53 protein-coding genes and 1 tRNA gene are annotated in these 55,477 nt (G+C 64.3%); 26 read left to right on the forward strand and 28 right to left on the reverse strand.

Annotated elements, in window-relative coordinates; all coding sequences use genetic code 11:
* Window positions 1-103: 103 nt before the first annotated feature.
* From Q8J98_RS09500 to Q8J98_RS09520, 5 genes are all read right to left on the reverse strand, one after another.
* Window positions 104-472 carry a hypothetical protein gene (locus Q8J98_RS09500; protein WP_305294123.1) on the reverse strand — a complete coding sequence of 123 codons (369 nt, stop codon included), beginning with the start codon at window positions 470-472 and terminating at the stop codon, window positions 104-106.
* Window positions 465-2,420, reverse strand: a complete 1,956-nt coding sequence (gene parE, locus Q8J98_RS09505) for a DNA topoisomerase IV subunit B (RefSeq protein ID WP_305294124.1) — start codon at window positions 2,418-2,420, stop codon at window positions 465-467. Before parE ends, Q8J98_RS09500 begins: the two co-directional genes overlap by 8 nt.
* A 461-nt stretch (window positions 2,421-2,881) precedes the next feature.
* Window positions 2,882-4,087 (reverse strand): hypothetical protein, encoded by a 1,206-nt coding sequence (locus tag Q8J98_RS09510; RefSeq protein WP_305294125.1) that lies wholly within the window; start codon window positions 4,085-4,087, stop codon window positions 2,882-2,884.
* A 94-nt stretch (window positions 4,088-4,181) separates the two neighbouring features.
* Window positions 4,182-4,520, reverse strand: coding sequence for an arsenate reductase family protein (locus Q8J98_RS09515; RefSeq protein ID WP_305294126.1), 339 nt, complete (start codon window positions 4,518-4,520; stop codon window positions 4,182-4,184).
* Window positions 4,517-5,176, reverse strand: coding sequence for a glutathione S-transferase family protein (locus Q8J98_RS09520; RefSeq protein ID WP_305294127.1), 660 nt, complete (start codon window positions 5,174-5,176; stop codon window positions 4,517-4,519). The genes Q8J98_RS09515 and Q8J98_RS09520 overlap by 4 nt, the downstream gene beginning before the upstream one ends.
* Before the next feature lie 117 nt (window positions 5,177-5,293).
* On the opposite strand from Q8J98_RS09520, the gene Q8J98_RS09525 reads away from it, so the two are divergent.
* Entirely contained in the window at window positions 5,294-5,896 is a 603-nt protein-coding gene (locus tag Q8J98_RS09525) for a cyclopropane-fatty-acyl-phospholipid synthase family protein (RefSeq protein ID WP_305294128.1), read from the forward strand.
* A gap of 136 nt (window positions 5,897-6,032) precedes the next feature.
* The gene (locus tag Q8J98_RS09530; RefSeq protein ID WP_305294129.1) at window positions 6,033-7,391 is read left to right on the forward strand and encodes an MATE family efflux transporter; all 1,359 of its coding nucleotides are present in this window, start codon (window positions 6,033-6,035) and stop codon (window positions 7,389-7,391) included.
* A gap of 77 nt (window positions 7,392-7,468) precedes the next feature.
* Here the strand turns inward: Q8J98_RS09530 and Q8J98_RS09535 are convergent, their stop codons facing one another.
* Together Q8J98_RS09535 and Q8J98_RS09540 are read right to left on the reverse strand one after the other, a co-directional pair.
* Entirely contained in the window at window positions 7,469-7,885 is a 417-nt protein-coding gene (locus Q8J98_RS09535) for a hypothetical protein (RefSeq protein WP_305294131.1), read from the reverse strand.
* 33 nt (window positions 7,886-7,918) lie between these two features.
* Entirely contained in the window at window positions 7,919-9,121 is a 1,203-nt protein-coding gene (locus tag Q8J98_RS09540; RefSeq protein ID WP_305294133.1) for a pyridoxal phosphate-dependent aminotransferase, read from the reverse strand.
* An 84-nt stretch (window positions 9,122-9,205) separates the two neighbouring features.
* Here Q8J98_RS09540 and Q8J98_RS09545 point away from each other — a divergent pair, with 84 nt between their 5' ends.
* From Q8J98_RS09545 to Q8J98_RS09555, 3 genes are all read left to right on the forward strand, one after another.
* Entirely contained in the window at window positions 9,206-9,619 is a 414-nt protein-coding gene (locus tag Q8J98_RS09545; protein ID WP_305294134.1) for a helix-turn-helix transcriptional regulator, read from the forward strand.
* Window positions 9,603-9,875, forward strand: a complete 273-nt coding sequence (locus Q8J98_RS09550; protein ID WP_305184020.1) for a succinate dehydrogenase assembly factor 2 — start codon at window positions 9,603-9,605, stop codon at window positions 9,873-9,875. The genes Q8J98_RS09545 and Q8J98_RS09550 overlap by 17 nt, the downstream gene beginning before the upstream one ends.
* A 123-nt stretch (window positions 9,876-9,998) precedes the next feature.
* Window positions 9,999-10,496, forward strand: a complete 498-nt coding sequence (locus tag Q8J98_RS09555; RefSeq protein ID WP_305294136.1) for a MarR family winged helix-turn-helix transcriptional regulator — start codon at window positions 9,999-10,001, stop codon at window positions 10,494-10,496.
* Between the two features lie 74 nt (window positions 10,497-10,570).
* Here the strand turns inward: Q8J98_RS09555 and Q8J98_RS09560 are convergent, their stop codons facing one another.
* The 3 genes from Q8J98_RS09560 to Q8J98_RS09570 are packed head-to-tail and all read right to left on the reverse strand — an operon-like array spanning window position 10,571 to window position 13,368.
* On the reverse strand, window positions 10,571-10,999 hold the full coding sequence (locus Q8J98_RS09560) for a VOC family protein (protein WP_305294137.1): 429 nt from the start codon (window positions 10,997-10,999) through the stop codon (window positions 10,571-10,573).
* A gap of 55 nt (window positions 11,000-11,054) precedes the next feature.
* Window positions 11,055-12,434: a hypothetical protein gene (locus tag Q8J98_RS09565; protein ID WP_305294138.1), complete on the reverse strand. Its 1,380-nt coding sequence runs from the start codon at window positions 12,432-12,434 to the stop codon at window positions 11,055-11,057.
* Window positions 12,435-12,441: 7 nt separating this feature from the next.
* Window positions 12,442-13,368 (reverse strand): thymidylate synthase, encoded by a 927-nt coding sequence (locus Q8J98_RS09570; protein WP_305294139.1) that lies wholly within the window; start codon window positions 13,366-13,368, stop codon window positions 12,442-12,444.
* A gap of 172 nt (window positions 13,369-13,540) precedes the next feature.
* Between Q8J98_RS09570 and thyX the strand changes: the two genes are divergently transcribed.
* The gene (thyX, locus tag Q8J98_RS09575; protein ID WP_305294140.1) at window positions 13,541-14,455 is read left to right on the forward strand and encodes an FAD-dependent thymidylate synthase; all 915 of its coding nucleotides are present in this window, start codon (window positions 13,541-13,543) and stop codon (window positions 14,453-14,455) included.
* A 182-nt stretch (window positions 14,456-14,637) separates the two neighbouring features.
* On the opposite strand, the gene carB is transcribed toward thyX, so the two are convergent.
* On the reverse strand, window positions 14,638-17,970 hold the full coding sequence (gene carB, locus Q8J98_RS09580) for a carbamoyl-phosphate synthase large subunit (protein WP_305294141.1): 3,333 nt from the start codon (window positions 17,968-17,970) through the stop codon (window positions 14,638-14,640).
* Between the two features lie 186 nt (window positions 17,971-18,156).
* On the opposite strand from carB, the gene aspS reads away from it, so the two are divergent.
* Window positions 18,157-20,124: an aspartate--tRNA ligase gene (aspS, locus tag Q8J98_RS09585; RefSeq protein ID WP_305294142.1), complete on the forward strand. Its 1,968-nt coding sequence runs from the start codon at window positions 18,157-18,159 to the stop codon at window positions 20,122-20,124.
* A gap of 47 nt (window positions 20,125-20,171) precedes the next feature.
* Here the strand turns inward: aspS and Q8J98_RS09590 are convergent, their stop codons facing one another.
* Window positions 20,172-20,306 carry a hypothetical protein gene (locus Q8J98_RS09590; RefSeq protein ID WP_305184012.1) on the reverse strand — a complete coding sequence of 45 codons (135 nt, stop codon included), beginning with the start codon at window positions 20,304-20,306 and terminating at the stop codon, window positions 20,172-20,174.
* 143 nt (window positions 20,307-20,449) lie between these two features.
* Between Q8J98_RS09590 and Q8J98_RS09595 the strand changes: the two genes are divergently transcribed.
* A complete protein-coding gene (locus Q8J98_RS09595; protein ID WP_305294143.1) occupies window positions 20,450-21,166 on the forward strand; it encodes a GNAT family N-acetyltransferase in 717 nt (238 codons plus the stop codon).
* Window positions 21,167-21,232: 66 nt separating this feature from the next.
* On the opposite strand, the gene Q8J98_RS09600 is transcribed toward Q8J98_RS09595, so the two are convergent.
* Window positions 21,233-21,952, reverse strand: a complete 720-nt coding sequence (locus Q8J98_RS09600) for a two-component system response regulator (protein ID WP_305184010.1) — start codon at window positions 21,950-21,952, stop codon at window positions 21,233-21,235.
* Window positions 21,953-22,066: 114 nt separating this feature from the next.
* Here Q8J98_RS09600 and mce point away from each other — a divergent pair, with 114 nt between their 5' ends.
* Both mce and Q8J98_RS09610 read left to right on the forward strand, forming a co-directional pair.
* Complete coding sequence (gene mce / locus Q8J98_RS09605) at window positions 22,067-22,471, forward strand: methylmalonyl-CoA epimerase (protein WP_305294145.1); 405 nt, start codon at window positions 22,067-22,069, stop codon at window positions 22,469-22,471.
* Window positions 22,471-22,740, forward strand: coding sequence for a DUF1467 family protein (locus Q8J98_RS09610; RefSeq protein WP_305294146.1), 270 nt, complete (start codon window positions 22,471-22,473; stop codon window positions 22,738-22,740). Before mce ends, Q8J98_RS09610 begins: the two co-directional genes overlap by 1 nt.
* On the opposite strand, the gene Q8J98_RS09615 is transcribed toward Q8J98_RS09610, so the two are convergent.
* Both Q8J98_RS09615 and Q8J98_RS09620 read right to left on the reverse strand, forming a co-directional pair.
* Complete coding sequence (locus tag Q8J98_RS09615) at window positions 22,737-23,195, reverse strand: Lrp/AsnC family transcriptional regulator (protein WP_305184007.1); 459 nt, start codon at window positions 23,193-23,195, stop codon at window positions 22,737-22,739. The genes Q8J98_RS09610 and Q8J98_RS09615 overlap by 4 nt on opposite strands.
* Entirely contained in the window at window positions 23,192-23,650 is a 459-nt protein-coding gene (locus Q8J98_RS09620; protein ID WP_305294147.1) for an Lrp/AsnC family transcriptional regulator, read from the reverse strand. The genes Q8J98_RS09615 and Q8J98_RS09620 overlap by 4 nt, the downstream gene beginning before the upstream one ends.
* 130 nt (window positions 23,651-23,780) lie before the next feature.
* Here Q8J98_RS09620 and ilvC point away from each other — a divergent pair, with 130 nt between their 5' ends.
* Window positions 23,781-24,803 carry a ketol-acid reductoisomerase gene (gene ilvC / locus Q8J98_RS09625; RefSeq protein WP_305294148.1) on the forward strand — a complete coding sequence of 341 codons (1,023 nt, stop codon included), beginning with the start codon at window positions 23,781-23,783 and terminating at the stop codon, window positions 24,801-24,803.
* A 99-nt stretch (window positions 24,804-24,902) separates the two neighbouring features.
* Here the strand turns inward: ilvC and Q8J98_RS09630 are convergent, their stop codons facing one another.
* Together Q8J98_RS09630 and Q8J98_RS09635 are read right to left on the reverse strand one after the other, a co-directional pair.
* Window positions 24,903-26,093: a UbiH/UbiF family hydroxylase gene (locus Q8J98_RS09630; RefSeq protein ID WP_305294149.1), complete on the reverse strand. Its 1,191-nt coding sequence runs from the start codon at window positions 26,091-26,093 to the stop codon at window positions 24,903-24,905.
* Between the two features lie 50 nt (window positions 26,094-26,143).
* Window positions 26,144-26,791, reverse strand: a complete 648-nt coding sequence (locus Q8J98_RS09635; protein ID WP_305294150.1) for a pyrimidine 5'-nucleotidase — start codon at window positions 26,789-26,791, stop codon at window positions 26,144-26,146.
* 110 nt (window positions 26,792-26,901) lie between these two features.
* Here Q8J98_RS09635 and Q8J98_RS09640 point away from each other — a divergent pair, with 110 nt between their 5' ends.
* On the forward strand, window positions 26,902-27,540 hold the full coding sequence (locus Q8J98_RS09640; RefSeq protein WP_305294151.1) for a GntR family transcriptional regulator: 639 nt from the start codon (window positions 26,902-26,904) through the stop codon (window positions 27,538-27,540).
* A gap of 32 nt (window positions 27,541-27,572) precedes the next feature.
* Here the strand turns inward: Q8J98_RS09640 and Q8J98_RS09645 are convergent, their stop codons facing one another.
* A complete protein-coding gene (locus tag Q8J98_RS09645) occupies window positions 27,573-29,507 on the reverse strand; it encodes a glycosyltransferase (RefSeq protein WP_305294152.1) in 1,935 nt (644 codons plus the stop codon).
* Window positions 29,508-29,600: 93 nt separating this feature from the next.
* A complete protein-coding gene (carA, locus tag Q8J98_RS09650; protein ID WP_305294153.1) occupies window positions 29,601-30,767 on the reverse strand; it encodes a glutamine-hydrolyzing carbamoyl-phosphate synthase small subunit in 1,167 nt (388 codons plus the stop codon).
* A gap of 166 nt (window positions 30,768-30,933) precedes the next feature.
* On the opposite strand from carA, the gene Q8J98_RS09655 reads away from it, so the two are divergent.
* Entirely contained in the window at window positions 30,934-31,392 is a 459-nt protein-coding gene (locus tag Q8J98_RS09655) for a GatB/YqeY domain-containing protein (RefSeq protein WP_305294154.1), read from the forward strand.
* 38 nt (window positions 31,393-31,430) lie between these two features.
* Here Q8J98_RS09655 and Q8J98_RS09660 read toward each other — a convergent pair whose 3' ends face one another.
* The 6 genes from Q8J98_RS09660 to Q8J98_RS09685 all read right to left on the reverse strand — a co-directional run bounded on the left by Q8J98_RS09660 (window position 31,431) and on the right by Q8J98_RS09685 (window position 38,178).
* On the reverse strand, window positions 31,431-32,384 hold the full coding sequence (locus Q8J98_RS09660) for an ABC transporter permease (RefSeq protein ID WP_305294155.1): 954 nt from the start codon (window positions 32,382-32,384) through the stop codon (window positions 31,431-31,433).
* A gap of 4 nt (window positions 32,385-32,388) precedes the next feature.
* Window positions 32,389-33,672, reverse strand: coding sequence for an ABC transporter permease (locus Q8J98_RS09665; protein WP_305183998.1), 1,284 nt, complete (start codon window positions 33,670-33,672; stop codon window positions 32,389-32,391).
* A 70-nt stretch (window positions 33,673-33,742) separates the two neighbouring features.
* Window positions 33,743-34,816, reverse strand: a complete 1,074-nt coding sequence (locus Q8J98_RS09670) for an ABC transporter substrate-binding protein (protein ID WP_305294156.1) — start codon at window positions 34,814-34,816, stop codon at window positions 33,743-33,745.
* A gap of 102 nt (window positions 34,817-34,918) precedes the next feature.
* Window positions 34,919-36,031 carry an ABC transporter ATP-binding protein gene (locus tag Q8J98_RS09675; RefSeq protein WP_305183996.1) on the reverse strand — a complete coding sequence of 371 codons (1,113 nt, stop codon included), beginning with the start codon at window positions 36,029-36,031 and terminating at the stop codon, window positions 34,919-34,921.
* Window positions 36,032-36,321: 290 nt separating this feature from the next.
* Window positions 36,322-36,408, reverse strand: a tRNA-Leu gene (locus Q8J98_RS09680).
* Between the two features lie 141 nt (window positions 36,409-36,549).
* Window positions 36,550-38,178, reverse strand: a complete 1,629-nt coding sequence (locus tag Q8J98_RS09685) for a peptidoglycan-binding domain-containing protein (protein WP_305294157.1) — start codon at window positions 38,176-38,178, stop codon at window positions 36,550-36,552.
* Window positions 38,179-38,355: 177 nt separating this feature from the next.
* Here Q8J98_RS09685 and lipB point away from each other — a divergent pair, with 177 nt between their 5' ends.
* From lipB to Q8J98_RS09710, 5 genes are all read left to right on the forward strand, one after another.
* Window positions 38,356-39,027, forward strand: a complete 672-nt coding sequence (gene lipB, locus Q8J98_RS09690) for a lipoyl(octanoyl) transferase LipB (RefSeq protein WP_305294158.1) — start codon at window positions 38,356-38,358, stop codon at window positions 39,025-39,027.
* Window positions 39,028-39,112: 85 nt separating this feature from the next.
* On the forward strand, window positions 39,113-39,685 hold the full coding sequence (locus Q8J98_RS09695) for a cytochrome c family protein (RefSeq protein ID WP_305294159.1): 573 nt from the start codon (window positions 39,113-39,115) through the stop codon (window positions 39,683-39,685).
* 163 nt (window positions 39,686-39,848) lie between these two features.
* Entirely contained in the window at window positions 39,849-40,265 is a 417-nt protein-coding gene (locus Q8J98_RS09700; protein ID WP_305294160.1) for a cytochrome c family protein, read from the forward strand.
* Window positions 40,266-40,405: 140 nt separating this feature from the next.
* Window positions 40,406-42,085: a cytochrome c oxidase subunit I gene (ctaD, locus tag Q8J98_RS09705; RefSeq protein WP_305294161.1), complete on the forward strand. Its 1,680-nt coding sequence runs from the start codon at window positions 40,406-40,408 to the stop codon at window positions 42,083-42,085.
* Between the two features lie 7 nt (window positions 42,086-42,092).
* Window positions 42,093-42,608, forward strand: a complete 516-nt coding sequence (locus tag Q8J98_RS09710) for a DUF2244 domain-containing protein (protein ID WP_305183990.1) — start codon at window positions 42,093-42,095, stop codon at window positions 42,606-42,608.
* Here Q8J98_RS09710 and Q8J98_RS09715 read toward each other — a convergent pair whose 3' ends face one another.
* Window positions 42,609-43,310: a glutathione S-transferase N-terminal domain-containing protein gene (locus Q8J98_RS09715; protein ID WP_305294162.1), complete on the reverse strand. Its 702-nt coding sequence runs from the start codon at window positions 43,308-43,310 to the stop codon at window positions 42,609-42,611.
* Between the two features lie 136 nt (window positions 43,311-43,446).
* Here Q8J98_RS09715 and metZ point away from each other — a divergent pair, with 136 nt between their 5' ends.
* From metZ to Q8J98_RS09730, 3 genes are all read left to right on the forward strand, one after another.
* Complete coding sequence (metZ, locus tag Q8J98_RS09720; protein WP_305294163.1) at window positions 43,447-44,622, forward strand: O-succinylhomoserine sulfhydrylase; 1,176 nt, start codon at window positions 43,447-43,449, stop codon at window positions 44,620-44,622.
* Window positions 44,623-44,707: 85 nt separating this feature from the next.
* The gene (gene folE2 / locus Q8J98_RS09725) at window positions 44,708-45,805 is read left to right on the forward strand and encodes a GTP cyclohydrolase FolE2 (RefSeq protein ID WP_305294164.1); all 1,098 of its coding nucleotides are present in this window, start codon (window positions 44,708-44,710) and stop codon (window positions 45,803-45,805) included.
* Between the two features lie 179 nt (window positions 45,806-45,984).
* Entirely contained in the window at window positions 45,985-48,414 is a 2,430-nt protein-coding gene (locus Q8J98_RS09730) for an ATP-dependent helicase (protein WP_305294200.1), read from the forward strand.
* Window positions 48,415-48,468: 54 nt separating this feature from the next.
* On the opposite strand, the gene rlmJ is transcribed toward Q8J98_RS09730, so the two are convergent.
* Entirely contained in the window at window positions 48,469-49,260 is a 792-nt protein-coding gene (rlmJ, locus tag Q8J98_RS09735) for a 23S rRNA (adenine(2030)-N(6))-methyltransferase RlmJ (protein ID WP_305294165.1), read from the reverse strand.
* Between the two features lie 451 nt (window positions 49,261-49,711).
* A complete protein-coding gene (locus Q8J98_RS09740; RefSeq protein ID WP_305183984.1) occupies window positions 49,712-49,936 on the reverse strand; it encodes a DUF1127 domain-containing protein in 225 nt (74 codons plus the stop codon).
* Between the two features lie 249 nt (window positions 49,937-50,185).
* Between Q8J98_RS09740 and Q8J98_RS09745 the strand changes: the two genes are divergently transcribed.
* The 5 genes from Q8J98_RS09745 to Q8J98_RS09765 all read left to right on the forward strand — a co-directional run bounded on the left by Q8J98_RS09745 (window position 50,186) and on the right by Q8J98_RS09765 (window position 55,459).
* Window positions 50,186-51,244: an Mrp/NBP35 family ATP-binding protein gene (locus tag Q8J98_RS09745; RefSeq protein ID WP_305294166.1), complete on the forward strand. Its 1,059-nt coding sequence runs from the start codon at window positions 50,186-50,188 to the stop codon at window positions 51,242-51,244.
* Window positions 51,245-51,840: 596 nt separating this feature from the next.
* Window positions 51,841-52,344 (forward strand): division/cell wall cluster transcriptional repressor MraZ, encoded by a 504-nt coding sequence (gene mraZ, locus Q8J98_RS09750; protein ID WP_305294167.1) that lies wholly within the window; start codon window positions 51,841-51,843, stop codon window positions 52,342-52,344.
* 3 nt (window positions 52,345-52,347) lie between these two features.
* Window positions 52,348-53,325 carry a 16S rRNA (cytosine(1402)-N(4))-methyltransferase RsmH gene (gene rsmH / locus Q8J98_RS09755; protein WP_305294168.1) on the forward strand — a complete coding sequence of 326 codons (978 nt, stop codon included), beginning with the start codon at window positions 52,348-52,350 and terminating at the stop codon, window positions 53,323-53,325.
* Window positions 53,325-53,681: a cell division protein FtsL gene (locus tag Q8J98_RS09760; protein ID WP_305183980.1), complete on the forward strand. Its 357-nt coding sequence runs from the start codon at window positions 53,325-53,327 to the stop codon at window positions 53,679-53,681. Before rsmH ends, Q8J98_RS09760 begins: the two co-directional genes overlap by 1 nt.
* Entirely contained in the window at window positions 53,678-55,459 is a 1,782-nt protein-coding gene (locus Q8J98_RS09765) for a penicillin-binding protein 2 (protein WP_305294169.1), read from the forward strand. Before Q8J98_RS09760 ends, Q8J98_RS09765 begins: the two co-directional genes overlap by 4 nt.
* Window positions 55,460-55,477: the final 18 nt, after the last annotated feature.

Raw genomic sequence — 55,477 nt, forward strand, 5'->3', positions numbered from 1 at the left:
TCGCGCCGTGTCACCTTCTTCTTCATCGCATCGCGCAGGCCGGGAAAGGCGGGTTGTTTCAGCATCGGCAAGCCTCCTCGTGGGGATGCCCAAGCCTATCAGATCAGGCGGAAAGTGGCAGGTTTTTCAGACGTTCCTTAGCTGATTGGTATTGTTCGCGCGCTGATTGAACCATCCGTTTCCCGTCTTCAATAAGATCAGTGTCAATTGCATCGGCGATTCCTCTAGCGACTTGGCTTTGCTGCAAAACTCGAACCAACTGCACCGTTGTTGGGACGTGGCCCGAGAGGTTGTGAAGGTCGCTAACAACCTGCTCCGACGCAATTCTGCGAAAACGTAGGTCAACGCCAGCAGCGCGATACAGGAGTTCGTATTTCTCAAGCTCCTGATATACTGCTTCAATAGCGCTTGTCTGCATTTCGACTTCTGGGCGCTTTTCGCCGGACAGTTTTTCGAAAATTCGCTTAAACATCCAACTCCTCCACGAATCGCGCATTTTCCTGAATGTACTGGAACCGCAATTCCGGCTTTTTCCCCATCAACCGCTCCACCAGTTCCGCCGTCTCACCCCCAAGCTCATCGTCAATGCTCACCCGGATCAGCTTGCGCGTCAGGGGGTTCATCGTGGTATCCTTCAAGTCCTTGGCGTCCATTTCGCCAAGGCCCTTGAAGCGTTGCACGTCGATCTTGCCCTTGCCGCCGAGGCCCTTCGCCAGCGCCGCCTCTTTCTCGGCGTCGTCGGAAACATACATCCGCCTGGCCCCCTGGGTGAGGCGGTAGAGCGGCGGGCAGGCGAGGTAGAGGTGCCCCTTGTCGATCATGGGCCGCATCTGGGTAAAGAAGAAGGTCATCAGAAGCGCCGCAATATGCGCCCCGTCCACATCGGCATCGGTCATGATGATGATCTTTTCATAGCGCAGATCATCAAGCCTGAACTTCGCCCCAAGCCCCACGCCAAGGGCCATGCTGAGGTTGCCGATTTCGGCATTGTCGCCCATCTTCGCGCTGGCCGCGCCGAGCACGTTCAGGATCTTGCCGCGCAGCGGCAGTAACGCCTGATTCTTGCGCTCGCGCGCCATTTTCGCGCTGCCCCCGGCGCTGTCGCCCTCGACAATGAAAAGCTCGGTACCCTCGCGGTTGGTGGCCGAACAATCGACCAGCTTGCCGGGCAGGCGCAGCTTTTTCGTTGCGGTCTTGCGCGCGGTTTCCTTTTCCTGGCGCCGCCGCAGCCGTTCTTCGGAACGCAGCACGAGGAAATCGAGAATCGCCCCGGCGCTGCGGGTATCTGCCGCCAGCCAGTTGTCGAAATGGTCGCGCACCGCGCCCTCGACCAGCCGCGCGGCTTCGGCGCTGGCGAGCCGGTCCTTGGTCTGGCCGACAAACTCCGGCTCGCGGATGAAGGTTGACACCAGCGCGCAGCCGCCCAGGGCGAGGTCGTCGCGGGTAATCTCGGCCGCCTTGCGGTTCTTCACCAACTCGCCATAGGCGCGGATGCCCTTGAGGATCGCCGCCCAGAAACCCGCCTCATGGGTGCCGCCCTCGGGCGTCGGCACGGTGTTGCAATAGCTTTGAATGAAGCCGTCGCGCGAAGGTGTCCAGTTGATCGCCCATTCCACCGACCCCGGCACCCCGAACTTTTCCGCAAACCCGACCTTGCCCGCGAAAGGCCGCTCGGCGTAGTTCGAACACCCCTGCAATTGCTCGCCAAGGTAGTCGGCCAGACCGCCGGGAAAGTGGAAAACCGCCTCCATCGGCGTATCGCCCTCGGCGATCTCGCTTTTCCAGCGAATTTCCACCCCGGAAAACAGATAGGCCTTGGAGCGTACCAGCTTCAGCATCCGTGCCGGGCGAAACCGGTTGTGGCCGAAAATCTGTTCGTCGGCATGAAAGCTGACCGTGGTGCCGCGCCGGTTCGGGGCGGTGCCGATGCGCTCGATCAGTCCCAGCGGCAGCCCGCGCGAAAACCGCTGCTCCCAAAGTTCGCGCCCGCGCGCCACCTGCACCACCATCGCATCGGAAAGCGCGTTGACGACCGACGCGCCAACCCCGTGCAGCCCGCCCGAGGTCTGGTAGGTATCGCCCGAAAACTTGCCGCCCGAATGCAGCATGCACAAGATCACTTCCAGCGCCGACTTGCCGGGAAACTTCGGATGCGCATCCACCGGCATGCCACGGCCATTGTCGCGCACGGTCACGGTATGGTCGGCGGCAAGCTCCACCTCGATGCGGCTGGCGTGCCCCGCCACCGCCTCATCCATCGCATTGTCAAGGATTTCGGCCACGAGGTGGTGCAGCGCCCGCTCGTCGGTGCCGCCAATATACATGCCCGGGCGCTTGCGCACCGGCTCCAGCCCCTCCAGCACCTCGATAGAGGATGCGTCATAGGTTTCCGGTCGGGCGGAAAGAAGGTCGTGGGGCATGGCACCTGCTCGGCTCTGATTGCCGCATATTGTGGCTGAACCGGGGCGCGGGGGCAACCGCTTGATTGCCCCTGCCGCCAGCCCCTGGCAGGTTGCTGAAGAAGCCATGACATGACCTGTTGCTGACCCCTAAGAAGGAAGCTGTTTTTGCTACGACTGCCCTGGCCGAGGCCATCGCCGGGGCCAAGCGCCGCGCGCCGGGGTGTCGCGGCTGGGGGCCCAAAGCCCCCGGCCAGCACCCGCCCCCGTCACGCCGCAGGCGTGCCTCCGGCCAGGGCGCGGCGGGCGCTTCTCGCCCGCCAGGGCAGGCGCTGACCTTTCGTGGCGCGCGCGGCGACGGCCCTTTTGAAGCCTGGTCGACACGGGCGGGGAAAGCAGGGCTTTTCCTGATCCGCCCGAACCGGCGTCCGGTCCGGAACGTTTCCGGTATCAGGTGCAGTGCGGAACCAATTCAGCGGCCCCTAGAACGAGATCACCCCGGCATTGTAGGTTTCAATATTCACCTTGGCCGGGCCGCCGTCGAGCGTTTCCATTTCGATATGCGCCGGTGGGTGGCCCAGCGCCGAGGCAATCCGCGCCGCCTCGCTCGACCCCGCGCCAGGCAGAATGCTGACCCGCACCCCGCCGCCGAGATTGTCGAAGCTTGCGCCGTTCGAGGGCGAATAATGCCCATCGCCGCGAAGATAGCCGCCAAGTGGCCCGGCGCTGATCCCGGCCTCGGCGCGCACATCGACCTTGCCTTCGCCATTCACCAGCACATGCACCGAAAACCCCGGTACCGCGAGCGAAAACCCGGCATTGAGGCCGGGAATGAGGATGCCGTATTCGGGCAGCTCTTCGCGGCAATCATAGGCCGTGGCATAGGGTTCGCCCGCCTGGCAGGCCATTTGTGCCGAGGCATTCTCGATTTCGCAAGTGACCGACATAAGCCCGCCAATGATCGAGCGCGGACAGATTTCCTGACAGCGGAAATTGACCTTGCAACTTTGCCCGAGCTGCGCGCGGTAGGCGGTGCCGATAGCGGGCAGGGTGCGGGCCGCCAGCAGCGCCGGCACGCCGTTCGGTTCGAGCGCATGGGCGCGCGCCAAGGCCGCCGCCGCCGCCGCCGGATCGCCCGCAGCATCGAGCGCGCGCGCGAGGTTGGCCCAGTAAAGCGGTTCGTCGGGTGCAAGCTCGGTCGCGCGCCCGGCCGCCTCCACTGCCGCGCCCCAGTCGGCTTGCGCGCGGGCGGCATTGCCAAGCGTGTTGTTGTAGGCAGCAACCTCCGGGTGCAACGCCACCGCGGCTTCGGCGGCAAGGCGTGCGGGCCGCGCCCAGCTTGGCGCGCCCGCCCCGGCTGCCGCGGTCTCCAGCAGCATCGCTGCCATGTTGTTCAGGCTCGCCGCATCGTCGGGGTCGGCGAGCGCGTCGGTGCCAAAGAACCACGCCGCCTTGTCAAACTGCCGCCGGGTGAAAAGCAGGTGCCCGAAGGTATCGCCGCTTACCCCGGCGGGTGCTGCGGCGAGCGCCGCATTGAAATCTGCCAGATCGCCGGCCTCGAAGCCCGCGCCGAGCGTTTCGAGTGCCGCTGCAATGGCCTGCCTCATATCCTGGGCGATTGCCGGAACCGACCCGAATGCGAGAATTGCTACGACCGAGACGATCTTCCGAAACTGAAGAATTCGCATGCCTTTCTCCCCCCTGGAATGCGCTACCTCCTTCTTGCAGCGCTTCCAGAATAGCCGATCGGAAGGTTTAGGGCTACCCGTAGCGGCCGCCCGCTCAGAGCCCCCAGAGGCCTTGCGCCTTCGCGTCCCAGCCAAGCGTCATGCGGCTGCGGTCGCGCAGCACCGGGCGCTGCATCAGCGTGGGGTGGCGGATCAGTTGCGCATCGGCTTCGGCGGCCTTCATCCAGTCGTTCAGCCCCCGCCAGGTGGTCGAGTTGCGGTTCACCAGCCGGTCGCCGAACTCGACCAGCAACTCGGCCCATTCGGCCTCGTCCAAAGGCGCGGCACGCACATCGCGAAAACGCACCGCATAGCCCGCCGCCACCAGCGCCTTCTCGGCCTTCTTGCAGATGTCGCAGGTGGGAATGCCGTAAAGCGTGACCTCGCCGCTCATGCAGGTTCCGCCAGCCGGCTTGCCCACATCGCCTTGAAGGCCGGGCGCGCCTGACAGGCGGCAAGCCAGCCTTTCACCGCCGGAAAGGCATCCATCAGCGGCGCATGCGCCTGCGCGTAGCGCACCATTTCGGCCATGTTGATATCGGCCACGGTAAAGCGCCCGCCAACCATCTGGACTTGGCGCAGAAGATGCGCTTCCAGCACCTTGAAGGGGCGCTGCAACTTCTCGGCCGCCGCCGCAATCACCGCGCGGCCCGCCTCGGTCTTGTCCTCGCCGCGCGCATAGGCGTAGGAAATATCAAGCGCCGGGCCTTCGATCGAGCTTACCCCGTAAAGCGCCCATTGCTGCATCCGCGCATCTTCCTGCGCGGTCGTGGGGGCCAGCGTGCCGCCGAACTTGCGCGCCAGATAGAGGTTGATCGCCAGCGACTCGCTCAGCACGAAGCCGTCGTCGTCGAGCACCGGCACCGCCCCCGCCGGGCTGATCGCAAGGAACGCGGGCGAGGTGGTGTTCAGGGGCGCGTCCTTCGCTGCCGGGTCGGGCAGGCGGTATCCCTGAATCACCGGCTGAAACCGGTAGCTTGCCCCCAATTCGGCCAGAAGCCAGATGTTGCGCGTCGCGCGCGAGCGGTAGATCCCGTAAAGCGTCAGCATGAAAGCCCCCTGATGGTTGCCCGTATCCTGCCGCTTTGGCGCGGCAATGAAAAGAGGCAGCCGCTTGCGCATCGCGCCAGCGGACGAGATACTTGGCCAGAGGAAAAGGGGTGGACGATGAACTCAGGCTGGAATGAACGCTTCGCGGGCGCGGGCTATCTGTTCGGCACCGCGCCTGCCGCCTTCGTCGCGCGCCTGGCACCACGGCTCGCCCCCGGTTCAAGGCTGCTTTCGGTGGCCGAAGGCGAAGGGCGCAATGCCGCGCATCTGGCCGGCCTTGGCCACCATGTTACCGCCTTTGACAGCTCGGAAACGGCGCTGGCAAAGGCGCGGGCACTGGCCGAGGGCATCACCCCCGCCCCGGCGTTTCACCTCGCCCGGATCGAGGATTGGCAGTGGCAGGCCGATGCCTTCGATGCGGTTTTCGGGGTCTTCATCCAGTTCGCCCCGCCCGCCCTGCGCGACCGGATATTCACCGGCATGGCGCAAACCCTGCGCCCCGGTGGCCGGGTGTTGCTGCACGGCTTCGCCCCCCGCCAGCTTGGCAACCGCTCGGGCGGCCCGCGCGCCCCGGCGCAGCTCTACACGCTCGAGCTTCTGCGCGCGGCTTTCCCCGGCTGGCAGATCGAGCACGCGGCCGATTACGACGCCGACCTGGACGAGGGCGAAGGGCACCAAGGCCGCGCCGCGCTGGTGGATTTCGTGGCGCGCAAACCCTGATCCGGGGCCGCTGCCAAGGCCGCCGCCGCCGCGCCAAGGGCGGCCCCGCCGCAGCACCTCCCCGTCAGGGCGTGCCCCGGCGTCAGCTTACTTCGCCCGGCTTGCCTCGGCCCTGCGCCGCAGCTAATCAAACCGGATGAGCGCCCGCGCCCCCCTCAGCTACCCTGGCCATGCCCGCGCGCTTCTGGTGCTCGGCGGTCCGCTCATTGCCAGCCACCTTGCGCAGATGTTGCTGCATGTCACCGATACGGTGATGCTTGGCTGGTATGGCGTCAGCGCGCTGGCGGCGGTGGTGCTCGGCTCCTCGGCCTTCTTCATCGTCTTCATCCTTGGCTCGGGCTTCGGCATCGCGGTGATGGGGCTGGTCTCCTCGGCGCTCGGCGCGGGCGACACCACCCAGGTGCGCCGCGACACCCGGATGGGGCTCTGGCTCTCGGGCTTTTACGGCATCGCGGTGATGCCGCTGATGTGGTGGTCGGGGCCGATTCTTCTGGCCGCCGGGCAGCAGCCCGATGTCGCGGCGCTGGCGCAGGAATATCTGCGCATCGCGGGCTTCGGCATGGTCCCGGCGCTCTTGATCATGGTGCTCAAAAGCTACCTGGCCGCATTCGAGCGCACCCAGGTGGTGCTGGCGGTGACGCTGGTCAGTGTCGCGCTCAACTTCTGCCTCAACTGGATGCTGATCTTCGGCAACTGGGGCGCGCCCGAACTTGGCGTGCAGGGTGCCGCAATCGCGACGCTTTCGGTGCAGATAACCGGCATGGCGCTTTTGGCCGCCTATGCCGGCTGGCAACCGGCGCTGCGGCAATTCGAGCTTTTCCACCGCTTCTGGCGGCCCGACTGGCAGGCGATGCGCAAGGTGTTCCGGCTTGGCCTGCCGATCGGGCTGACCGGGCTTGCCGAAGGCGGCCTGTTTCAGGCCTCGGCGCTGATGATGGGCTGGCTTGGCGTGGCGGCGCTGGCGGCGCATGGCATCGCGCTTGAACTTGCCGCGCTCACCTTCATGGTGCACCTCGGCCTTTCCAACGCCGCCACCGTGCGTGTTGGCCGCGCCGATGGCGCACGCGATACGCGGGCCTTGCGCGATGCGGCGCTCACCGCCACCGTCCTGTCGCTTGCCGTCGCGGTGGTGGGGGTGGCGCTGTTTCTTGCCATGCCCGAAACCCTGGTGGCGCTTTTTCTCGATGCCGCCAAGCCCGGCTCGGCCGAGATCATCGCCTTTGGCGCGAAACTGCTTGCCGTTGCGGCGCTTTTCCAGATGTTCGACGCCATGCAGGTGATGGCGCTCGGGCTTTTGCGCGGCGTGCAGGATACGCGGGTGCCAATGTGGCTCGCCTCGATCAGCTACTGGCTGATCGGCATTCCGGCAAGCTATGTGCTGGCGTTTCCGCTCGGCCTTGGCGGGGTCGGGCTCTGGTTCGGGCTGGTGGTGGGGCTTGCCTGCGCCGCAACGCTGCTGATGGCGCGGTTCTGGCGCGGGCGGCTTGCGCGTTAGCCATCGCCGCGCGACCCGGCACTTCTTCTTTGCCTGAAATACCCCGGGGGTCCTGGGGCTGGCCCCTGGCCTCCGGCTCAGGTCTCGGCTGCCCCACCCTGCAACAACCGCTCGGCCTTCTTGCGCACCAGCACCGAGCGCAGATCGTGCATCGCCAGCAACAGCGCGTCGGTGACTTCCTCAAGCTGCGCATCGGTGGCCTTGGCCTGCGCCCATTGCGTGGTCAGGTTCATCGCATCGACCGCGCGCAGAATGTCGTCGATGTCGCGCGCCGCCAGAAGTGCGACCCGCCGTTCCAGCCAGTCGCGGCAGGCCGCCGTGTCGGCCCCGCTCAGCGCGCGGTCGCCATGCGGCTTGATCTCGCCGTTTCGCACGTTGATGATCGCGATCTGCTCCATCTCGATGCGCCGCTGCCGGTTTTCCGTATCGACCCGAAACACCGCCGCGCCATTCTCGCGGATGCGAAAGTAATAGTCCGGCAGATCACCCGACATCTGTCCCCCGTTCGCCCGTTCCGGGCCTTTCGTTCAGCGCAACGCCTCGCAGAAACGCTTGATCCGCGCACAGGCTTCGCTGAGCGCCGCGTCCGAGGTAGCGTAGCTGATGCGGAAGTTCGGCGATAGCCCGAAGGCCGCGCCGAATACCACCGCCACCCCGGTTTCCTCCAGAAGTGCCGCCGCAAAGGCCTCGTCATCAGCAATTTTCACGCCGCCCGCCGAGGTCTTGCCGATGCATCCCGCGATCGATGGGTACACATAAAACGCCCCCTCCGGCATCGGGCAGCGGATGCCGGGGCACTCGTTCAGCGCCGCCACCACGAGGTTCCGCCGCCGCTCGAACGCCGCCCGGCTGGTTGCGATGTAGTCCTGCGGGCCATTGAGCGCCTCGACCGCCGCATATTGGCTGATCGAACAGGGGTTCGAGGTGGATTGCGACTGCACCTTGGCAATTGCCTTGATCAACACCTCGGGCCCGCCCGCATAACCGATCCGCCAGCCGGTCATCGCATAGGCCTTGCTCACGCCGTTGCAGGTCAGCGTGCGGTCGTAAAGCCGCGGCTCCACCGCGGCGGGGGTGGCAAACTTGAAATCGCCAAAGGCGAGGTGCTCGTACATGTCATCGGTCATCACCCAGACCTGCGGGTGGCGCAGCAGCACATCGGTCAGCGCCTTCAGCTCCGCCGCAGAATAGCCCGCCCCCGAGGGGTTCGAGGGCGAATTGAAGATCAGCCATTTGGTGCGTGGCGTGATCGCCGCCTCCAACTGCTCGGCGGTGATCTTGTAGCCGGTCTGCATCGGCCCTTCGACGAACACCGGCACCCCGCCCGCCAGCAGCACCATGTCGGGGTAGCTGACCCAATAGGGCGCGGGAATGATCACCTCGTCGCCGGGGTTCAGCGTCGCCACCAGCGCGTTGTAAAGCACCTGCTTGCCGCCCGAGCCGACGGTGATCTGCGCGGCCGTGTACTCAAGGCCGTTCTCGCGCTTGAACTTGGCGACAATCGCCGCCTTCAATTCGGGAATGCCATCCACGGCGGTGTATTTCGTCCGCCCCGCATCGATCGCCGCCTTTGCCGCATCCTTGATGTTCTGCGGCGTGTCGAAATCCGGCTCGCCCGCGCCAAGGCCGATGATGTCGCGCCCGGCGGCGGCCAGTTCGCGCGCCTTGTTGGTGACAGCGATGGTCGGCGAAGGATTCACGCGGGCCAGCGTATCGGACAAAAAGGCCATTTTGGGGGAACTCCGGTTTGTATCTGCCGGAGCCATGTCATAGGCTTGCGCGCGGTACCGATCAAGCAGGAAGAGGACACCGGCATGGATGCGGAAACCCCCGAAAAATGGTTCAGCGCCGAAGTGGCAACCTTTGGCGACCGGCTCGCCGCGGCGCGCGAAAATGCGGGCATGTCACAAAAGACGCTTGCCACGCGCCTCGGTGTGCGCCTCACCACGGTGCAAGCCTGGGAGAGCGATACCACCGAGCCGCGCGCCAACCGGATGCAAATGCTTGCAGGAATGCTGAATGTGTCGCTGATGTGGCTGCTTGCCGGGCGCGGAGACGGACTTGACGGCCCCCCGGGCAGCGGTACACAGACGGCGCGCGCCAATGCCGCCGCGCTGCAATCGTTGCACGAAATACGCAGCTCGGTGGCCGATCTGGACGGGCGGCTGGCGCGGCTCGAGGAGACTTTGACCGCAGCAGGGGGCAAGAGCGATGACCGAAACGCCTGAAGCACGGCTGAAGCGGATGACCATGCGCAGCTGGCGGCGCGGCATCAAGGAAATGGACCTGATCTTCGGGCGCTGGTCCGAAGCGCATCTGGCCGGGCTCGATGCCGAGAAGCTGGAGCTTTACGAGGCGCTTCTGGCCGAGGCGGACCAGGATATCTACCCCTGGATCACCGCCGCCATGCCGGTGCCGCAGCGCTACGCGGCGCTGATCGACGAGATCAGGGTTTTCGCCCGCGCCAACGTCAGCGCCGGCTGATATCCGGCCGCCAGAACCGGCGAGCCAAAATAGATCGCATTTGCCCCGAATTTCGCGCGGCTTAACCGAAACTTGGCTTTTTGGCCCCAGTTTCGCCTCGGGCAGCGAAAGACGGAGAGATTGATGACGATGCAGACCCCAGTGATGGAAGCCCCGCGGTCGGGGTTGCTGTCAGGCTACCTCGACAGCCTGGCGATGGTCGAGCGGCTTCACCGCCTGCTTCTCGACGTGATAAAGGACGAGTTCGAGCGGCTCGGGATACTGGAAATCAACGCCGTGCAGGCGCTTTTGCTGTTCAATATCGGTGAAAACGAGGTGACGGCGGGCGAACTCAAGACGCGCGGCTATTACCAGGGCTCGAACGTCAGCTATAACCTGAAAAAACTGGTGGAAACCGGGCACATGCACCACCAGCGCTGCGAAATCGACCGCCGTTCGGTGCGGGTGCGGCTGACCCCCAAGGGGCGCGGCTTGCGCGATGCGGTGGCGGCGCTGTTCACCCGCCACGCCGAAGGCATGGAGGCGCGCGGCGTGCTCGGCATCGACGCGATCGACACCTTGAACCTGTCGCTGCGGCGGATGGAGCGCTACTGGTCAGACCAGATCCGCTACATCTACTGAAGCCGGGGGGCTTCCCGCCCCCCGCACCCCCCGGGGGTACTTATGCATTGAAGAAGACCTTCGGGGGCGCGGTGTCACCAATGCCCGGTATTGCCCATGCTGGCCCAGGGTTCGGCGGGTTTCAGCGCCGGGCCGTTTTGCAGCAGCTCGATCGAGATATTGTCGGGGCTGCGCACAAAGGCCATGCGGCCGTCGCGCGGCGGGCGGTTGATGGTCACGCCATTGGCCGCCAGATGGGCGCACATCGCGTAGATATCATCGACCCCGTAGGCGAGGTGGCCGAAATGGCGGCTGTCGGCGGGCAGGCCGGGATCGCCATCCCAGTTGAAGGTCAGTTCCAGCGCCGCGTCCTCCTGCCCGGGTGGTGCGAGATAGACCAGCGTGAAGCGGCCCGCCGCATTGTCGGAGCGGCGGACCTCCTTGAGCCCCAAAAGCGCATAGAACGCCATCGAGGCTTCAAGGTCGAGCACCCTGACCATGACATGAAGATAGCGCAGCGGCATGACATTCTCCTTCTTTGCTACCAGTCTAGCGAGCTTTGCCACGCCGGGGAACCGTTCAGAAATTGGAGCGGAAACCGATGCTGAGCGACAGCTCGCGCCGCGCGAAGCTGGACACGTTGGACCGGGTTTCAAGCGCCCGCAGCTTGATCTGCGGCGAAAACCCGGCATAGCTCTTGTCGGGCAGCCAAAGTTCCAGCTCGGCAAAGCCGAGGGTTTCCTGCCGCCCGCCCGGCACCGCGAGAAAGCCGAGCGTGTAATCGGGGTAATCGGCATAGCTCAGCCCGAAGTTCGCGGTAACCGCCGCCGGGCCGAACTGCCGCGCCGGTTGATAGCTCAGCTCTGCCGAAGCCGAACTGCCGCGGGCATTGACGCTTTCGCTTGCGACATGGCGCAGGCCGAGGCTGAGCACCAGCCTGTCGCCGTTGGCGAATGCGCCGCGCCAGCCACCGCGCAGCGTGGCAATGGTCTGGTCGCGGCGCGGATCGGCGGCGCTGCGCCATTCCCAACCGGCACCGTAAAACACCCCTGCCGCGACCGGGCCGCGATCTGCCCCAAGGCGCAGGTAATCATAGGCAAAGGCCCCCGCCGACCACGCCCGCCCCAGCCCGAGGTCAAGCCCGATCCTGGCGTTTCCAGAGGCGGCGAAACTGTGCCGCAGGCCAAGCTCGGCGGAGCCCGCGGCAAGGCTGCTGTTGGCGATCTCGGTTTCGACCATGGCACCCGAGGGGCCCATGGTCGTGGTGGTCGGCGTGCCGGAAAGCTCGACCGCGCGCAGATAAAGCCGCGCCGAAAGCTCGGTCTGGCTGTCGGCATCGGCGCGCAACCGATAGCCGAGCCGTGCCTCAAGCGTGCCGACAAGCCCCGGCAGCGCCAGTGCCGCATCGCTGAGTACGCCGACCAGCGGCACCCCCTCGATCACGTTCAGCCGCGAACTTGCACCGGCGTTGACATTGCTCGAGGGCTGGATGCCAAAGCGCAGCCCGGCGCTCCAGGGGGTAGCCGCGCGCAACTGCGCCAGCGCGCGCTCGGCTCCGGCGCGGCGCTGCGCATCGGGGGCGGTGGAGGCGGCATGGCGCAGCCAGTAGCGCGCCAGCAAGGGCTTTTCGGCCTGCATCGCAGCACTTGCCACCAGCCGCGCGGATTCGTGCCTTTGCACCTTGCTGCCCGCGGCATGAAAGGCGCGCGCGCCCGCCTGCATCGCCTCTGCCGACTGCCCCTGCCAGAGCATCACCGTGCCGATCACATAATGGGCAAAGGCATCGCCGGGGGTTTCGAGCAGAAGCGCCCGCGCCAGGGCCAGCGCCTCTTGCGGCCGCCCCTCGCTGGCCGCGGCAAGCGCCGCTATCTGCGCCGCCCCCTGCGCCCGCGCCCCGGCAGCCGGTGCCAGCACCACAAGGGCGGCGAATACTGCTGCGGCGAGGCGTTTCCGGAGCATTCCGGTTTCAGGGGCCCGCGACAAGCGAACAGATCGGCAGCGCGTTGTTCGGCCCGCACATGGTCAGCACGAACATGCCGTGCTCGCGTTCGTTCTGCCAGGCCGGTTCGAATTCCTCAAGGTTGACAAGGCCCGCGACCGAATTGGCCCCGACCCCGCCGAACAGGCCGCCATAGCTGCCGATCGGGGTGTTGTTGGCGTCGTTGTATTCGGCACCGCCGAAAAAGCTGCCATCGGCGGCGATCGCGGTTGAAACAAGGATCACGTCATCAAGGCTGAAACCATCATCGACGATCACCCGGTTGACGATTGCGCCGTTCACCGAATCGTCGGCGAAGTTGGCGTTGAGGAAGATATCGCCTGAAACCCGCGCCGGTTGCGCCGGGATCAGCGCGGGTTCGGTGCCACCCGGCACCGCAATTGCCACATCGGTGGGGCCGCCGCGCAGCACATCCACATTGGTCACCGCAGCATAGCTTCCCGCATAGGAAACCTGCCCCGCCCCCGGCCCCGAGCCGGTCGCCGGGCGCAGAAAATCGCCGTCCCGTTCGTAAATGCCGCCCGCAAAGTAGCGGTTGAACTGGCCGCCATCGCCCACGGTGACGGCGCGCACCGCGCCATCGGCGCTTTCCCCGGCAAGGGCGATGAACAGCCGGTCAAGCGCGTCCTCCTGAATCCGGAAGGCAAGGTAGCCGCCGACATCAAGGCTTGGGTCGCGGGTGTAGGTCACCAGCAGCGGTGTTGAATCGAGCGAGGAGATGTTCACCTGCAAAGTGACGCCGTCAAAGGCAATGGCATTCACATTCACTTTCAGCGCGGCCGGGGTGGCCGGGCTGGTACCGGTGCCACCACCACCACCACCGCCGGTGTCTTCATCGGTGCTGCACGATGCCAGCGCGGCGGCCAGCGCCAAAGGCAGCCAAAATCTTGACATTGTGCACTCCAGAGCCCGAAAATCGCCGTTACTGTGCCGAAATTATTGAAATCAGTCAATGTGTCGCGCCACGACCTTAATCTTGTGAGTCCTTCGCGCAACGCTCATCGCGGTTTCGGCGCGCGCGGAACCTCGCTAAAGTGGCACCGATTCTCGCACCCCGGAGGGCTCCATGCCGCTTACCCCCGAACAGGCCGCTGAAATTGCCGAGGCCCGTGCCACCTCGCGCCCGACACTGCGCGCCGTCTCGCCCGGCATGGAGGCGCAGCTTTTCACAGCTTATCCGGTGCTCGACCACGGGCTTTTGCGGGTCATCGACTACATGGGCGATGATGCCGCGATCTGTCAGGCCGCGCGCGTCTCCTATGGCCGCGGCACCAGGGCGGTGACCGATGACAAGGGGCTGATCCGCTATCTGATGCGGCACTGGCATTCGACCCCGTTCGAGATGTGCGAGGTCAAGTTTCACGTCAAGTTGCCGGTTTTCGTCGCCCGCCAGTGGATCCGGCACCGCACCGCCAACGTCAACGAATATTCCGCCCGCTACTCCATTCTCGACCGTGAATTCTACATACCGGCACCGGAGAACCTCGCGGCGCAATCGGTGGTGAACAATCAGGGTCGTGGTGCGCTGCTTGAGGGCGACGAGGCGCAGCGCGTGCTTGATACCCTGCGCGATGATGCGATGCGCAATTTCGACCATTACGAAAGCATGCTGAGCCAGGAAGGGCAGAAGGGCCTCGCGCGCGAATTGGCGCGGATGAACCTGCCGATGAACACCTATACCCAATGGTATTGGAAGACCGACCTGCACAACCTCTTCCACTTTCTGCGCCTGCGCGCCGATACCCACGCGCAATACGAAATCCGGGTTTACGCCGAAAAGATGGGCGAGATCACCAAGGCCTGGGTTCCCTTGGCCTACGGCGCGTTCGAGGATTACCGGCTGGGCGGCATGACGCTGTCGGCGCGGGCGAAAGAAGTGTTGCAACGTCGCCTGCGCGGCGAGGTGGTGACGCAGGAAGATAGCGGCATGAGCAAGGGCGAATGGCGCGAGTTTCAGGGGGAGTGGGGGGTAGCCCCATAGGCCAGCCGCATTGCCCAAAATTCGCGCCCTCGGCGGCGTTCAGGTATCTCTGGCTTTAGGCCTCTGGCGGCTCACCAGCGCCGGCTGGCGAGCGCAAGACCCTTTCCAAACCCTTAACAAAATTCCTGTAATCCCGCAAAATCAACGCATTAGCAAAGCTAACACGCGTGTAACGCGCCGCCTTACGCCTGCAACGGCCGCACCGAAATCTCCCCCTCACCGCGCGATTTCATCGCCGCGACGGCAGCGATACTGGCCGCCGCCGTGGTGAAATAGGGGATGCGGTCATAAAGCGCGACCGCGCGAATATCGCGGCTGTCCGACACCGCCTGGCTTCCTTCCGTGGTATTCATCACCAGCTGGATGTCGCCGTTTTTCAGCCGGTCCACAATGTTCGGCCGACCTTCGTAGACCTTGTTGACCACCTCCGCCGCCACCCCGTTCGCCTCGAGGAAGCTCGCGGTGCCCCGCGTCGCGATCAGTGAAAATCCCATCGAGACGAGGCTGCGCGCGGCCTCGGCCAGTTCGGCGGTCTTGTCCATTTGCTTCACCGAAAGAAACGCGCGACCCGCCTCTGGCAGCATCGTCCCGGCCCCCATCTGCGCCTTGAGGAACGCCCGGGCGAAGTTGCGGTCCCAGCCCATGACTTCGCCGGTGGAGCGCATTTCGGGCCCCAGAAGCGTATCGACGCCGGGGAAGCGCGCGAAAGGCAGCACCGCCTCCTTCACCGAGAACCACGGCGTGTTGGGATCGGCCAGGGTCATCGGATTGGCGAGCGGAAGCGTTGAATCGGGGCCGACACCCGCCGGATAGGCGGCGCGATGCGGAAAGTTCGCCAGTGGCTCGCCCGCCATCAGCCGCGCCGCGATTGAGGCAATGGCGCTGTCGGTGGCCTTGGCGACGAAAGGCACGGTGCGGCTGGCGCGCGGGTTCACCTCGAGCACATAGATCACCCCGTCCTTGATCGCGAATTGCACGTTCATCAGGCCGACGACGTTCAGCCCCAGCGCCAGCGCCTCGGTCTGCTTCTTGATCTCGGTCACGATTTCGGCCGAAAGCGTGTGCGGGGGAAGCGAGCAGGCGCTGTCGCCGGAATGCACGCCCGCCTCTTCGATATGCTGCATGATCCCCGCCACATGCACCGATCTGCCATCGCAGAGCGCATCCACATCCACCTCGATCGCGTTCGACAAGTAACAGTCGAGAAGCACCGGGCTGTCGCCGGACACGCGCACCGCCTCGCGGATATAGCGCTCAAGCTGGGCATCGTCGCGCACGATCTCCATGGCGCGGCCGCCCAGCACATAGGATGGGCGGATCACCAGCGGGTAGCCAATGCGGCCTGCAATATCAAAGGCTTCGTCGCGGGTACTGGCAAGGCCGTTGACCGGTTGCCTGAGGCCAAGGTCGTTCAGAAGCTTCTGGAAGCGCTTGCGGTCTTCGGCCAGGTCGATCGCGTCGGGGGTGGTGCCGAGAATCGGAATTCCCTCGGCTTCGAGTGCGCGCGCAAGCTTGAGCGGCGTTTGCCCGCCAAATTGCACGATGACCCCGTGCAGGGTGCCGTTTTCCTGCTCGACCCGGAGGATCTCCAGAACATGTTCAAGGGTCAACGGTTCGAAATAGAGCCGGTCAGAGGTGTCGTAATCGGTCGAGACCGTCTCGGGGTTGCAGTTGATCATGATCGTCTCGTAGCCGACTTTGGTCAGCGCGAAGCAGGCGTGGCAGCAGCAGTAATCAAACTCGATGCCCTGGCCGATGCGGTTCGGGCCGCCGCCGAGGATCACCACCTTTTTTGCCGCCGTCGGCCGCGCCTCGCATTCCACGTCGCCCATCGCGGGTGCCTCATAGGTGGAATACATGTAGGGCGTCTGCGCCTCGAACTCGGCCGCGCAGGTGTCGATGCGCTTGAAAACCGCCTGCACACCGAGATTTCGGCGCGCACGACGCACCTGACCCTCGTCGCGGCCAGTGAGCTGGGCGAGCCGGGCATCGGTGAAGCCCATCATCTTCAGTTTGCGCAAGCCATCCGCAGCGAGCGGCAGGCCCTCGCGGCGAATTTCGGCTTCTTGTTCGATAATTTCTCTTATCCGGGCAAGAAACCACGGGTCATAGGCGGTCGAATGTTCGATTTCTGCATCTGACAGACCATGCCGCATGGCCTGCGCGATCAGCCGCAAGCGGTCGGGGGTCTGCGCCGAGATGGCTTTGATGATGGCAGCTTTCTCTGGCGCACCCTCAATCTCGATTTCATCAAAACCAGAAAGGCCAGTTTCCATGCTGGCAAGTGCCTTTTGCACAGATTCGTGAAAACTGCGCCCGATAGCCATTGCCTCGCCCACCGATTTCATCGCGGTGGTCAATTCTGCCTTCGCACCCGGGAACTTTTCAAAGGCGAAACGCGGGATCTTGGTCACGACATAGTCGATGGTCGGCTCGAAGCTTGCGGGCGTGACCTTGGTGATGTCGTTGTCGAGCTCGTCGAGGGTATAGCCCACCGCGAGTTTTGCCGCGACCTTGGCGATCGGGAAGCCGGTAGCCTTCGAAGCGAGCGCCGAAGACCGCGACACCCGCGGGTTCATTTCAATCACCACCATGCGGCCATCGGCTGGGTTGATTGCCCACTGCACGTTAGAGCCGCCGGTTTCCACGCCGATCTCGCGCAGCACGGCGATCGAGCCGTTGCGCATGATCTGGTAGTCCTTGTCGGTAAGCGTCAGCGCCGGGGCGACGGTGATCGAATCGCCGGTGTGCACGCCCATCGGATCGACGTTTTCAATTGAACAGATGATGATCGCGTTATCGGCCTTGTCACGCACCACCTCCATCTCGAATTCTTTCCAGCCAAGCAGCGATTCGTCGACAAGGATTTGCGCGACCGGACTGGCATCAAGACCGGAGCGGCAGATGCGCTCGTAATCGTCGCGGTTGTAGGCAACGCCGCCGCCGGTGCCGCCGAGGGTATAGGCGGGGCGGATGATCGCGGGCAGGCCGACATGTTCGATAGCCGCAAGCGCTTCGGCGACGCCCGCGCTGATGTCATACTTGCCGCTTGCCAGTTTCGGTGCGGCGACGATAGTGGCTTTCGGGTTCTCCAGCCCAATCCGGGTCATCGCCTCGCGGAACAGCTTGCGATCTTCCGCCATTTCAATGGCTTGGCGGCTTGCGCCAATTAGTTCAACGTTAAACCTTTCCAGTACACCCATATCGGCCAGCGCTAGCGAGGTGTTCAATCCGGTTTGCCCGCCCATCGTCGGCAAAAGCGCATCGGGGCGTTCCTTTTCGATGATCTTGGCAACGACCTCGGGGGTGATCGGCTCGATATAGGTGGCATCGGCCATTTCCGGGTCGGTCATGATCGTGGCGGGATTCGAGTTCACCAGAATGACCCGGTAGCCCTCTTCGCGCAGCGCCTTGCAGGCCTGCGCCCCCGAATAGTCGAACTCGCAGGCCTGGCCGATGATGATTGGCCCGGCACCGATGATGAGAATGGATTTGATATCGGTTCTCTTCGGCATGACGGACCCCTTCGGCGGCGCAAATTGACCGCGTTATAGACATGTGCGGCATGGGCGCAAGGGCCGAAGGCCGCGCCCGCACGGCGCAGACCGGTTTTCCGCAGGCTGCCGCAGCGCCGATGCTTGACTTCGCCGCGCTGTCGCGCTTCATCGGCGCGAAACCTACGCCTCGGGAAGGGGACGTCCATGCATGCCTATCGCAGCCACACCTGTGGCGATCTGAACAAAGGCCATGGAGGGCAAGATGTGCGCCTGTCGGGCTGGGTGCACCGGGTGCGCGACCACGGCGGTGTGCTGTTCATCGACCTGCGTGACCATTACGGTGTCACGCAACTGATCTGCGATGGCGATTCGGCTGCCTTCAAGGCGCTGGAGGCGGTGCGCGCCGAATGGGTGATCCGCATCGACGGCGGGGTAAAGCTGCGCGATGCCAGCCTGATCAACCCCAAGATCCCAACCGGCGAGATCGAGGTCTATGTGCGCGAGATCGAGGTGCTTGGCCCGGCGGACGAATTGCCGGTTCAGGTGTTCGGCGATCAGGACTACCCCGAGGAAACCCGGCTTGCCTTCCGCTTTCTGGACCTGCGCCGCGAAGGGTTGCACGCCAACATGATGCTGCGCTCCAACGTTGTGCGCAGCATGCGTAACCGCATGTGGTCGCAGGGTTTTACCGAATTTCAGACGCCGATCATCACCGCCTCCAGCCCCGAGGGTGCGCGCGATTTTCTGGTGCCATCGCGGCTACACCCTGGCAAGTTTTACGCCCTGCCGCAAGCCCCGCAGCAGTTCAAGCAGCTGATCATGGTGGCGGGGTTTGACCGCTATTTCCAGATCGCCCCGTGTTTTCGCGATGAAGACCCGCGCGCCGACCGCTCGCCCACCGATTTCTACCAGCTCGACCTCGAGATGAGCTTTGTGACCCAGGAAGACGTGTTCGCCGCGATCCAGCCGGTGATTCAGGGCATTTTCGAGGAATTCGGCGGCGGCCGCAGGGTGGATGCCGCCTGGGCGCGCATTTCCTTTGCCGACAGCCTGAAGTGGTACGGCACCGACAAGCCCGACTTGCGCAACCCTATCAAGATGCAGGTAGTTTCTGACCATTTCCGCGGTTCGGGCTTTGCGATCTTCGCCAAGCTTCTGGAGAATGAAGGCACCGAGGTGCGCGCGATTCCCGCGCAAAAGGGCGGCAGCCGCAAGTTTTGCGACCGGATGAACGCCTTTGCGCAACAGCAGGGGCTGCCGGGGATGGGGTATATTTTCTGGCGGGAAAAGGGCGGCGAAGAGAAAGATGCCCGCATTCAACCAATTGTGCGCGCCTTGATGGGCCAAGACCCCGACGCTGCGACATTGGGTGAGTTGCTCGCGCCCTTGATCGCTGAAGAAACGAAAAAGGAAGGAGCCGAGAAGGTTAGTGGCGCGCTTGTTTCCGGAGATATTGAACGCGCGCGCTTTTTGATGAGTGCCTATTTTGGCGAATTCGAAGCCGCCGGCCCCCTTGCCAAGAACATCGGCCCGGAGCGCACCGAGGCGATCCGCCAGCAACTGGGTCTGGGCGAGGGCGATGCGGCCTTTTTCCTGGGCGGCAAGCCTGAACAGTTCGAAGCCGTCGCAGGCCGCGCGCGCAGCGAGATTGGCCGCGAATTGGGGCTCACCGAAGAAAACTGTTTCAAATTCGCCTGGATCGTCGATTTCCCGCTTTACGAGAAAACCGACGAGGGCAAGATCGACTTTTCGCACAACCCCTTTTCGATGCCGCAGGGCGGGCTTGAGGCGCTTTCGGGTGACCCGCTGAAAGTGCTGGGATATCAATATGATCTGGCCTGCAACGGCTATGAGTTGATTTCTGGCGCGATCCGCAACCACAAGCCCGAGATCATGTTCAAGGCATTCGAGCTGGCGGGTTACCCCGCGACCGAGGTCGAAAAGCGGTTCGGCGGCATGGTCAAGGCGTTTCGCTTTGGCGCGCCGCCGCACGGCGGCTGTGCCGCGGGCATCGACCGCATCGTGATGCTGTTGGCTGATGAGGCCAACATCCGGCAGGTCATCATGTTCCCGATGAACCAGCGGGCGGAAGATCTGATGATGGGCGCACCGTCAGAGCCGACGAATGAGCAATTGCGCGAATTGCGCCTGCGCCCGGTGCCGAAGGACTGAGTCTGGCCGATATCCACCGAAACGGCGTGGCCCCCTGCAAAGGCGGTTCAGGCCCCGAAAGCCTTGACCGCAGTTGCGAGCACCGAAAAGGCCAGCGTCAGCACACCGAAGCTGAACACGGTCCAATGCGTTGCGCGGGTCAGGCGCTCGTTTTCAACGATCCTGCGAAGGCGTTTGGACATGGTGGCGGTCTCCTTCGGTTTGATCCAACTGGTGCCAGTGTCAGTGCCGATTGCGGCAGGTTTGCGGAGCCCTTGTGCCGATTTGCGGACATTTGCGCCGCGCAGCGCGCTGCGCTAGGGTCGCGCGAATCCGGAGGGGCAAGATGCAGGCGCAAAAGGTATTCGGGGCAACGTTGCCTGAGTGGAAAGCTCCGGTGCGGCCCGGCCCGGCGCAGATCGAGGGGCGCTATGCCCGGCTCGAAAGGCTTGACCCCGAAGCCCATGCGCATGCGCTTTTCGCCGCCTATCGCGAGGATGACAGCGTCTGGGACTACCTGCCCTATGGTCCCTTCGCCTCGGAGGCGGGTTTCATCCGTTGGCTTGGCGATATGGCGGCAAGCACGGATCCGCTGTTTTACGCGATCCGCGACCTCGACACCGGGTTGATCGGCGGGATGCAGGCGTTCCTGCGGATCAGCCCCGAGGTGGGCAGCATCGAGCTTGGCCACATCAATATGGCGGCGCGGCTGCAACGCAGGCGCGCCGCGAGCGAAGCGATGCTGCTGATGATTGGCTGGGCATTCGATGCGGGCTACCGGCGCTTTGAATGGAAATGCGACGCGCTGAACCTGCCCTCGCGCCGCGCGGCCGAACGGCTGGGGCTGAGCTACGAGGGCGTGTTTCGGCAGGCGACCATCTACAAGGGCCGAAACCGCGATACCGCGTGGTTTGCGGCGATCGACGCCGAGTGGCCGGTACTGCGGGCCGCCTATGCGAGCTGGCTTGAGCCGCGGAATTTCGACGCGGACGGTGGCCAGATCTTGCGGCTGAGCGACCTTACACGGCCAATTCTTGCAGCGCGCGACCCGGCGCGCGGCTGAACGCGCGCTGCAAAGGCTGCATCTGACGCCGGTTTGGGTGCGGCGCGTCGCCCGCGCGCGCATCGCTCAGAACGCCGCGCCCGTAGCCAGCCGATCCCGCACCAGCCCCGAAATCCGTGCAAGCCCGGGCCCGGTTCCCTTGCCCTTGTGCTGCGCCTCGGCCAGCGCGTTTGCCGCAGCCTTCAGCGCCGGGTCATGCGCGCCAAGCGCGATTCCGGCAAGGAAATTGCTGACATAGGCGATGGTGGCAGCGTCGGTTGCCTTACCCAAAAGCTCGACAGCATGCGCCAGATCATCGCGTAGTGCCAGCGGATCAGGCTGCACGATAGCGTCGGAAACCGCGCCAAGCCCCTGCGGGCGCAGCGCAGGTGCCATCGCGCCAAGGATTAGGCTTTGGAAGGTTGCGAGGTTTTCGACCGGTTTGAGCAGAAATCCGTCTGCCCCTGCGGCCAAGGCTGCCGCTTCGCCTGCCGCCTCGCCCGAGCATCCGAGCAAAACGGTGCTGCTGTCCGGCAGCGCCGCGAGGTCCGCAATGAGTTCCACCCCGGACCCGTCGGGCAGCCCGAGATCGACGATCACCACCGCGGGGCGGTAGGTTTGCAGGTGCCTATGCGCCGAGCGCAGACAATCGGCACGGCGAATGCGCGCCCCCGAACGAAGGCACAAAAGCCGCATCGCCTCGCAGGCAAAACGGCTGTCTTCGACCACCAGTACCGTCAGCCCCATCAGCGGGCGTTCAGCACTGGCGGCGCGGCCTGCCAGAATTGCAGAAATGTCGTCGCCCATGTGTGCCTCCGGAATCACCTCTTGCGATCAAAGCGCATCAATGGCTAATCGACGGTAAAGATTGCCCGCCTGCCGCGCGCAGGCTAAACCACTGGCGATGAATGGCGGGGGCAGATGATCGGACGATTGAACCATGTGGCGATTGCGGTGCCCGACCTTGCAGCGGCGGTGGCGCAATATCGCGATACGCTTGGTGCCAGCGTCGGTGCGCCGCAGGACGAGCCTGCGCACGGCGTGACGGTGGTTTTCGTCGAACTGCCCAATACCAAGATCGAGTTGCTCTATCCGCTTGGCGAGGGCTCGCCAATTGCCGGTTTTTTGCAAAAGAATCCGGCCGGGGGCATTCATCACATCTGCTACGAAGTCGATGACATCTTCGCCGCGCGCGACCGGCTCACCACCGCTGGCGCACGCGTTCTGGGTTCGGGCGAGCCCCGGATCGGAGCCCATGGCAAACCGGTATTGTTCTTGCACCCCAAAGACTTCAACGGCTGCCTTGTAGAACTGGAGCAGGTCTGATGAATGCCACAGCCGCTGTCGTGCTGTTCGCCGTGACCTGGTTCATGGTGTTTTTCATCCTGCTGCCGCTGCGGCTGAAAACGCAGGGCGAGGCCGGAGAAGTGGTGCCGGGCACGCCGCAATCCGCCCCTTCGGCAGGCGGCGTTGGTCGCAAGGCGCGGCTGACCACGGTGGTCGCGGTGCTGCTTTGGGCGATCATCGCCGGGGTGATCGAATCGGGTTGGGTGACGCTGGCAGATATCGACTGGTTCGGGCAGCTTGACCGCTAACCGAGCGGCCCCGGCCGCCGCTCTTCGGATAGCAGCACATTTGCCTCTACCTGCCCGATGCCGGGCAGGGTCATGATCCGACGCCGCAATACGCGCTCAAAATCGGCAATGTCGCGGGCGATGATGCGCAGGCGGTAGTCAAAAAGGCCAAGCACATGCTGCACCGTCTGCACTTCCGGGATGGCGGTCGCCGCGCGCTCGAAATCTTCCAGTGAAACCCGGCCCTTGGCCGCGAGCTTTATGCCGAGAAACACGGTCACGCCAAAGCCGAGCGCGGCGGTGTCGAGCACCAGTCGCCGCCCGCAAAGCACCCCCGCCGCTTCCAGCCGCCTGATTCGCCGCCACGCCGCTGGCTGGCTGATGGCCAGCACCCGCCCCAAAGCCCCGGCGCTCAGCGTTGCATCGCGGGCAAGGCTGCGCAAGATTGCGCGGTCGGTATCGTCAAGGTCAATCACAGGGGCACCCCATGGCTGTCCTTGATCGTTGAGACGAGCATCAGCGCTTCGCTGTCGGCGATATGCGGCAGAGTCAGGATGCGGCTGCGGTAAATGTCCTGATAGTGCAACATGTCGCGCGCAATGACATTCAAGCGCACATCTGTCCTTCCAAGGAACGTTTGAATTTCAAGTACTTCCGGAACGTCACGCGCTGAGGCTAGAAACTCGTCAAAGGCGCGGGGGTTGGTTTTGTCCAAGGTGAAACGAAGGCTTACCTCCACTTCCCAGCCCAGTTTGCGCCAGTCGATCAACGCTTGTTCACCGCGCAGCACACCGCCTGCCCGCAACCTTTCCAACCGCCGCCAGCAGGTGGCGGCGGTCACCCCGGCGCGCTCGGCAAGTTCGACCGTTGGCAGTTCCGGCTCGGCCAGCATCTGCCGCAAGATCCTGCGGTCGGTATCGTCAATCTGCATGAAAAAACCGGAATTGCTAAGGTATGCGAATGATCATTATCAAATTCTGCTCTTTCAGTCAAAGAAAGCGCAGAATATCGCGACGGGAAGTCTATTGTCTTGTGCATCAACTCAGCCCGAGGAGGCCCCCATGCGTGTGTATTATGACCGTGATTGCGACATCAACCTGATCAAGGACAAGAAGGTGGCCATTCTTGGCTACGGCAGCCAGGGCCATGCCCACGCGCTGAACCTGCGCGACTCGGGGGCGAAAAACGTGGTCGTGGCACTGCGCGAAGGCTCGGCTTCGGCAGCAAAGGCCTCGGCCGAAGGCCTCAAGGTTATGGGCATTGCCGAAGCTGCGGCCTGGTGCGACCTGATCATGTTCACGATGCCCGACGAGTTGCAGGCCGCGACCTACAGGAAATATGTGCATGACAACCTGCGCGATGGCGCGGCGATTGCCTTTGCCCATGGTCTCAACGTGCATTTTGGCCTGATCGAACCGAAACCCGGTGTTGATGTGATCATGATGGCCCCGAAAGGCCCCGGCCATACCGTGCGCGGTGAATTCGTGAAGGGTGGCGGTGTGCCCTGCCTTGTCGCCGTGCATCAGGATGCATCGGGCAAGGCGATGGAAATTGGCCTGTCCTATTGTTCCGGCATCGGCGGCGGCCGCTCGGGGATCATCGAAACCAACTTCCGCCAGGAATGCGAAACCGACCTTTTCGGCGAACAGGCGGTGCTGTGCGGCGGCCTTGTCGAGTTGATCCGCATGGGCTTTGAAACCCTTGTCGAAGCCGGTTACGAGCCGGAAATGGCCTATTTCGAGTGCCTGCACGAGGTCAAGCTGATCGTGGACCTGATCTACGAAGGCGGTATTGCCAACATGAACTACTCGATCTCCAACACCGCCGAATACGGCGAATACGTCTCGGGCCCGCGGATTCTGCCCTATGCCGAAACCAAGGCGCGGATGAAGGAAGTACTGACCGATATCCAGACCGGCAAGTTCGTTTCCGAGTTCATGCAGGAAAACACCGTTGGCCAGCCCTTCTTCAAGGCCACCCGTCGGCGCAACGACGAACACCAGATCGAAAAGGTCGGCGAGAAACTGCGCGCCATGATGCCGTGGATATCCAAGGGAAAGATGGTGGATCGTTCGCGCAACTGATTGTAATACAAAAACAAACATCGGGGGTGCCAGACTTGGCACCCCTTCTTCATTGTCAAGATGCCCCGCGGGGTGCGAGGGGCTGCGCCCCCGGGGCCTTCAGCGCGCGCCGAGGCCCGCCAGCATCAGCCCGCGCCGGATCGGGCCGAGCGCGTGCATTGCTGCAAGCGCTGCCGCCCGAGCCTCGCGCATCGGTTTTGCCCCAAACATCGAGGCGCGGTTCAGCGCATCGATACCGGCAACGCGAGCCGCCACCTCGGGCCAGCGCTGTCGCTGATAGGCGGCCAGCATGGCGGGTGCGCCGATCCCCGCAGGGTCGCGGCGCGCCAGTTCAAGCAGGCAGGCAAGATCGGCGAGGCTCATGTTCAGCCCCTGTGCGCCGATTGGCGGCACCACATGCGCGGCCTCGGCGATCAGCGCGGTTCGTTCGGCGGTGAAGCGGTGCGCAATCTGGCTTGCCATCGGCCAGAGCGCGCGCCCGGTCACCAGCCGCAGTGGCCCGAGAATTCCGCAGGACCGATCGAGCAGCGCCGCCTCGAAATCCGGCACCGGCAGCGCAGCCAGCCGCTCGGCCTCGGGCCCGCGCTCCATCCAGACGATCGCGGATGAGGGCAGCCCCTCGCGGTCGGGAAGCGGCACCAGAGTAAAGGGGCCGCCGGAGCGGTGAATCTCGGTCGAAACATTCTGATGCGGAACCGGGTGGGTTACCGAAAATGCCAGCGCCTTTTGCCCATAGCGCAGCTTGCGCAGGCCGATGCCAAGCGCCTTGCGCACCGGGCTTTCGCGCCCGTCGGCCGCCACCAGCAACCGTGCTTCAAGACGGGAACCATCGGAAAGCGTCACCTGGGCCGACCCCTCGCGGGTGAAAACCGCGGTTGTCGCAAGCCCCGGACGAAAGCTCACCCCCGCAAGACCCGCCAGATGCACCACCATTTCGCGCCGAATCAGCCAGTTCGGCAGATTCCAGCCGAAAGGTTCGTTCGAGAGGTCCGAGGCATCGAAATCTCGTACCAGCCGCGCTTCGGCAGCTTCCGCTTCAATGATCCGCATCACCTGCAAGGCCGCCGCATGCGGGGCAAGCCGGGGCCAGAGGCCGATGCCGCGCAACAGCTCGACCGAGGGCCGCAGCAATGCGGTCGAGCGCAGATCGGCACCTTGCGCCGCTTCGGCAGTTACCGGCGGCTCCGGATCGATGCAGGCCACCGTAACGCCGAGCGTGGCAAACCCAGCCGCCGCCGCCATTCCGGCGATGCCGCCGCCCGAAACCACGATGTCGAACTGCTCTGCCATCGCCCCCCCTGAGCGTCGAACATAGGCGGCGCGCGCGCCGGGGCCAAGCCTCAGCGGCGAAGGTTGGCCAGAAACCCCGCCAGATCGCTGGTGTGGTGGTCGATGTGCGGAGCCTCTACCGCCGTTTCGGCCACATGCACGCAGCGCATGCCAAGCGCGTGCGGAACCATCAGGTTGCGCGGGTCATCTTCAAACATCGCGGCGCGCTCTGGCGCGATCTCGGCGCGGGCAAAAACCGCCGCGTAGGCCGCGGCATCCGGTTTTGGGTGAAATCCGGCATGTTCGACGCCGTAAATCCCGTCAAAAATCCCGGCAAGACCGCGCGCATCCAGCACTTTCCCGGCATAGGACGAGGAGCCATTGGTGAACACGAAGCGCCGCCCCGGCAGCGCCGCGATCTGGGCGCGCAAGACCGGGTCGGGCTGCAGCGCGGCAAGCGAAATTTCGTGCACCTCGGTCAGATAGGGTCCGGGGTCAACGCCATGCTCGCGCATCAGCCCGGCCAGCGTGGTGCCATAGCGCTGCCAATAGGCGTTGCGCAGCCGATCTGCCTCGGGACGGTCAACCCCAAGCGATTGCATGACATAGGCGGTCATCCGAACCTCGATCAGCTCGAACAGCCGCGCCGAGGGCGGGTAAAGCGTGTTGTCGAGGTCAAAGACCCAGTTGGAGACATGTGCGAAATCGGCTGCTGGCATGGTGCGAACCCTAGCTGCGGCGGGCACCCCCCGCAAGCTGCGCTATCGGCTTGTCAGCAGGGCGGCACCCGGCATAGGCTCCGGTGCCGGGCAGAAACGGAACAGAAGCGATGCAGAAAGATGCCTATACCCTGATCCTCGAAGCTATCGACGCCGGGGTGTACCGGCCCGGCGACAGGTTGGTGGAATCGGAGCTGGCCGACCGTCTTGGCGTGTCGCGCACCCCGGTGCGCGAGGCGTTGCAACGGCTTGAAACGCAATCGATGCTGGCACGCGACGGGCGCAGCCTGATCGTCGCCTCGCTCGATCACAACCAGTTGGCCGAGCTTTATGTGGTGCGGGCAGAGCTTGAAGGGCTTGCAGCACGGTTGGCCGCGCGGCATGCAACCCCGGAGGAAATCCGCGTGCTTGGCGACATGGTGGCGGAAGACCGCGCCCATATCGGCGACCCGGTGGCGCTCAGCCGCGCCAACAAGCGGTTTCACCGCCAGCTTCATCTCGCGTCGCACAATCGCTATCTGGTGGCACAGCTTGACCTCGTGCACCGCTCGATGGCGCTTTTGGCCACCACCTCGCTGGCTGCCGAGGGGCGCGGCGAAACCGCGCTGGCCGAGCATCAGGCAATTGTCGATGCGATTGCCGCGGCCGATGCCGAGGCGGCGCAGGCAGCCTTGCGGGCGCATATCTCGAAGGCGTTCGAAACGCGGCTGAAACTCGACGCGGCAGGCATCGGGCGATCACGCGGCTGAAGGCACTGAAAACCCCTGCGGGTGGCAGGAATTCAGGCGTGCGCAGCGGCTGCGGGTGGCGTGGATGCGGGCTGGTCAAAAAACCCGTGCGCGGTCTTGTCCCAATAGAAGGGGCGCACTGCGACCTCGTAGATGGCCTTCCAGGCGGCGAGCGCGCCAAGCGGAAAATAAAGGTTTAGCACCGGCAGCCAGGGCCAGAGGTGGCGGTGTTCGCGGCCGCGAACCGCCCAGGCGGCAACCCCCATGGTGATGACTTCCGAGGCGATGAAAAGCCCGGTCAGCAGCCCAAGACCCCGGTCCCCGACCAGCCCGTGCAGCGGATGGCCAGCGCCGATTGCCACAACCGCCAACACCCAAAGCACCGGAGCCAGCAGGTATTGCGACAAGGTGCCGAGGAACAGCACCTGAAAACCAATGAAGCGCCACGCGCCAAGTTGGTGCCACAAAAGCAGGGGGTCGCGCATGTGCACCCCCCAGGTCATCGCGTAGCCCTTGAGCCAGCGCGAGCGTTGCCGCACCCAGGGCAGGGTCCGGCAGTTCGCTTCTTCGTGGGTTACCGTGGCGATCAGTTCGGTGTGGTAGCCGTGCCTTGCAAGGCGAATGCCCAGATCGGCGTCTTCGGTAACATTATGCGCATCCCACCCGCCGAGCGCCTCAAGCGCCGCGCGGCGAAAAAACAGTGTCGTGCCCCCAAGCGGCACCACCAGCCCGAGCCGGGCGAGGCCCGGCAGCATGGCGCGAAACCACGCCGCATATTCGGCGGTAAAACAGCGCGAAAGCCAGTTGGTGCGCGGGTTGTAATAATCGAGCACGCCTTGCAGGCAGGCAACCTCTGGACCGCGTTCGTGAAAGCGGCGGACCACGGCGAAGATCTGGTCCGGGTCGGGTGCGTCCTCGGCGTCATAAACCCCGATGATCGTGCCGCGGCAGAAATTGAGCGCAAAGTTGAGCGCCCGCGGCTTGGTCCTGATCGGTCCGTCAGGCACCACGATCACCCGCGCCCAATGCGGCAGGCGGATGCGGGCAAGCACGGCGCGGGTGGCCGCATCTTCCTCCTCGACCACCAGCAACACGTCGAGCAACTCGCGCGGGTAGCTTAACCGAGCCAGGCGGGCCAGCAGCCGCCCCGAAATGTCGTGTTCGCGAAACAGTGGTACCAGCAGCGAAACCACCGGCAGCCGGGCAATGGAAGGCGGCGGCACGGCCGCCACGCGACGCTCGCGCCAATTGCTCAGAAGTTCGGCCAGAAAGGCGGCAAGCTTGAGCGCAGAACCGGCGGCAAGTGTCAGCACCGCCCAGAAGGTCACAAGCGCGAAACTTGCGATCGGGGCAAGCCAGAATGCAGCCGCGGCCCCGATCAGCGCGGCCCAGGCAATCTTGTGCGCCAGCGGTCGGTTGATGTTGCGGCAGCTTTCGCGCGCGGCGACCAAGGTTTCGGCGCGCCGGATGAGCGCGGTCTGCCGCCGTGCCAAGAGCGCCGCATGCACCGACGGTTCTGATGCGATCACCATCGCATAGGGCGCAAGCGCTTCGGGCAGGGTATCGCGCAGGCGCGCAAAATCTTCGGGGCGCGAGGTGGCGATGACGGTGCATCCGGCAACCCGACGCCACGGCAGCATGCCGGACTTGAGGCAGGTTTCGGCACCGATTCGGTCGATCAGGCGCGGATCGGGCAGGTCGTTCAACGGGTCGATGACGGCGGCATGCCATTGTTCGGCCAAGGCCGCCATCAGGTCTGCTTCGCGCACCCAGCCATGCGCGAGCAGGATGTCGCCCAATCGCACCTCTTGGCGCTTGCGCAGGGCTAGTGCCTTGAGCAGGTTATCGGGAGAAATCGCCTGCATTTCCAGCAAGATGCGCCCCAAAGGGCGGCGTGTTTCGGTGCCGCGCAGCGCGGCTTGCGGCGCATCAACCCCAACCCGCGCGAGCGCGGCCTGAGGCGTTTGGTCAGTGGCAAGGGCAAGCATGGCGGCAGCCGGGACAAGGGGCGATGCGCCCACTCTTGCGACCCGGGGTTAATGAAGCGTTAAGGTCAGCAAGGCAGCGTCGGCTGCCTAGGGTCAAACCGCGCGGCGCAGGCGCATTGCCTCGGTGAACCGCTCGAAAAGATAGACACTGTCTTGCGGGCCGGGGCTTGCTTCGGGGTGGTACTGCACCGAAAATACCGGCCGGTCGAGCATGCGGATGCCGCAGTTCGAACCGTCAAACAGGCTGACATGGGTTTCCAGCACCCCCTCGGGCAGGGTCTGGCTATCGACCGCGAAACCGTGGTTCATCGAGGTGATCTCGACCTTGCCGGTTTCAATATCCTTCACCGGGTGGTTGGCACCGTGGTGGCCGTGGTTCATCTTGATGGTCCTTGCCCCAAGCGCCAGCGCCAGCATCTGATGGCCAAGGCAAATGCCGAACAGCGGCAGATCGGCCGCGAGCACACCCTGGATCATCGGCACGGCATAGGCTCCGGTCGCCTCCGGGTCGCCGGGGCCGTTCGAGAGAAAAACACCCTCGGGGTTCTGCGCCAGCACATCGGCAGCGGTGGCCGAGGCGGGCAGCACGGTCACCTCGCAGCCGCTCGAGGCGAGGCAGCGCAGAATGTTGCGCTTGGCACCAAAGTCTATCGCCACCACGCGCAGCCCCGGACCCTCGCGGCGGGTATAACCCGCAGGCCATGCCCAGCGCATTTCATCCCAGCGGTAGCTTTGCGCGCAAGTCACCTCTTTGGCGAGGTCGAGGCCAACCAGCCCACCCCAAGCGCGCGCCTTCTTGACCAGCGCTGCAACGTCGAACCGCCCCTCCGGATCATGCGCAAGCGCCACATGCGGCGCGCCTTGCTGGCGGATCGCGCGGGTCAGGCGGCGGGTATCGATGCCACCCACGCCGATACGGCCGCGCCGCTCCATCCATTGCACCAGATCGCCCGTCGCCCGCCAGTTGGAAGGCTCGGTCGGGTCCCATTTGACCACCATGCCTGCGGCCACCGGCGCGGCAGCTTCATCATCCTCGGCGGTAACGCCGACATTGCCGATATGGGGAAAGGTGAAGGTCACGACCTGGCCCGCATAGGAAGGGTCGGTCATGATTTCCTGATAGCCCGTCATTGCGGTGTTGAAAACGAGTTCGGCCACCGTTTCGCCGGTCGCGCCAAAACCGCGGCCAAAGAACACCGAGCCATCGGCAAGCGCGATGCAGGCTGTAGGCTTTTCGGGGTTGGGGCGGCTGGCGGGCATGGGCGACTCTCCCAGGGTGGATTCGGGCGAACCTAAAGGCGCTGGCGGCGGCGGTCAAGGTCCGGGGGCGGAAGGACTTTCTTATGTTTCTCAATGGGTTGAGAATGTTGTGCCCGGGCGCGCAATCCGCTATGCTGAAAGCTCACGCGGCGAAGGGGTGGATGCGATGGAATTGCGGGAACGGATCGCCGAAGGGTTGAAGGACGCGATGCGCGCGAAATCGGCAGATCGGCTCTCGACGCTCAGGCTTATCATTGCCGCGATCAAGGACCGTGAGATTGCGATGCGCAACGAACCTGACGGCGGCACCGTGGGCAATGCCGAAATTCTTGCCATCCTCGCCCGGATGATCAAGCAGCGGCACGAAAGCGTGCGTGCCTATGAGGAGGCCGGGCGTCTGGAACTGGCGGAAAAGGAAAGCGCCGAGATCAAGGTCATCGAGGAATTCCTGCCGCGCCAGATGGATAGCACCGAAGTGAGCGCGGCAATCGACGCTGCGGTGGCGGCTACGGGAGCCACCGGAATTCGCGATATCGGCCGGGTGATGGCCGAATTGAAGGCCCGCTACCTCGGCCAGATGGATTTTGGGGCTGTCGGCCCGTTGGTCAAGGCGCGACTGACCTAGGGCGCGCTTGCGCCTGCCGCAGTGTCGCGCGGCCCCGCCTAGCGCGGGGTGACACCGCGCAACCGCTCCGACCGGCGGCGCAGCAACTCGACAGTGGTCAGCAGCGCAACCGAGATGATAACCAGAATTGTTGCAACCGCGAGGATCTGCGGGCTGATCTGTTCGCGAATGCCGTTCCACATCTGCCGCGGAATCGTCTGTTGCGTGTGGTCGGCGACAAAAAGCACCACCACAACCTCGTCGAACGAGGTCACGAAGGCGAAGAGCGCGCCAGAGATCACGCCGGGCATGATAAGCGGCATTACCACCTTGAAAAAGGTGGTGCGCGGGTTTGCACCAAGCGCCGCCGCAGCGCGGGTCAGCGACTGGTCAAAGCCGACAAGCGTTGCCGTGACGGTAATGATGACAAAGGGAATGCCCAGCGTCGCATGCGCAAGGATCACGCCCAGATAAGTGCCCGCCAACTTGCCGCAATCTGATGGCAGGCCGATCATGCCAAAGAGGCCGCATGGGTTGGAGTAGAAGAAGAACAGACCGGTCGCGGTGATGATGAGCGGCACGATCATCGGCGAAATCAGCACCCCCATGATCACCCGCCGATAGGGCATTTCTGGCCGCGACAGGCCGAGTGCGGCCAATGTTCCTAGAACCGTTGCAAGCAAGGTGGCAAAAAACCCGATGATGATCGAGTTCTTGGCAACTCGCACCCAGGTGGTGTTGTGCCAGACATCCGACCACCACGAACTGTCGCGCGGCGCATCTGGCGCATTCATGCCGAAAGTCAGAAGGCTGTCATACCAACGCAAGGAATAGCCTTCGGGGTCGAGCGCCAGCATTCTGTCGGTGAAGGTGAAATAGGGCTCGGCGTTGAACGACAAGGGAATGATGACAAGGATCGGCGCGATCAGAAACAGGAAGATCAGCGAACAGATGACCAGATATGTCGCGCGCCAAAGCCGTTCAAGCGGGGTGGCATAGGTTGGAAGAGCCATCGGATTACCCCAGCTTCATGTTGTCGATGCCGACGATACGGTCGTAAAGCCAGTAGAGGATCAGCACACCGAAAAGCAGGATGCTCGCCAGCGCCGCGGCCAGCGACCAGTTCAGCGACTTTTGCATGTGGAAGGCGATCAGGTTCGAGATCAGCTGGCCATCGGCACCGCCGACCAGCGCCGGGGTGATGTAGTAGCCAACCGCGAGGATGAAAACCAGCAGCGCCCCGGCCCCGACACCCGGCAGGGTTTGCGGCAGATAGACCCGGCGGAATGCGGTCCAGGAGGTAGCCCCGAGCGAGCGCGCGGCGCGCACATACGAAGGCGGGATCGGGCGCATCACCGAATAAAGCGGCAGCACCATGAAGGGCAGCAGGATATGGGTCATCGCCACGATCGTGCCAATGCGGTTGTACATCATCTGGATTCGGCCATCTTCGCCGATGATGCCGACGGCTACCATCAGGTCATTCACCACGCCCTGACTTTGCAGCAGCACGATCCACGAGGTGGTGCGCACCAGAAGCGAGGTCCAGAATGGTAGCAGCACCAGCACCATCAGCAGGTTCGATCTTGCCAGCGGCAGCGTTGCCAGCAGATGCGCAATCGGGAAGGCAAGAACCAGGCAGATCAGCGTGATCGCTGCCGAGAGGCCGAGGGTGCGCATGAACAGCATCACATAGACCCGCACCTTTTGGTCAACCTGCACGATTGCGCCGGTTTCGTCGCGGGTCAGGTCCAATGCGTTGAGGTAAAAATCGAGCGTGTAGCCGGTCGAGGCCGAGCGCATCGCCCGCCAGACCAGCGGATCTGCCCATTTCGCATCGGCGGCGGCAAGCGCCTCGCGGTAGGGCGGCGCGAGCCTGTCGGCGTTGCGCACGGTCGTGGTGAACAGCGAGCGGGTGCCGGGGATATCGTAGTTGATGCGCTCTCCCACCGAGCCGCCTGCGCGAGTCGCTTTTAGATGCACGAGGTCGGCGGCGAGCGCGGCATATGCGGTCTCGTCGGGCTGGGTGCCCTGCGGGTTCTGCTCGAACCAGGCCGTGACATTTGTCATCAGCTTGGTGATCTCGCCGGTATCGCGGTTTTCGTATTCGATAAAGCCGGGGTTATAGACCGACTGGAACAGCATCTGCCCGATCGGAATCACGAAGGTGATCACCACGAACAGGAAAAGCGGTGCCACCAGCAGGAAGGCGCGGCGGCGCGAGCGCGCCTGCGAATGCGCCAGCGCCGATTTCAGCGGCTGGCCATCGGCGGTGGTAAGCAGGGCCGGGGCATCTGACATGGGCGCGGCTTTCGGGCAGGGAGGGGGTGGGGGGGGGGCGGCACCTTTCAGGTGCCGCCCCGGTCTGTAATCAGCCAGCCAGCCAGGCGGCAAAGCGGGCGTTCAGCTCGGAATCATGGTCAGCCCAGAATTCGAAGTCGGTGAGCAGGGCATTGCCCATGTTGGCCGGGTTGGTTGGCATGTGCGGTGCCATCTCGGTCTTGCCGTCCTGATAAAGGCCGACAAGCGCCGCCGAAGACCTGCGTGCCGGACCATAGCTGATCCACTTGGCTTGATCCGCTAGCCGCTGGGTGTCGGTCGAGAAAGCGAGGAACTTCAGCGCATCTTCAAGGTGCGGCGCGCCCTTCGGGATCGCCCAGAGGTCAAAGTCCATGTACTGGCCATCCCAGACAATCTGGAACGGCTTGCCTTCGGCTGCGATGGCATCAAAGATACGGCCATTGTAGGCAGTCGCCATGATCACTTCGCCATCGGCCAGTAGCTGCGCCGGTTGCGCGCCTGCCTCCCACCAGACCACCGATGCCTTGATGGTGTCGAGTTTGGCGAAGGCGCGGTCCACACCTTCGGGGGTGGCAAGAACGGCGTAGACTTCAGAGGCGGGAACGCCATCCGCCATCAGTGCCATTTCCAGCGTGCCTTTCGGGCCTTTCTTCAGGCCACGCTTGCCGGGGAATTTGGCGGTGTCGAACAGATCAGCGATTGTCGAGGGCGCTTCGCCGGTGAACTTCGATGCGTCATAGGCGAAAACCGTGGACCAGAAGATCGTCGCCACCGCGCATTCCGACAGCGCGCCGTCAAGGAAGTCTTCGGTGGCAGGCGTGCCATCGGGTGCGGGCGGCAGCATCGCCGGGTCGATCGGTTCGAGCATGCCTTCGTCACAGAGCCGCACGGCATCGGAAAGCTCGATGTCGAACAGATCGCCGGTGACGTTCTTGGCTTCGACCTGCGCCTTAAGCGGCACTACCGGGTTGTCGGCGTCGATCGAGTTGACGCGGATACCGGTCAGGGCGGTGAAGGGCTTGTGATAGGCTTCGACCTGGCTCTTCGTGTAAGCGCCACCCCACGAGATGACGTTGATTTCCTGCGCACCGGCGGCAGCGCCGGCAGCGATCAGGGCGGTTGTAAGGATCAGGGTCTTTTTCATTGCAGTCTCCCGGTTGGTTGTTGAAGTTTTTGACTTATTGTCACTTTTGGCCGCGAACGTCACGGCAGAAACGGGTTCGGGCGGTCATCCCGAACCCAAGACTCAGAGTGGTTCAAGCGCACGGGCGTCAAGCGGGTCCCAGCCGATGTTCACCGTCTGACCCGGTGAAAGCCGGGTCTGACCGATGGTGTTGCGCATCTTCATGATGAAATCCGACGAGCCCGCCACATGCAGCCGCGCCCGCAGAATGTCGCCCATGTAGATCACCTCGATCACCTCGGCACCGATCACATGGGCACCGGGGGGCATCATATCCGGCTTGAATTCCACCCGCTCGGGGCGGATCGAGACCAGCGTTTTCTGGCCCTTGTGGGTGACGTTCACCGGCGTTGCGTCAATCACCTCGCCAGTGGCCAGCCGCACCAGCGCCTTGCCGGCCTCAATCTGTTCAACGACCCCGGTAAGCTTGTTGTTCTCGCCGATGAACTGCGCCACGAAACTGTTGCGCGGCCGCTCGTAAAGCTCGTCCGGCGTGTCGAGCTGCTGGATCACTCCGTCGTTGAATACCGCCACGCGGTCGCTCATCGTGAGCGCCTCGCCCTGGTCGTGGGTAACATAGACCACCGTCAGCCCAAGACTGTCATGCAGATGCTTGATCTCGAACTGCATATGTTCGCGCAACTGCTTGTCGAGCGCGCCGAGCGGCTCATCCATCAGGACCAGCTTGGGGTCGAACACCAGCGCGCGGGCAAGTGCGATGCGCTGCTGCTGGCCACCCGAAAGCTGCGCCGGGCGGCGGTGTACAAAAGCCCCCATCTGCACCATGTCGAGCGCGCGCTTGATCTTCGCTTCGCGCTCCGATTTGCCGATGCCGCGCACCTCCAGCGGAAATGCGAGGTTTTCGCCGACCGACATATGCGGGAAAAGCGCGTAGTTCTGAAACACCATGCCGATGCCGCGCTTGTGCGGCGGCACCTGGTTGATCGGGCGGCTGTCGAGCCGTATATCGCCATGCGTTGCGGTTTCGAACCCCGCCAGCATCATCAGACAGGTGGTCTTGCCCGACCCGGAGGGGCCGAGCATGGTCAGAAACTCACCCTTGGCGATTGAAAGGTTCAGGTCTTTGACGACAAGCGTTACACCGTCGTAGCTTTTTTGCACGCGATCAAAGACGACAAATCCTTCGCCGACAGCTGCGGCGTTGCTTGCAGTCACTTAGGGCTCCCCGTTCGTTTTTTTCGTTGTTATCCCGTTCCCTGACTTAATCGAAAGCCTGAACAGAATTCAACCCGTCTGTTCCGCTGCCGGGCCAGGGGCCTGGGTGTGCAGGCATTTGCGGGCTGACGCGCCAGAATACCCGCCCGAAAGCGGCATCTGGTGCAGGTCTTGCGACCAAAGCGAAAATGCCGCTGTGGTCTGCCGGGAACGCCGCAGAATCGGCTGCCGGTCACGGCATCAGCGCAATGCGCCGTGCGCAATGCCGCGGGACGAAAAGGGGGGGGAAGTGGTGCGGTCGAAAAGACTCGAACTTTCACGGGTGTTACCCCACAGCGACCTCAACGCTGCGCGTCTACCAATTCCGCCACGACCGCACGCCTAGGCTTGGTGGCGCGGTGTTTAGCCGAGCCTTTGGGCGAAGGAAAGCGGATTTTGTGCCCGCGAACGCATTTGATGGCGGCAAAACGAAGGCCGGGGGGGGGCACCGCCCCCCGGCCCGATTCAGATGCCCCGGCTCAGCGGAAAAAGAGCGCGGGCAAAGTAAGGATCGTGACCAGCCCGGTCGCGACACCGACCGGCTGCGCTACCGCAGGCTGATCGGCAATCGCCGGAATCACCATCGGTTCGACCACTGCCTGCAACTCGATCGGCGCGGGTGCCGCAACCGCGACCGGCGCAGGTGCGGGCACCGGTACCGGAGTTGGCGCAACTGCGACCAATGGCAGCGGCGCGGGCGCGGGCACAGGTGCCGGGGTCGCCACAACGACCGGCGCGGGCGCGGGCACCGGGACGGGTGCGGGTGCCGGGGCGACCGCGAAGGTGGGCAGGCCGGTGGGCGCAGGTGCTGCCGGCGCGACAGGCGCAAGCAGGTCGCTGCGGCCGCCCAGCGTATAGGCCGCCTTGCGGATCAGGTCGGTGCGCTCGGGTTGCCCGGGCGCGAACACCGCAGCACTGCCCGAGGCCAGCGCATCGATGCCGTTCTGGTACCAGTCAAGCGCCAGGTCGGGCCGCGCGGTGGTGCCGAAGCCCATCGCCAGATGGTGGCCGATAAGCTCGCTGTAAACCCGCTCGCCCAATGCCGTCAGCAGCAACGCGGATCCGATCGCCACATCCATGTTGTCGGTGCGATAGCCGACCGAGAGGCAGATCTTCGAGGTCGCGGCAAGCTGCACCGGTGCCATGCCCGAGCCAAGCGCAAAGCTCGACACGCCGGCCAGCACTTCGCTGCGGGTGCGCAGCGAAAGCGCCGCCACATGTTCGGCCATCGCCGGGCCGAAGCCCGCGCATTGCGCTGAAATGTCGGCGGAACTGACGTTGGCAATGCGCGCCGCCGCTTCTTCGCCCTGGGTAATGGCATAGGTGCGCGCAAGGCAGAACTGCTCGCCCAGCGCCTGCTGCGGGTCGGTCATCGAGGCGGCGGTGACAAAACCGCCATTGCTCGATGTGATCAGGCTGACCTTGTTGCAATGCGAGGCAAGCGATGCCTGCACCACGGCCCCGCCAAGGAAGGTCGGCAGGCCGGGCGAGGTTGGCACCGGAGCCACCGGCGTTGCGGTGATGACCGGAATCGGGGTCGGGGCGGGCTGCGGCGCGGGTGCGGGCTCGGGGCTGACGGCCTTGTTGAACTCGGGCGCTGTCGGTGCCTTGGTGATAACCCCCGGTGCCGGGCTGACGCCCATCGCCTCGTCGCGCCAGAGCACCAGAAGCCCGCGCATGCCCATCGGGTTTGTCGCGGCTTGCTGCATGGTCAGCGCCCCGCCGGCAATTGCGCGGTGATAGGAGCCGACAAGATGCGAGCGCTCGAAATCGGTCAACTGGCCGGTCGGCGAATAGCCGAGCACGATCTGGTAATCGCTGATCGCGCGGCGCGATTGCTGGCCAAGCACGCCATCGGGAGTGCCGGTGTTGAAGCCGAAATGGTTGAGCGCAACCTGCACCTCGCGGTTGGCTTCGCGTTGGGCCGAACTTACGGCAACCGTGGCGTTGCGGTTGGCATTGTTGCGCGCCGCCTCATTGATGATTGCGCCACCGATCAGGCCGCCGATCAGACCACCCACCAGACCGTTATCTGCCAACGCCACACCCGCCGGGGTCATCCCCAGCACCGCGATCATCGGCACCATTGCAAATCTTTTCGAGATCATTCAACTCTCCTCCTGACTACGGGTCGCCCGAGGCGGTCCGGGCAAGCGGAACACGCGGGCAACGCACCAGTCCCCGGAAACGGGGCGCATTGCGCGGCAATTCTTCGCCCGAATCGTCGCCAGATCAAGGCGTTTCGCAGAAACTGGCTGCGGATTGACCAGCTCGGAGGTGGAAAAGTGGTAGAATGGATCACCTCGCAGTCGCATGTGCCCTACGCCGATGCGGTCGCCTTCATGCAGGCGCGGGTGGCCGCCATTTCCGAAAACCGCGCCGACGAGGCGATCTGGTTGCTCGAGCACCCGCCGCTTTATACCGCGGGCACCTCGGCGCGTGCCGCAGATCTGCTCTGGCCGGATCGCTTTCCGGTCCATGAAACCGGGCGTGGCGGGCAGTACACCTATCACGGTCCGGGCCAGCGCGTGATCTATGTGATGCTCGATCTCAACCGCCGCGGCCGCGATGTGCGCCGCTTCGTCGGCGCGCTGGAGGCCTGGGTGATCGCCACCCTCGCAGAATTCGGCGTGCAGGGTGAACGGCGCGCGGGGCGGGTGGGGGTCTGGGTGACGCGCCCCGACAAGCCACCGCTGCCCGACGGCACCCCGCGCGAAGACAAGATCGCGGCAATCGGGGTGAAACTGCGCAAATGGGTCAGTTTTCACGGCATCTCGATCAACGTCGAACCGGAGCTTGCGCATTTTTGCGGCATTGTGCCCTGCGGCATCTCCGGGCACGGCGTCACCAGCCTTGTCGACCTTGGCCAGCCGGTGACGATGGCCGATCTCGATGCGGCGCTCATCGCCACTTTTGACCGCAGCATGCCCGCTGCGGCGCAATGCACGTCTGCGTGAGTTTTCGCTGCTGCGACACCGCGGCACCTGTGATTTCGCGCTCTGCGGCCTAAGATTCACCGGAGCTGCATGAATGGAGGCCGGCATGCGCGGGGGTCAGATGGTAGTGGCGGGGGTGGCGCTGATTGTCATTGCCGCAGGAACCGGCGCAGTGCTGCTGCTGCGTGGTGCCGAAGAAAATTCGCCAGCGCCGGTCGGGGAAAATTCGGTAACCGCAGGCACGCCGGTGATTTCGGTGACAACTTCCGACGAGCGCATTGCTGCGGCGGTCGCGGCGCTTGCCGCGGCTGGCCCTGCCGAGGTCACGACAGCCAACCGGCGCGAATATTACCTGCAATGTCGGCCCTGCCATTCGGTCACCCAGCCTGACGGCACCGTGACCGAGCTCGGATCCGGCCTCGGACCCGACCTTTACGGCATCATCGACCGTCCCGCAGCGCAGCAGGCGGGCTTTGAATATTCCGAATCGATGCGGCAGGCGGGTGAAAAGGGGGTGATCTGGACGGTCGAGAACATCTTGCGCTACTCCTACAATCCGAAAAGATACCTGCGCGAGGTGACCGGCGATCCAAAGGCCGATGGCACGATGGTTTATTCGCTGGTCAAGGGCCACGCGCCGCTTGTCACCTATCTTCGCGCGGTCGGACCGCAGCCGTGACATGCAACCTCATGGACTTTGCCAGGGAGGGTGCCACTCTTTTTAATGATTCTTGAACCACGCGCGGTTTTTCCTGCTAATGGCAATAGCTGCATCGCCGCTGGGCCTGCACCGAGGCGGGCCCAGCTTCGCCAAACTCGTGTCGTCAACCAAGGACCTGATCATGAAAAAGCTGTTTGTTACCGCCGCAACGATGCTGGCATTTGCCGTTCCCGCTTTGGCGGATGGCGACGCCGAAGCTGGCAAAAAGGCATTCAACCTCTGCAAGGCTTGCCATTCGGTCGTTACCCCTGCCGGTGAGGCGCTGGTGAAAGGTGGCAAGGTCGGACCCAACCTTTATGATGTCATTGGCCGCCAGGTCGCCTCGATGGCCGATTACACGCTTTACGGCGAAGGCATCCTGGCGGTTGGCGCAACCGGCATGGTCTGGACCGATGACGAGCTTGAAGTTTACATGACCGACCCGAACATCTGGATCAAGGACAAGACCGGCAATCCGGATGCCAAATCGAAAATGACCGGCAAGACTGCCAAGAATCAGGAAGACATCGTCGCCTACCTCTTGTCGCTGGTTCAATAGCCTGCCGCAGGTTCCGGCTGCGGCAAAATTTGCATTTGCCGCAGCTGCTGCATTGCCGTGTGCGAATTTGCGATCTAGAACACTTCCATAGGTGCGTGGTTCGGGAGAAGCCCCGCGCTCAGGGATGATGGGAGATCAGCATGGCAGACGCGGCCGTACACGGCGACGGTGCGCATGGGCAGCGCGGCTTTTTCAGCCGCTGGTTCATGTCCACCAATCACAAAGACATCGGAATTCTCTATCTTTTCACTTCGGGCGTCGTCGGACTGCTTTCGGTGATCTTCACCGTCTACATGCGGATGGAGCTGATGGAACCCGGCGTGCAGTATATGTGCGAAGAGGGTGCCCGCTTCATCGCCAACGCGGCCGAGCCTTGCACGCCGAATGGCCACCTCTGGAACGTGATGATCACCTATCACGGCGTGCTGATGATGTTCTTCGTGGTGATCCCGGCGCTGTTCGGCGGCTTTGGCAACTATTTCATGCCGCTGCACATCGGTGCGCCGGACATGGCCTTTCCGCGGCTGAACAACCTCAGCTTCTGGCTCTATGTCATGGGTGTCTGCCTTGGCGTTGCCTCGCTCTTGTCGCCCGGTTCGGCGGATGGCCAGTTGGGGGCCGGTGTCGGCTGGGTGCTCTACCCGCCGCTCTCGACGCAGAATGCCGATACGATCTCGATGGATCTCGCCATTTTCGCGGTGCACGTTTCGGGTGCGAGCTCGATCCTCGGCGCGATCAACATGATCACGACATTCCTCAACATGCGCGCACCCGGGATGACGCTGCACAAGGTGCCGCTGTTCCCCTGGTCGATCTTCGTGACCGCCTGGCTGATCCTGCTGAGCCTGCCGGTGCTGGCCGGGGCGATCACCATGCTGCTGATGGATCGCAACTTCGGCACCACCTTCTTCAATCCCGAAGGTGGCGGCGACCCGATTCTTTATCAGCATATCCTGTGGTTCTTCGGGCACCCGGAGGTCTATATCATCGTCATTCCGGGCTTCGGAATCATCAGCCACGTCATTGCCACGTTCTCGCGCAAGCCGATCTTCGGCTATCTGCCGATGGTTTACGCGATGGTGGCTATCGGGGTGCTCGGCTTCGTCGTCTGGGCGCACCACATGTACACCGTGGGCATGAGCCTGTCCCAGCAAAGCTACTTCATGCTGGCGACCATGGTCATCGCGGTGCCGACCGGCATCAAGGTGTTCTCCTGGATTGCCACGATGTGGGGCGGCTCGATCGAGTTCAAGACGCCGATGCTCTGGGCTTTCGGTTTCCTCTTCCTGTTCACCGTCGGCGGGGTGACCGGTGTGGTGCTCAGCCAGGCACCGCTCGACCGGGTCTATCATGACACCTACTATGTCGTGGCGCATTTCCACTATGTGATGAGCCTTGGCGCGGTGTTTGCGATCTTTGCCGGGGTCTATTTCTGGATCGGCAAGATGAGCGGGCGGCATTACCCGGAATGGGCAGGCAAGCTGCATTTCTGGTCAATGTTCGTCGGTTCGAACCTGATCTTCTTTCCGCAGCACTTCCTTGGCCGTCAGGGCATGCCGCGGCGCTACATCGACTACCCCGAGGCCTTTGCCTACTGGAACTGGGTGTCGTCGATCGGTGCTTTCATTGCCTTCGCCTCGTTCGTGCTCTTCCTCGGTATCGTGTTCTACACCCTGCGCTACGGCAGGCGCGTGACCGAGAACAACTACTGGAACGAATACGCCGACACGTTGGAATGGACCCTGCCTTGCCCGCCGCCGGAGCATACGTTCGAGGAGCTTCCCAAGCGCGAAGACTGGGACCATAGCCACACGCATTGAGGCGGCGATGCCTTACGAATGGTTGCAAGACGAGCCTGCGGCCCCGGATCACTCCGGGGCCGTTTCGCAAGCGCGGGCCGAGCTGCGGGCATGGCCGCAGCGCTCGTCGCATCGGCGCGGTCTTGCGGCGTTCGTTGCAATGACGGCGGCGCTGCTAGCGGTGCCGCTGGTATCGCTGCTTGGCACTGTCGCGCTCTGGGTGCTGCTGCCGTTTCTTGGCGCGGCGCTGGCGGGTCTGATCTGGGCCTTGCGGATCAACCTGCGCCGGGGCGAGGTGCAAGAAACCCTGACGCTGGTTCCGGGCAGCCTGACGCTTTTGCACAGCACCGTTGGCCGCGAGCCGGAATACTGGCAGGCCAACCCGCAATGGGTGCGCCTTCATCTGCTGGCACAGGGCGGGCCGGTGCCCGACTATCTGACGCTCAGCGGCGGCGGCAGGGTGGTCGAGCTCGGTGCTTTCCTGACCGCCGAAGAGCGCCGCTGCCTGCATGACGAGCTTGCGCGCCTCCTGGCGCGCCGCTGATCAGCGCTTGAACAGCACCGATTGCGCGGCCTTGTCGCGCGCCAGATCGCCACGCAACTCCGCCCCCACCGCGCGGCCGCGCTGAAAAGCCGGGCGCGCGGCCAGAAGCGCCAGCCAGCGCGCCAGGTTCGGCTTGTCCTCAAGCGTCTGCTGCTGGCCTTCCCAAAGGCTTGCCCATGGCCAGATGGCGAAATCGGCGATGGAAAGAAAGTCGCCCGCCGCATATTCCGCGCGCGCCAACTGCCGGTCGAGCACGCCATAAAGCCGGGCGACCTCGGCGCGGTAGCGGTCTTTGGCATAGGGCAGGTCTTGCGGCGGGTCCATTGCCGGGGCGTAGCGCAGGAAGTGGTGTGCCTGCCCCGCCATCGGGCCAAGCCCGCCCATCTGCCACATCAGCCATTGTTCCACAGCAATGCGCTGGCGTTCGCCCTTGCCATAAAAGCGGCCGGTCTTGCGCGCGAGATATTGCAGGATCGCGCCCGATTCGAACACCGAAACCGGCGCGCCATCCGGCCCCTCGGGGTCGATGATCGCCGGCATTCGGTTGTTCGGGGCAATTGCCAGAAAATCAGCGGCAAACTGCTCGCCCTTGCCGATATTGATGAACTTGACCACATAGGGCAGGCCCATCTCTTCCAGCGCGATGGAGATTTTCCAGCCGTTTGGCGTGGGCCAGTAGTAAAGCTCGATTGCAGCCGACATCGCATACCTCCGCTTGGTTTTCCTCAAAATGGCACCTCGCGCGGCGCTTGCAAGGGCTGGCATGTTGACCGCGTTGTGCCGCCGCGCTAGGCCGCGTGCTGCGGCACCCTGCCGCAGCCCATGCCCGGAGGCCGCGATGTCTGACTGGAAACCCCGCACCAAAATGGTTCATGCCGGCGTGAAGCGCAGCCAATGGGGCGAAATGGCCGAGGCCATCCACCTGACGCAGGGCTTTGTTTACGAAAGCGCCGAGGCCGCCGAGGCGCGCTTTATCGAGGCGGGCCGGGATGAGTTCATCTATGCCCGATACGGCAACCCAACCGTGCGCATCTTCGAAGACCGCATCGCCGCGATTGAAGGCACCGAAGATGCCTTTGCCACGGCCTCGGGCATGGCCGCAGTCAATGCCGCGCTGACCGCGATCCTGAAGGCGGGCGATCATGTGGTGGCGGCACGCGCGCTTTTTGGTTCCTGCCTTTATGTGCTCGACATTCTGAAGCGGTTTGGCGTGGCGGTGACGCTGGTTGACGGGCTTGACCTTGCCGCCTGGGCCAGCGCGATCACCCCCGCGACCAGGGCGGTGTTCTTCGAGAGCGTCTCGAACCCGACGCTCGAGGTCATCGACATTGCCGCCGTGGCGCGGCTTGCCCATGCGGCCGGGGCGCTGGTGATTGTCGATAACGTCTTTGCGACACCGATCAATTCGCGCGCGGTCGAGCTGGGCGCGGATATCGTGGTCTATTCCGCGACCAAGCATATTGACGGTGGCGGGCGTTGCCTTGGCGGCGTGGTCTGCGGCAGCCGCGACTATATCCGCGGGCCGCTGGAAACCTATCTCAAGCATACCGGCGCGGCGCTTAGCCCGTTCAACGCCTGGGTGCTGCTGAGCGGAATGCAGACGCTCGATCTGCGGGTGCGGGCCCAGACTGCCAGCGCGCTGGCGCTGGCAGAGGCGCTCGAGGCGCATCCTGCGGTGGCGCGCACGCTTTACCCCGGCCTGCCCAGCCACCCGCAGCACGCGCTTGCCATGGCGCAGATGGGGGCAGGGGGCACGATCGTGTCGATCGAGCTCAAGGCCGGGCAAAAGGCCGCCTTCGCCTTCCTCAACGCGCTGAAGATCTGGCTGATCTCGAACAACCTTGGCGATGCGCGCTCGATCGCTACGCACCCGGCTACCACCACCCACCAGCGCCTGCCCGCCGAGCAAAAGGCGCTTCTGGGGATCACCCCAGGTCTGGTGCGGCTGTCGCTTGGTATCGAGGATACCGGCGATCTGGTGGCCGACGTGCTGGAAGCGCTCACAGTGATCTGAACGGGGCGCAGGCGCGTATTCAGTTGCGAAACGCCGCGTTGCTCCCCACATTGGGTGGCCCGCGCCAAGCACTGGGAGAACGCGAATGAATATTCAGGGAAGCTTGCCGATGGCACCCGAACGCGATGAGGCAGAGGCCGCGCTAGAGGTGCTTCGCGCCTGGGCGGTGCGCGCGAGCCATACCGAGATTGCCGGGCTCGACCCCGCGATCGCCCGGCTTCTGCCAGGCGCACCGCTGGTCAATTACCCCGATCTGCGCCGTGTCTATCCGCATGGGTTCGAAGCCGATTCCGCCTACCGCGCGGGTTTGCCCGATTTGCAGAACGGCCCGGCCAGCCTGATCGTCGGTGCCCGCGCGCAAATCCAGCATGTCGGCATATCCAACTTTCGCCTGCCGATCCGCTTTCGCCGCCGCGATGGAGGCGAGGTCACGCTCGACACCTCGGTGACCGGCACCGTCAGCCTCGATGCCGAGCGAAAAGGCATCAACATGAGCCGCATCATGCGGTCTTTCTACGCCCATGCCGAACGCGCCTTCAGTTTTCAGGTCATAGAGGCGGCACTGGCCGATTACATGAACGACCATGACGCCTTCGACGCGCGCATTCAGATGCGGTTTTCCTACCCGCTCAAGGTAGCCGCGCTGCGTTCAGGCCTGTCCGGCTGGCAATACTACGATATTGCGCTGGAACTGGTCGAGCAGGCGGGCGTGCGGCGGCGGATCATGCATCTCGATTATGTCTACGCTTCGACCTGCCCCTGCTCGCTGGAGCTTTCCGAACATGCCCGCGCCAGCCGCGGCCAGCTTGCCACGCCGCATTCGCAGCGTTCGCGCGCGCGCATTTCGGTGGTGCTGGAGGGGACGGAGTGCCTCTGGTTCGAAGACCTGATCGAGGCGGCGCGGCGCGCCGTGCCTACCGAAACACAGGTCATGGTGAAGCGCGAGGATGAACAGGCATTTGCCGAACTGAACGCCGCGCATCCGATTTTCGTTGAAGATGCTGCCCGCGCCTTTGCCGCCGAATTGCTGGCCGAAACAAGGGTCGGCGATTTCCGCGTGCTTGCCAGCCATCAGGAAAGCCTGCACAGCCACGATGCGGTGAGCCTGTTGACCGAAGGCCCGACCTTCGCGGCGGCAAGCCTCGATCCGGACCTGTTCGCCAGCCTCCTGCATCGCGGCTGAGGCGGGGGGCCTTCTGGCACCCCTGCGCGGCCAGCGGCCGCGCGTTCGGTGCTGAAAACCTTCCACCGGAAGGTTTTCCGGGCGCGCCTCACCCCCGAGGGTATTTTGGCGAAGAAGAAGCCATGAACAATCGGCGAACACCGCTTGGCGAGCGCGGCGAGCGGGGCTATGGTCGCGCCATGAGCGAGACCCCTGCATCCCCCTCCCTGACGGCCCGTGCCGTCGCCGCGCGCGCTGCCCCCTATCTGGAGGGGCTGAACCCGGCGCAGCGGCAGGCTGTCGAGGCGCTGGATGGGCCGGTGCTGATGCTTGCAGGCGCGGGTACCGGCAAAACCCGCGCCCTGACCACGCGCATCGCGCATCTGCTCAGCCTTGGTCGGGCGCGGCCAAACGAGGTGCTGGCGGTCACTTTCACCAACAAGGCGGCGCGCGAAATGAAGGAACGGCTTGGCCGCCTGATGGGCGAAAGCGTCGAGGGGCTGCCCTGGCTTGGCACCTTTCATGCGATCTCGGTGAAGCTTCTGCGCCGGCATGCGGAACTGGTGGGGTTGAAGTCGAACTTCACCATATTGGATACCGACGACCAGATCCGGCTGCTGAAGCAGGTGATTGCTGCCGAGAACATCGACGAAAAGCGTTGGCCTGCGCGCCTGCTGGCTGGGCTGATCGACGGTTGGAAGAACCGCGCGCTGACCCCGGAGAAGGTCAAGGGGGCCGAGGCCGCGAGTTTCAACAACTATGGCGGCGAGCTTTATGTGGCGTATCAGGCGCGGCTTCGGGCGCTGAATGCGGTCGATTTCGGCGATCTCCTGCTGCACATGGTCACGATCTTTCAGGCACACCCCGATGTTCTGGCGCAATATCAGCGCTGGTTCCGGTACATCCTCGTGGACGAATACCAGGATACCAACGTGGCGCAGTACCTGTGGCTGCGGCTCTTGGCGCAGGGTCACCGCAACATCTGCTGTGTTGGCGACGATGACCAGTCGATTTACGGCTGGCGCGGTGCCGAGGTCGGCAACATCCTGCGCTTCGAGACGGATTTCCCTGGTGCGCAGGTGATCCGGTTGGAGCAGAACTATCGCTCGACCGGGCATATTCTCGCCGCCGCTTCTGGGCTGATCGCGGCGAATGCGGGGCGGCTTGGCAAGACGCTCTGGACCGAGGCCGAAAGCGGCGCGAAGCTGCGGCTGATCGGCCATTGGGACGGCGAGGAAGAGGCGCGCTGGATCGGTGATGAGGTCGAGGCGGTGCAGCGCGGCGCGCGCGAACTGGCCGCCGTGGGCCTCAACAGCCAGGCCATACTGGTGCGCGCCAGCCACCAGATGCGGGCTTTCGAGGACCGTTTTCTGACCATCGGTCTGCCCTACCGGGTGATCGGTGGCCCGCGCTTTTACGAGCGCGCCGAGATTCGCGATGCGATGGCCTATTTCCGCCTTGCGGTCAGCCCCGATGATGATCTGGCCTTCGAGCGGGTGGTGAACCTGCCCAAGCGCGGGCTTGGCGACAAGGCGGTGCAGAACATCCAGCGCGCGGCCCGGGCGGCGGGGGTTTCCTTGCTGGACGGCGCGCGGGAACTGCTGGCGCATGGCGGCATCACCGGCAAGGGGGCTGGGCAGTTGCGCGGCTTTGTCGAGGGCGTGGAGCGATGGCATAGCGAAGTTGTGGGACCACTCGTTAGGGTTGCGGATACTGGTGAAATAGTCGTGCACGACGACGAAGTGGGCGTTTCATTAGGATCATTCGTTCGCGGGGTGCCCACGAAGTCCCATATCGAACTGGCCGAGCAAATCCTGGAGGAATCCGGCTACACCGCGATGTGGCAGGCCGACAAGTCGCCTGACGCGCCGGGGCGGCTGGAAAACCTCAAGGAACTGGTCAAGGCGCTGGAGCAGTTTGAAAATCTGCAGGGCTTTCTCGAACATGTCTCGCTGATCATGGACAACGCCAGCGAGGATGCCGCCGAAAAGGTCAGTATCATGACCCTGCATGCGGCCAAGGGGCTGGAATTTCCGGTGGTGTTTCTGCCGGGCTGGGAAGATGGCCTGTTTCCCAGCCAGCGCAGCATGGACGAAGGCGGCCTCAGGGCGCTGGAGGAGGAGCGGCGGCTTGCCTATGTCGGCATTACCCGCGCCGAGAGGCTCTGCACCATCTCTTTCGCCGGCAACCGCCGGGTTTACGGCCAGTGGCAATCGGCGCTGCCCTCGCGCTTCATTGACGATCTGCCCGCCGCCCATGTCGAGGTGCTGACCCCGCCGGGGCTTTATGGCGGCGGCTTTGGCGCGGCTGCGCGCCCGGCGGCCTCTACCATCGAAGAACGCGCGGCGCGCGCCGATGTCTATGCCTCGCCCGGCTGGAAACGGATGCAGGAACGCGCCGCTTCGCGCCCGCTCGCGCAACCGCGCGAGGCGCGCCATGTGGTGATCGATCTTGATGCGGTCAGCGATTTCGAGCCGGGTGCGCGGGTGTTCCACCAGAAGTTCGGCTACGGGCTGGTGCGCGCGATCGAGGGCGACAAGCTGACGGTGGTCTTTGACAAGGCGGGTGAAAAGAAGCTGCTGGCAAGCTATGTGGTCGCCGCCGACAACGCGGATGATGTTCCGTTTTGATGTCTTGGGCCAACTATCCCGGGGGTCCGGGGGCTGGCCCAAGGCGCTGAAGTCTCAGGTGCTGCCAAGCGCCGAAAAAAGCCCGGTCAGCCGCCGCGCTTCGGCCCCGATCCCCCAAGGGGCATTGACGATGAACATGCCCGACCCGACCATGCCATGTGCCGCGCGGGCGGGTGCAAAGCGAACCTCGTGGCGGAGCGCTTCGGGGTGGTTGGCCGAGAGGGCCGCGAGCATCGGCTGATGCGGCCCGCTTGCCAGGATCGGATACCAGAGCGCGATCACCCCGACATTCCATTTGCGCGCGACACTGGCAAGGAACGGCGGCAGGGCTTCGTATTCGGCCTTCACCTCATAGCTCGGGTCGATCAGCAAGATGCCGCGGCGCGGGGTCGGCGGGGTGATGGAAAGTGCCATCTGCAACCCGTCGATCTGCTGAAAGATGCCGCCATGCGGGGCCATTGCGGTGCGAAGTGCTGCGAATTCGCGCGGGTGCAACTCGGCCAGCCGGATCGAATCCACCGGTCGCAAGAGCGTGGCGGCGAGCAGCGGCGAGCCGGGGTAGGCCGCGGGCCCATGGGCGGCGCGGGTCGCGGCGAGCGCGCGCGCATAGGGGTGCGCCGGGGCAAACCAGCCAAGCCGCTCGACGCGCGCGATGCCCTCGGCGGCCTCTCCGGTTTTCAATGCCTCGGGCGCGTCAAGCGCATAAAGCCCGCGCCCTGCGTGGGTTTCGATGTAGCTCAGCGGTTTGTCCTTGGCCGTCAGGTAGTCAAGCATGACCGCAAGCAGGGTGTGCTTGTGCACGTCAGCCAGATTTCCCGCGTGGTAGAGGTGTTGATAGCTCAGCATCGGCGCGCTTTCGGGGTTCAGCCCCCAATGCCCTGCCCCACCACGCCGCGCAAGCCCCGCAAATGTAAACGGCGGCACCCCAGGGAGGAGGAGGGCGTGCCGCCGCCATATCCTTGACCCCAGGGAGGAGGAGGGGGCCGACGGATGGGTGCGATGCCGTCCCGAGGGAGGAGGAGGGAGGCACCGCAGCAACGATCAGCCCCGGGAGGAGGTGGGGCTTTTCGCATCAACTTCAGGCTTCGCGGCCCGATGGTTTTGAAGTGCGGCGACCCCGGGGAGGAGGATGGGGCCGCCGCCTTCTGCACGAGATCCCCAGGGAGGAGGAGGGGGATCTTCGCGTCTCGCTCGGGCCTCGCGGCCCCTGTTCTTTTGGCGGCACCCCCAGGGAGGAGGAGGGGGGTGCCGCCGTTTTCCCGTGGCCCTAGGGAGGAGGAAGGGCCGGGAAGGAAACCTATTTGCCGCCCTTGCCGTAGGCCGCCTCGATTGCCACGCGGGTGATCATCGAGCGGGGAATGCCAAGGTCGGTGAGTTCGCGGCTAGAAAGCGCGCCGAGTTCGCGCAGCGTCTGACGAAAGACCTTGCGGCGCTGGCGCGCCTCGCCGAGCCTGGCGAAGAGTGCGGCAGCGCGGTCGGCAAGGCCGAGATCGACGTTGATGTTGCCAAGTGCAAAGGCCATGTTCTGGCTCCGTCTGCTGTTCCGGGGTGCGAGTGGTATTCGCTGTTGGGGCTAACATGGGCAAAATGCTGCACTTGCACAATAGGGCGCGAGATCAATGCTGCCATGCGGAAATTGCATAACGGTTACTGACCTAATTTGGGCTTACCCCGCGGCATTTGCCCAAATCTTACGCGGGTTTGTGATGAACTCTTGCACTTCGGCACATTCGCGCCAGTGTAGGCAGTGTCAATCGCGGCGGAGCGTCACATGACTGTCAAAAAGGAAGACGTGCTGGCGGCGCTGGCAGGGGTTGCGGCACCCGGTGGCGGCACGCTGACCTCGCGCGACATGGTGCGCGCGATGGGGGTAGAGGGTGGTGTGGTGCGCTTCGTGCTCGAAGCCGAATCGGCGGCCGAGGCGAAGTTGCTTGAGGCGCAGCGCCCCGAAATAGAGGCACGTCTGCGGGAATTGCCGGGGGTCACCAGCGTTTCGATTGCCACCACCGCGCAGGCAGCAAGCCCGCCGAGCCTGAAAATCGGCGGCCATCCCGCGCCGCAGGCCGGTCCGCAAGCGATCCCCGGCGTGGCGCGGGTGCTCGCGATAGGCTCCGGCAAGGGCGGGGTCGGCAAATCCACCGTCGCCTCGAACCTGGCGGTAGCGTTGGCGCGGGCCGGGCGGCAGGTGGGTCTGCTCGACGCCGATATCTATGGGCCAAGCCAGCCGCGCATGATGGGGGTCAGCCGCCGCCCCGCCAGCCCCGATGGCAAGACCATCATTCCGCTTGTCGCGCATGGCGTCACGATGATGTCGATAGGGCTGATGCTGCGCGACGGCGAGGCGGTGATCTGGCGCGGGCCGATGCTGATGGGGGCGATGCAGCAGATGCTGGGGCAGGTGGCCTGGGGCACGCTCGATGTGCTGATCGTCGATCTGCCGCCGGGCACGGGCGACGTGCAGATGTCGCTGGCGCAAAAGGTGCCGGTTTCCGGCGCGCTGGTGGTTTCCACCCCGCAAGACGTGGCGCTGATCGATGCGCGCCGCGCGCTCGACATGTTCGCCAAGCTCAAGGTGCCGGTGGTCGGGTTGATCGAAAACATGTCCACCTATGTCTGCCCCAATTGCGGGCATGAGGCGCATCTTTTTGGCCACGGCGGCGTCGCGGCAGAGGCGGAAGCGCTCGGCCTGCCATTCCTTGGCGAATTGCCGCTTGATCTGGCGGTGCGGCTGGCGGGCGATGCGGGCACACCGATCGCGGCGGGCGAGGGCCCGGTCGCTGATGCCTATGCGCGGCTTGCCGCCGCTCTGGTCGCGTCTGGCGCAGCCTGAGCGGGTTTGGCGGCGCGGTCCGGGAAAAACCGGGATCGGTTGCGCAGGCTACCCAGAAAACGAATCACCAGACGGCGATTCTTCGGCTGTCCGCTAAAATGTTCTCTTTATGTTTCTGAAACGCCGCGCCCATTAGCGCCGCAAGCTGAAAAAAGTGGCCTCGGCATGGGAATGGACCGGCGGGCCACGGTTTACCATATCTAGTGGCACGTTTTAGGCTGACCGCTACCCTTGCTGAAAAATCCGCTTTCGGCGGCACAATCTCTTGTTTTCGCAGGGGCCCGTGCACCAGATTTGCCGCATTGCCCCATAAAATCCTGTTGCTTCCCATAAATTCCCACGTTATCCCTTGTTCATCGAGAAGGCGGGCTCAAAGGGACGCAGATCCCAAAGGCGAAAAGACTAGCAGGTTTCATACAGGCACCCGACTTTCACGAACCAAGAGATCCGGCGCGCGAGCGAGCAGACATCCCCCCAGGTGGCGCGCGCAGTCGGACATACCCAGCGATGGGACGAGGGCGGCGGATCGGGCAGTGGCAGCGGCCCGACCGCCGTTTCTCTTTGAAGCGGGGCCGAAAACGAAGGAGCGCGGGCCCTTGGCACGCAGGTTCAGAGGCTCGGAGACGTTCAAGGTCGATGCGAAGGGTCGCGTTTCGATCCCCGCAGCCTTTCGTCGCGTGATCGAAGCCTGCGACCCCGACTGGGTTCCCGGCAACCGCCCCAACATCGTGCTGGTCTATGGCCCCGAGCGCCAGACCTGGCTTGAGGTCTTTACGATCAAGGCGATCGAGGAGATTGACGAAGAAATCGAGCGGATGCAGCGCAACTCGTCCGACCGTCTGCAACTTGAAGAATGGATGCACGGCCAGGCGCAGGAATTGCAGATCGATGACGATGGCCGCCTGGTGTTGCCGCAAAAGCTGCGTGACAAGATCGGGCTTGAAGGCGAAGCCTTCTTCATCTCGGCGGGCGATTATTTCAAGATCTGGAAGCCCGAGACCTATCAGGCACATTACGCAGCACGCCAGCGCCGCCTTTCCGAGCAATACCCCGAAGATTTCGACCCGCGCAGCCTTCTGCCCGGCCGACCGAGGGGGTAGGCGATGGCCGCCCCCGCAGATGCCCCGCACATTCCGGTTCTGATCCGCCCGTTGATTGCCGCGGTGGCCCCGGTTTCGGGCGTTTGGCTTGATGGCACCTTCGGTGCAGGCGGCTATGCGCGCGCGCTGCTCGATGCCGGGGCCGATACCGTGATCGGCATCGACCGCGACCACAGCGTATTCGCGCTGGCGGCACCCTGGGCTGCGGCCTACGGGGATCGGCTGCGGCTGGTCGAAGGCACATTTTCCAACCTCGACAGCCTCGCGGCCACAAAGCTTGACGGCGTGGTGCTCGACCTCGGCGTTTCCTCGATGCAGATCGACCAGCCCGAGCGCGGGTTTTCATTTCTGCGCGATGGCCCGCTTGACATGCGCATGGGTGCCGAGGGGCCGACGGCGGCGGAACTACTGAACCAGGCTTCAGAAGCGAGGATCGCCGACATCCTCTTTCACTATGGCGAAGAGCGCGCGGCGCGGCGCATTGCGCGCGCCATCATCGCGGCGCGGCCGCTGGCCCGAACCACCGATCTGGTCGCGGTCATTGAACGTTCTCTGCCGCGCGCCAAGCCGGGGCAAAGCCACCCCGCAACGCGCAGCTTCCAGGCGATCCGCATCTGGGTGAACGACGAGTTCCGGCAGTTGATCGAGGGGCTGGAGGCTGCCGAGCGCGCGCTGAAACCGGGCGGCTGGCTGGCGGTGGTCAGCTTCCATTCGCTTGAAGACCGGGTGGTGAAGCGGTTCTTGCAGGCGCGCGCCGGGGCCGAAGGGCAGGGCAGCCGCCACGCCCCGGCCCGCGCCCCGGTGGTGCCCGCATTCACCGATGTCTCCAAGGCAATCGGCCCGGACGCGGCCGAGCTTGCCGCGAACCCCCGCGCGAGATCCGCCAAGTTGCGGCTTGCACGCCGCAGCGCCGCCGCGGCCGCCCGCGCAGACCGTGCGAGCCTTGGGCTGCCGGCACCTTCGCTGCAAGGAGAGCCCTGATGCGCACGCTGCTTTCCGGCTTGGCGGTAGTGGCGGTGATGGGGCTGGCATTCTGGGCCTACCGCGAGAACTACCGCACCCAGACCGCGATATCAGAACTGACCCGGCTGCAATCCGAGATTGCCAGCCTTCGCGAGGGGCTATCGGTGCTCGATGCGGAATGGGCCTATCTCAACCGCCCTGACAGGCTGCGGGCGCTGGTGGCGCTCAACTTCGAGCGGCTGGCGCTTTTTCCGCTGATGGCGCGGCAGTTTGGCGGGGTGACGCAGGTCGCCTATCCGCTGGCACCCGGCGGTCCGTTCAACCTTGATCTCGATCCGGTGGACGCGGTCTCGACGGGAAGGGGCAGGCCATGATCCGCACACCTCTGCGCCCCCTCGCGCGGGTTCTGAGCGCCCGCGAGCGCGGCGAAAACCCCGATACGATCGAGCGTGAAAACCGCCGCCAGCGCCGCGAGGCGGTGTCTGACGCGGCGCGTGGCAGGGCCGAAATCAGGCTCCTGCTGCTGGGTGCTGCTTTTGTGGCGGGCTTTGCCACGATCGGCGTGCGGATGGCAGCACTTGCCGTCTCGCAGCCGATCGAGCCGCAGATTGCCTCGTCTGGCGACGCGATTCTGGCCAGCCGCGCCGATATTCTCGATCGCAATGGCAGGGTTCTGGCAACCAACCTGTTGACCCATTCGCTTTATGCGCAGCCACAGGAAATGATCGACCCGGCGCGCGTTGCCCGCGAACTCGTGGTGATTTTTCCCGATCTTGATGCCGCCCGGCTGACCGCCGATTTCACCGGCTCGCGCAAGTTCATCTGGATCAGAAAGAAGATTTCGCCCGTACAGATGCAGGCGGTGCACGATATCGGCGACCCCGGCCTGTTGTTCGGGCCCCGCGAAATGCGGCTTTACCCGAATGGCGAGCTGGCCGCGCATGTGCTCGGCGGTGCCAGCTTTGGTCGCGAAGACGTGGCCAGCGCCGAAGTGGTCGGCGTCGCCGGGGTTGAAAAGGCGTTTGACGGCTGGCTGCGCGACCCCGCCAACAACGGAGCGCCGCTGCGCCTGACGCTTGATCTGACCGTGCAGGCGACGCTGGAAGAGGTGTTGGCCGATGGCATGAAGCTGATGAAGGCCAAGGCCGCGAGCGCGGTTCTGATGCATGTCGGCAGCGGCGAGATCATTGCCATTGCCAGCTTGCCCGACTTCGACCCCAACGCCCGCCCGGTGCCGCCGACAACCGGCGAGGCGGGGGACAGCCCGCTGTTCAACCGCGCGGTGCAAGGGGTTTACGAGCTTGGCTCGACCTTCAAGGTCTTTGCCGTGGCGCAGGCGCTTGAACTGGGTCTGGTCACTCCCGCCACGATGATCGACACCCGCGGGCCACTGGTCTGGGGCAAGTACCGGATCAACGATTTTCACGATTACGGCGCGCGGCTGAGCGTGACCGACGTCATCGTCCAAAGCTCCAACATCGGTGCCGCGCGCATAGCCATGCTGATCGGGGCAGAGCGGCAAAGGGCGTTCATGGATGCGCTCGGCTTTCTTTCCCCGACCCCGGTTGAACTGGCCGAGGCACCCGGTGCGCGCCCGCTTCTGCCTCCGAACTGGAGCGAGCTTTCGACCATGACCATCGCCTATGGCCACGGGCTTTCGGCCAGCCCGCTGCATCTTGCCACCGCCTACGCCACCCTGGCCAACGGCGGCCATCGCGTGACCCCGACCCTGGTTCTGGGCGCAGCCCGGCCCGTGGGCGAGGCGGTGATCAGCCCGGCCAATTCCGAAGCGATGATGTCGATGCTGCGCCAGGTGGTGACGCGCGGCACCGCGAGCTTTGCCGAAGTGCCGGGTTATGCGGTGGGCGGCAAGACCGGCACCGCCGACAAGCCCAAGCCCGGTGGCGGTTACTATGACGAAAAGGTGCTGGCCACCTTTGCCGCGGTGTTTCCTGCCCATGCGCCGGAATATGTGCTGGTGCTGTCGCTCGATGAGCCGGTTGAGGATTCCGGGTCAGTGGATCGCCGCACCGCTGGCTGGACCGCGGTTCCGGTCGGGGCAGAACTTATCCGCCGCGCAGCGCCGCTGCTCGGCCTGCGCCCGACCTATGCGCCGGTTGCCGGTCCGGGGTTGAGCCTCGCGCGCAATTGACGCCTGCACCAGCGGCGG

It is taken from the genome of Phaeovulum sp. (assembly GCF_030684035.1).
GTDB lineage: Bacteria > Pseudomonadota > Alphaproteobacteria > Rhodobacterales > Rhodobacteraceae > UBA6213.

Bases quoted from the DNA above. Each gene is read 5' to 3' on its own strand.
- Q8J98_RS09730 (WP_305294200.1), top strand. From the start codon at position 45,985: ATGAGCGAGACCCCTGCATCCCCCTCCCTGACGGCCCGTGCCGTCGCC.
- Q8J98_RS09700 (WP_305294160.1), top strand. From the start codon at position 39,849: ATGAAAAAGCTGTTTGTTACCGCCGCAACGATGCTGGCATTTGCCGTT.
- Q8J98_RS09500 (WP_305294123.1), bottom strand. From the start codon at position 472: ATGTTTAAGCGAATTTTCGAAAAACTGTCCGGCGAAAAGCGCCCAGAA.
- Q8J98_RS09760 (WP_305183980.1), top strand. From the start codon at position 53,325: ATGCGCACGCTGCTTTCCGGCTTGGCGGTAGTGGCGGTGATGGGGCTG.
- aspS (WP_305294142.1), top strand. From the start codon at position 18,157: ATGCATGCCTATCGCAGCCACACCTGTGGCGATCTGAACAAAGGCCAT.
- folE2 (WP_305294164.1), top strand. From the start codon at position 44,708: ATGAATATTCAGGGAAGCTTGCCGATGGCACCCGAACGCGATGAGGCA.
- Q8J98_RS09745 (WP_305294166.1), top strand. From the start codon at position 50,186: ATGACTGTCAAAAAGGAAGACGTGCTGGCGGCGCTGGCAGGGGTTGCG.
- Q8J98_RS09640 (WP_305294151.1), top strand. From the start codon at position 26,902: ATGCAGAAAGATGCCTATACCCTGATCCTCGAAGCTATCGACGCCGGG.
- rlmJ (WP_305294165.1), bottom strand. From the start codon at position 49,260: ATGCTGAGCTATCAACACCTCTACCACGCGGGAAATCTGGCTGACGTG.
- Q8J98_RS09620 (WP_305294147.1), bottom strand. From the start codon at position 23,650: ATGCAGATTGACGATACCGACCGCAGGATCTTGCGGCAGATGCTGGCC.
- Q8J98_RS09665 (WP_305183998.1), bottom strand. From the start codon at position 33,672: ATGTCAGATGCCCCGGCCCTGCTTACCACCGCCGATGGCCAGCCGCTG.
- Q8J98_RS09515 (WP_305294126.1), bottom strand. From the start codon at position 4,520: ATGAGCGGCGAGGTCACGCTTTACGGCATTCCCACCTGCGACATCTGC.
- ctaD (WP_305294161.1), top strand. From the start codon at position 40,406: ATGGCAGACGCGGCCGTACACGGCGACGGTGCGCATGGGCAGCGCGGC.
- Q8J98_RS09765 (WP_305294169.1), top strand. From the start codon at position 53,678: ATGATCCGCACACCTCTGCGCCCCCTCGCGCGGGTTCTGAGCGCCCGC.
- Q8J98_RS09595 (WP_305294143.1), top strand. From the start codon at position 20,450: ATGCAGGCGCAAAAGGTATTCGGGGCAACGTTGCCTGAGTGGAAAGCT.
- Q8J98_RS09590 (WP_305184012.1), bottom strand. From the start codon at position 20,306: ATGTCCAAACGCCTTCGCAGGATCGTTGAAAACGAGCGCCTGACCCGC.
- Q8J98_RS09655 (WP_305294154.1), top strand. From the start codon at position 30,934: ATGGAATTGCGGGAACGGATCGCCGAAGGGTTGAAGGACGCGATGCGC.
- Q8J98_RS09710 (WP_305183990.1), top strand. From the start codon at position 42,093: ATGCCTTACGAATGGTTGCAAGACGAGCCTGCGGCCCCGGATCACTCC.
- metZ (WP_305294163.1), top strand. From the start codon at position 43,447: ATGTCTGACTGGAAACCCCGCACCAAAATGGTTCATGCCGGCGTGAAG.
- Q8J98_RS09560 (WP_305294137.1), bottom strand. From the start codon at position 10,999: ATGCCGCTGCGCTATCTTCATGTCATGGTCAGGGTGCTCGACCTTGAA.
- Q8J98_RS09525 (WP_305294128.1), top strand. From the start codon at position 5,294: ATGAACTCAGGCTGGAATGAACGCTTCGCGGGCGCGGGCTATCTGTTC.
- thyX (WP_305294140.1), top strand. From the start codon at position 13,541: ATGCCGCTTACCCCCGAACAGGCCGCTGAAATTGCCGAGGCCCGTGCC.
- Q8J98_RS09565 (WP_305294138.1), bottom strand. From the start codon at position 12,434: ATGCTCCGGAAACGCCTCGCCGCAGCAGTATTCGCCGCCCTTGTGGTG.
- mce (WP_305294145.1), top strand. From the start codon at position 22,067: ATGATCGGACGATTGAACCATGTGGCGATTGCGGTGCCCGACCTTGCA.
- Q8J98_RS09670 (WP_305294156.1), bottom strand. From the start codon at position 34,816: ATGAAAAAGACCCTGATCCTTACAACCGCCCTGATCGCTGCCGGCGCT.
- Q8J98_RS09570 (WP_305294139.1), bottom strand. From the start codon at position 13,368: ATGTCAAGATTTTGGCTGCCTTTGGCGCTGGCCGCCGCGCTGGCATCG.
- Q8J98_RS09535 (WP_305294131.1), bottom strand. From the start codon at position 7,885: ATGTCGGGTGATCTGCCGGACTATTACTTTCGCATCCGCGAGAATGGC.
- Q8J98_RS09660 (WP_305294155.1), bottom strand. From the start codon at position 32,384: ATGGCTCTTCCAACCTATGCCACCCCGCTTGAACGGCTTTGGCGCGCG.
- Q8J98_RS09630 (WP_305294149.1), bottom strand. From the start codon at position 26,093: ATGGCAGAGCAGTTCGACATCGTGGTTTCGGGCGGCGGCATCGCCGGA.
- carB (WP_305294141.1), bottom strand. From the start codon at position 17,970: ATGCCGAAGAGAACCGATATCAAATCCATTCTCATCATCGGTGCCGGG.
- Q8J98_RS09545 (WP_305294134.1), top strand. From the start codon at position 9,206: ATGGATGCGGAAACCCCCGAAAAATGGTTCAGCGCCGAAGTGGCAACC.
- Q8J98_RS09610 (WP_305294146.1), top strand. From the start codon at position 22,471: ATGAATGCCACAGCCGCTGTCGTGCTGTTCGCCGTGACCTGGTTCATG.
- Q8J98_RS09530 (WP_305294129.1), top strand. From the start codon at position 6,033: ATGAGCGCCCGCGCCCCCCTCAGCTACCCTGGCCATGCCCGCGCGCTT.
- carA (WP_305294153.1), bottom strand. From the start codon at position 30,767: ATGCCCGCCAGCCGCCCCAACCCCGAAAAGCCTACAGCCTGCATCGCG.
- Q8J98_RS09540 (WP_305294133.1), bottom strand. From the start codon at position 9,121: ATGGCCTTTTTGTCCGATACGCTGGCCCGCGTGAATCCTTCGCCGACC.
- Q8J98_RS09740 (WP_305183984.1), bottom strand. From the start codon at position 49,936: ATGGCCTTTGCACTTGGCAACATCAACGTCGATCTCGGCCTTGCCGAC.
- Q8J98_RS09555 (WP_305294136.1), top strand. From the start codon at position 9,999: ATGACGATGCAGACCCCAGTGATGGAAGCCCCGCGGTCGGGGTTGCTG.
- ilvC (WP_305294148.1), top strand. From the start codon at position 23,781: ATGCGTGTGTATTATGACCGTGATTGCGACATCAACCTGATCAAGGAC.
- Q8J98_RS09695 (WP_305294159.1), top strand. From the start codon at position 39,113: ATGCGCGGGGGTCAGATGGTAGTGGCGGGGGTGGCGCTGATTGTCATT.
- parE (WP_305294124.1), bottom strand. From the start codon at position 2,420: ATGCCCCACGACCTTCTTTCCGCCCGACCGGAAACCTATGACGCATCC.
- Q8J98_RS09635 (WP_305294150.1), bottom strand. From the start codon at position 26,791: ATGCCAGCAGCCGATTTCGCACATGTCTCCAACTGGGTCTTTGACCTC.
- rsmH (WP_305294168.1), top strand. From the start codon at position 52,348: ATGGCCGCCCCCGCAGATGCCCCGCACATTCCGGTTCTGATCCGCCCG.
- Q8J98_RS09600 (WP_305184010.1), bottom strand. From the start codon at position 21,952: ATGGGCGACGACATTTCTGCAATTCTGGCAGGCCGCGCCGCCAGTGCT.
- Q8J98_RS09715 (WP_305294162.1), bottom strand. From the start codon at position 43,310: ATGTCGGCTGCAATCGAGCTTTACTACTGGCCCACGCCAAACGGCTGG.
- Q8J98_RS09510 (WP_305294125.1), bottom strand. From the start codon at position 4,087: ATGCGAATTCTTCAGTTTCGGAAGATCGTCTCGGTCGTAGCAATTCTC.
- Q8J98_RS09520 (WP_305294127.1), bottom strand. From the start codon at position 5,176: ATGCTGACGCTTTACGGGATCTACCGCTCGCGCGCGACGCGCAACATC.
- Q8J98_RS09550 (WP_305184020.1), top strand. From the start codon at position 9,603: ATGACCGAAACGCCTGAAGCACGGCTGAAGCGGATGACCATGCGCAGC.
- Q8J98_RS09645 (WP_305294152.1), bottom strand. From the start codon at position 29,507: ATGCTTGCCCTTGCCACTGACCAAACGCCTCAGGCCGCGCTCGCGCGG.
- Q8J98_RS09685 (WP_305294157.1), bottom strand. From the start codon at position 38,178: ATGATCTCGAAAAGATTTGCAATGGTGCCGATGATCGCGGTGCTGGGG.